The sequence below is a fragment of the Xanthobacter aminoxidans genome (assembly GCF_043193615.1).
GTDB classification, from domain to species: Bacteria; Pseudomonadota; Alphaproteobacteria; order Rhizobiales; family Xanthobacteraceae; genus Xanthobacter; species Xanthobacter aminoxidans.
Map to the genome: position 1 here is coordinate 56,376 of NZ_JBAFUS010000003.1, position 57,371 is coordinate 113,746.

The 57,371-nt window shown below is 68.3% G+C and carries 48 protein-coding genes and 1 tRNA gene (2 of these 49 cut by a window edge); 23 read left to right on the forward strand and 26 right to left on the reverse strand.

The features are described from left to right. A protein-coding gene (locus V5F74_RS15415; protein WP_394009005.1) for a HugZ family pyridoxamine 5'-phosphate oxidase crosses the window boundary here: on the forward strand, nt 1-79 show its 3' portion. 638 nt of this gene lie to the left of the window's left edge; 79 of the gene's 717 nt are visible here — the last part of the coding sequence; the start codon falls outside the window, past its left edge; it ends in the stop codon at nt 77-79. A 185-nt stretch (nt 80-264) separates the two neighbouring features. After that, a complete protein-coding gene (locus V5F74_RS15420; protein ID WP_394009007.1) occupies nt 265-1,878 on the forward strand; it encodes a phosphoenolpyruvate carboxykinase in 1,614 nt (537 codons plus the stop codon). Nucleotides 1,879-1,956: 78 nt separating this feature from the next. Here the strand turns inward: V5F74_RS15420 and V5F74_RS15425 are convergent, their stop codons facing one another. Continuing rightward, nucleotides 1,957-2,370 carry a MucR family transcriptional regulator gene (locus V5F74_RS15425; RefSeq protein ID WP_024277697.1) on the reverse strand — a complete coding sequence of 138 codons (414 nt, stop codon included), beginning with the start codon at nt 2,368-2,370 and terminating at the stop codon, nt 1,957-1,959. Between the two features lie 512 nt (nt 2,371-2,882). Here V5F74_RS15425 and msrB point away from each other — a divergent pair. The 8 genes from msrB (at nt 2,883) to rsmA (ending at nt 13,586) form a co-directional block, all read left to right on the forward strand. Further along, complete coding sequence (gene msrB / locus V5F74_RS15430; protein WP_024277696.1) at nt 2,883-3,326, forward strand: peptide-methionine (R)-S-oxide reductase MsrB; 444 nt, start codon at nt 2,883-2,885, stop codon at nt 3,324-3,326. Continuing rightward, nucleotides 3,316-5,412, forward strand: coding sequence for a S9 family peptidase (locus tag V5F74_RS15435; protein WP_394009010.1), 2,097 nt, complete (start codon nt 3,316-3,318; stop codon nt 5,410-5,412). The genes msrB and V5F74_RS15435 overlap by 11 nt, the downstream gene beginning before the upstream one ends. Nucleotides 5,413-5,550: 138 nt before the next feature. After that, nucleotides 5,551-6,888, forward strand: coding sequence for an LptF/LptG family permease (locus V5F74_RS15440; protein ID WP_250166498.1), 1,338 nt, complete (start codon nt 5,551-5,553; stop codon nt 6,886-6,888). Nucleotides 6,889-6,890: 2 nt separating this feature from the next. Continuing rightward, complete coding sequence (lptG, locus tag V5F74_RS15445; RefSeq protein ID WP_024277693.1) at nt 6,891-7,988, forward strand: LPS export ABC transporter permease LptG; 1,098 nt, start codon at nt 6,891-6,893, stop codon at nt 7,986-7,988. Between the two features lie 110 nt (nt 7,989-8,098). Continuing rightward, a complete protein-coding gene (locus V5F74_RS15450; RefSeq protein ID WP_245279336.1) occupies nt 8,099-10,528 on the forward strand; it encodes an LPS-assembly protein LptD in 2,430 nt (809 codons plus the stop codon). Between the two features lie 97 nt (nt 10,529-10,625). Further along, a complete protein-coding gene (locus V5F74_RS15455) occupies nt 10,626-11,534 on the forward strand; it encodes a SurA N-terminal domain-containing protein (RefSeq protein WP_029557286.1) in 909 nt (302 codons plus the stop codon). 91 nt (nt 11,535-11,625) lie between these two features. Further along, complete coding sequence (gene pdxA, locus V5F74_RS15460; protein ID WP_394009013.1) at nt 11,626-12,711, forward strand: 4-hydroxythreonine-4-phosphate dehydrogenase PdxA; 1,086 nt, start codon at nt 11,626-11,628, stop codon at nt 12,709-12,711. Further along, nucleotides 12,708-13,586 (forward strand): 16S rRNA (adenine(1518)-N(6)/adenine(1519)-N(6))-dimethyltransferase RsmA, encoded by an 879-nt coding sequence (rsmA, locus tag V5F74_RS15465; protein ID WP_029557284.1) that lies wholly within the window; start codon nt 12,708-12,710, stop codon nt 13,584-13,586. The genes pdxA and rsmA overlap by 4 nt, the downstream gene beginning before the upstream one ends. Nucleotides 13,587-13,601: 15 nt before the next feature. Here rsmA and metH read toward each other — a convergent pair whose 3' ends face one another. The 3 genes from metH to V5F74_RS15480 all read right to left on the reverse strand — a co-directional run bounded on the left by metH (nt 13,602) and on the right by V5F74_RS15480 (nt 19,415). Then, nucleotides 13,602-17,366 carry a methionine synthase gene (gene metH, locus V5F74_RS15470; protein WP_394009016.1) on the reverse strand — a complete coding sequence of 1,255 codons (3,765 nt, stop codon included), beginning with the start codon at nt 17,364-17,366 and terminating at the stop codon, nt 13,602-13,604. An 88-nt stretch (nt 17,367-17,454) separates the two neighbouring features. Continuing rightward, a complete protein-coding gene (gene metF, locus V5F74_RS15475; RefSeq protein WP_024277687.1) occupies nt 17,455-18,396 on the reverse strand; it encodes a methylenetetrahydrofolate reductase [NAD(P)H] in 942 nt (313 codons plus the stop codon). Beyond that, a complete protein-coding gene (locus V5F74_RS15480; RefSeq protein WP_029557282.1) occupies nt 18,396-19,415 on the reverse strand; it encodes an ArsR/SmtB family transcription factor in 1,020 nt (339 codons plus the stop codon). Before V5F74_RS15480 ends, metF begins: the two co-directional genes overlap by 1 nt. A 237-nt stretch (nt 19,416-19,652) precedes the next feature. Between V5F74_RS15480 and V5F74_RS15485 the strand changes: the two genes are divergently transcribed. Next, nucleotides 19,653-20,846 carry a L,D-transpeptidase family protein gene (locus tag V5F74_RS15485; RefSeq protein ID WP_024277685.1) on the forward strand — a complete coding sequence of 398 codons (1,194 nt, stop codon included), beginning with the start codon at nt 19,653-19,655 and terminating at the stop codon, nt 20,844-20,846. A gap of 194 nt (nt 20,847-21,040) precedes the next feature. Then, entirely contained in the window at nt 21,041-21,622 is a 582-nt protein-coding gene (locus V5F74_RS15490; RefSeq protein WP_024277684.1) for an HdeD family acid-resistance protein, read from the forward strand. 124 nt (nt 21,623-21,746) lie between these two features. On the opposite strand, the gene V5F74_RS15495 is transcribed toward V5F74_RS15490, so the two are convergent. From V5F74_RS15495 to V5F74_RS15505, 3 genes are all read right to left on the reverse strand, one after another. Further along, nucleotides 21,747-24,866 carry an efflux RND transporter permease subunit gene (locus V5F74_RS15495; protein ID WP_394009020.1) on the reverse strand — a complete coding sequence of 1,040 codons (3,120 nt, stop codon included), beginning with the start codon at nt 24,864-24,866 and terminating at the stop codon, nt 21,747-21,749. Next, the gene (locus V5F74_RS15500) at nt 24,863-26,095 is read right to left on the reverse strand and encodes an efflux RND transporter periplasmic adaptor subunit (RefSeq protein ID WP_394009022.1); all 1,233 of its coding nucleotides are present in this window, start codon (nt 26,093-26,095) and stop codon (nt 24,863-24,865) included. The genes V5F74_RS15495 and V5F74_RS15500 overlap by 4 nt, the downstream gene beginning before the upstream one ends. A 102-nt stretch (nt 26,096-26,197) precedes the next feature. Next, nucleotides 26,198-26,815 (reverse strand): TetR/AcrR family transcriptional regulator, encoded by a 618-nt coding sequence (locus tag V5F74_RS15505; protein WP_029557278.1) that lies wholly within the window; start codon nt 26,813-26,815, stop codon nt 26,198-26,200. Nucleotides 26,816-26,972: 157 nt separating this feature from the next. Between V5F74_RS15505 and V5F74_RS15510 the strand changes: the two genes are divergently transcribed. Beyond that, on the forward strand, nt 26,973-28,058 hold the full coding sequence (locus tag V5F74_RS15510) for a WD40/YVTN/BNR-like repeat-containing protein (protein WP_394009024.1): 1,086 nt from the start codon (nt 26,973-26,975) through the stop codon (nt 28,056-28,058). Nucleotides 28,059-28,061: 3 nt separating this feature from the next. Then, nucleotides 28,062-28,343 carry a MoaD/ThiS family protein gene (locus V5F74_RS15515; protein WP_394009026.1) on the forward strand — a complete coding sequence of 94 codons (282 nt, stop codon included), beginning with the start codon at nt 28,062-28,064 and terminating at the stop codon, nt 28,341-28,343. A gap of 61 nt (nt 28,344-28,404) precedes the next feature. On the opposite strand, the gene V5F74_RS15520 is transcribed toward V5F74_RS15515, so the two are convergent. Further along, nucleotides 28,405-29,391: a phosphoglycerate dehydrogenase gene (locus tag V5F74_RS15520; RefSeq protein ID WP_394009028.1), complete on the reverse strand. Its 987-nt coding sequence runs from the start codon at nt 29,389-29,391 to the stop codon at nt 28,405-28,407. Between the two features lie 225 nt (nt 29,392-29,616). Beyond that, complete coding sequence (locus V5F74_RS15525; protein WP_029557274.1) at nt 29,617-30,102, reverse strand: Hsp20 family protein; 486 nt, start codon at nt 30,100-30,102, stop codon at nt 29,617-29,619. Between the two features lie 265 nt (nt 30,103-30,367). On the opposite strand from V5F74_RS15525, the gene V5F74_RS15530 reads away from it, so the two are divergent. From V5F74_RS15530 to V5F74_RS15540, 3 genes are all read left to right on the forward strand, one after another. Continuing rightward, nucleotides 30,368-30,877: a hypothetical protein gene (locus tag V5F74_RS15530; protein WP_394009029.1), complete on the forward strand. Its 510-nt coding sequence runs from the start codon at nt 30,368-30,370 to the stop codon at nt 30,875-30,877. 216 nt (nt 30,878-31,093) lie between these two features. Beyond that, nucleotides 31,094-31,966 carry a DUF3313 domain-containing protein gene (locus V5F74_RS15535; protein WP_374254470.1) on the forward strand — a complete coding sequence of 291 codons (873 nt, stop codon included), beginning with the start codon at nt 31,094-31,096 and terminating at the stop codon, nt 31,964-31,966. A gap of 138 nt (nt 31,967-32,104) precedes the next feature. Next, nucleotides 32,105-33,046, forward strand: coding sequence for an alpha/beta fold hydrolase (locus V5F74_RS15540; protein WP_029557272.1), 942 nt, complete (start codon nt 32,105-32,107; stop codon nt 33,044-33,046). A gap of 112 nt (nt 33,047-33,158) precedes the next feature. Here the strand turns inward: V5F74_RS15540 and hisN are convergent, their stop codons facing one another. Both hisN and V5F74_RS15550 read right to left on the reverse strand, forming a co-directional pair. Beyond that, nucleotides 33,159-33,944 (reverse strand): histidinol-phosphatase, encoded by a 786-nt coding sequence (hisN, locus tag V5F74_RS15545; RefSeq protein WP_374254473.1) that lies wholly within the window; start codon nt 33,942-33,944, stop codon nt 33,159-33,161. Between the two features lie 1,203 nt (nt 33,945-35,147). Next, nucleotides 35,148-36,035, reverse strand: coding sequence for an N-formylglutamate amidohydrolase (locus V5F74_RS15550; protein WP_029557270.1), 888 nt, complete (start codon nt 36,033-36,035; stop codon nt 35,148-35,150). A 190-nt stretch (nt 36,036-36,225) separates the two neighbouring features. On the opposite strand from V5F74_RS15550, the gene cpdR reads away from it, so the two are divergent. The 3 genes from cpdR to hemH all read left to right on the forward strand — a co-directional run bounded on the left by cpdR (nt 36,226) and on the right by hemH (nt 37,997). After that, nucleotides 36,226-36,588 carry a cell cycle two-component system response regulator CpdR gene (gene cpdR / locus V5F74_RS15555; protein ID WP_029557269.1) on the forward strand — a complete coding sequence of 121 codons (363 nt, stop codon included), beginning with the start codon at nt 36,226-36,228 and terminating at the stop codon, nt 36,586-36,588. An 86-nt stretch (nt 36,589-36,674) separates the two neighbouring features. Beyond that, nucleotides 36,675-36,749: transfer RNA gene (locus tag V5F74_RS15560), tRNA-Val, on the forward strand. Nucleotides 36,750-36,926: 177 nt separating this feature from the next. Then, nucleotides 36,927-37,997: a ferrochelatase gene (gene hemH / locus V5F74_RS15565; RefSeq protein WP_394009030.1), complete on the forward strand. Its 1,071-nt coding sequence runs from the start codon at nt 36,927-36,929 to the stop codon at nt 37,995-37,997. Nucleotides 37,998-38,020: 23 nt separating this feature from the next. On the opposite strand, the gene V5F74_RS15570 is transcribed toward hemH, so the two are convergent. Together V5F74_RS15570 and V5F74_RS15575 are read right to left on the reverse strand one after the other, a co-directional pair. Continuing rightward, on the reverse strand, nt 38,021-38,950 hold the full coding sequence (locus tag V5F74_RS15570; RefSeq protein WP_197022980.1) for a methylated-DNA--[protein]-cysteine S-methyltransferase: 930 nt from the start codon (nt 38,948-38,950) through the stop codon (nt 38,021-38,023). 85 nt (nt 38,951-39,035) lie between these two features. Next, nucleotides 39,036-39,809 (reverse strand): SDR family NAD(P)-dependent oxidoreductase, encoded by a 774-nt coding sequence (locus V5F74_RS15575; protein ID WP_029557266.1) that lies wholly within the window; start codon nt 39,807-39,809, stop codon nt 39,036-39,038. A gap of 301 nt (nt 39,810-40,110) precedes the next feature. Between V5F74_RS15575 and V5F74_RS15580 the strand changes: the two genes are divergently transcribed. Beyond that, the gene (locus V5F74_RS15580) at nt 40,111-40,671 is read left to right on the forward strand and encodes a protease inhibitor Inh/omp19 family protein (RefSeq protein ID WP_024277667.1); all 561 of its coding nucleotides are present in this window, start codon (nt 40,111-40,113) and stop codon (nt 40,669-40,671) included. A gap of 38 nt (nt 40,672-40,709) precedes the next feature. Here V5F74_RS15580 and bluB read toward each other — a convergent pair whose 3' ends face one another. From bluB to V5F74_RS15615, 7 genes are all read right to left on the reverse strand, one after another. Further along, nucleotides 40,710-41,384: a 5,6-dimethylbenzimidazole synthase gene (gene bluB / locus V5F74_RS15585; protein WP_029557265.1), complete on the reverse strand. Its 675-nt coding sequence runs from the start codon at nt 41,382-41,384 to the stop codon at nt 40,710-40,712. A 73-nt stretch (nt 41,385-41,457) separates the two neighbouring features. Continuing rightward, nucleotides 41,458-42,945 (reverse strand): glycerol kinase GlpK, encoded by a 1,488-nt coding sequence (gene glpK, locus V5F74_RS15590; protein ID WP_394009033.1) that lies wholly within the window; start codon nt 42,943-42,945, stop codon nt 41,458-41,460. A gap of 21 nt (nt 42,946-42,966) precedes the next feature. Continuing rightward, nucleotides 42,967-44,475 carry a glycerol-3-phosphate dehydrogenase gene (locus V5F74_RS15595; protein WP_394009035.1) on the reverse strand — a complete coding sequence of 503 codons (1,509 nt, stop codon included), beginning with the start codon at nt 44,473-44,475 and terminating at the stop codon, nt 42,967-42,969. A gap of 112 nt (nt 44,476-44,587) precedes the next feature. After that, entirely contained in the window at nt 44,588-45,343 is a 756-nt protein-coding gene (locus tag V5F74_RS15600; protein WP_394009037.1) for an SDR family NAD(P)-dependent oxidoreductase, read from the reverse strand. A gap of 26 nt (nt 45,344-45,369) precedes the next feature. Next, nucleotides 45,370-46,131, reverse strand: coding sequence for an SDR family NAD(P)-dependent oxidoreductase (locus tag V5F74_RS15605; protein ID WP_394009039.1), 762 nt, complete (start codon nt 46,129-46,131; stop codon nt 45,370-45,372). Nucleotides 46,132-46,172: 41 nt separating this feature from the next. Further along, on the reverse strand, nt 46,173-47,792 hold the full coding sequence (locus V5F74_RS15610) for an acyl-CoA synthetase (protein ID WP_394009041.1): 1,620 nt from the start codon (nt 47,790-47,792) through the stop codon (nt 46,173-46,175). Nucleotides 47,793-47,818: 26 nt separating this feature from the next. Beyond that, a complete protein-coding gene (locus V5F74_RS15615) occupies nt 47,819-48,703 on the reverse strand; it encodes an IclR family transcriptional regulator (RefSeq protein ID WP_394009043.1) in 885 nt (294 codons plus the stop codon). A gap of 221 nt (nt 48,704-48,924) precedes the next feature. Here V5F74_RS15615 and V5F74_RS15620 point away from each other — a divergent pair, with 221 nt between their 5' ends. Beyond that, complete coding sequence (locus tag V5F74_RS15620) at nt 48,925-49,956, forward strand: TRAP transporter substrate-binding protein (RefSeq protein ID WP_250166471.1); 1,032 nt, start codon at nt 48,925-48,927, stop codon at nt 49,954-49,956. Between the two features lie 51 nt (nt 49,957-50,007). On the opposite strand, the gene V5F74_RS15625 is transcribed toward V5F74_RS15620, so the two are convergent. The 5 genes from V5F74_RS15625 to V5F74_RS15645 form a co-directional block, all read right to left on the reverse strand. Next, entirely contained in the window at nt 50,008-51,639 is a 1,632-nt protein-coding gene (locus V5F74_RS15625) for an alpha-amylase family glycosyl hydrolase (protein ID WP_394009045.1), read from the reverse strand. Between the two features lie 111 nt (nt 51,640-51,750). Further along, nucleotides 51,751-52,722 (reverse strand): HEAT repeat domain-containing protein, encoded by a 972-nt coding sequence (locus tag V5F74_RS15630; RefSeq protein ID WP_029557256.1) that lies wholly within the window; start codon nt 52,720-52,722, stop codon nt 51,751-51,753. A gap of 5 nt (nt 52,723-52,727) precedes the next feature. Then, nucleotides 52,728-52,961 (reverse strand): 4Fe-4S dicluster domain-containing protein, encoded by a 234-nt coding sequence (locus tag V5F74_RS15635; RefSeq protein ID WP_024277657.1) that lies wholly within the window; start codon nt 52,959-52,961, stop codon nt 52,728-52,730. A 31-nt stretch (nt 52,962-52,992) separates the two neighbouring features. Further along, on the reverse strand, nt 52,993-54,741 hold the full coding sequence (locus V5F74_RS15640) for a fumarate reductase/succinate dehydrogenase flavoprotein subunit (protein WP_197022979.1): 1,749 nt from the start codon (nt 54,739-54,741) through the stop codon (nt 52,993-52,995). Next, the gene (locus V5F74_RS15645) at nt 54,738-55,079 is read right to left on the reverse strand and encodes a DUF971 domain-containing protein (RefSeq protein ID WP_051679039.1); all 342 of its coding nucleotides are present in this window, start codon (nt 55,077-55,079) and stop codon (nt 54,738-54,740) included. Before V5F74_RS15645 ends, V5F74_RS15640 begins: the two co-directional genes overlap by 4 nt. 130 nt (nt 55,080-55,209) lie before the next feature. Between V5F74_RS15645 and V5F74_RS15650 the strand changes: the two genes are divergently transcribed. Next, entirely contained in the window at nt 55,210-56,313 is a 1,104-nt protein-coding gene (locus tag V5F74_RS15650) for an NAD(P)/FAD-dependent oxidoreductase (RefSeq protein ID WP_029557253.1), read from the forward strand. A 224-nt stretch (nt 56,314-56,537) separates the two neighbouring features. Here the strand turns inward: V5F74_RS15650 and typA are convergent, their stop codons facing one another. Continuing rightward, nucleotides 56,538-57,371: the final stretch of a translational GTPase TypA gene (gene typA, locus V5F74_RS15655; protein ID WP_029557252.1), read on the reverse strand. The gene runs 996 nt beyond the window's last position; the window shows 834 of its 1,830 coding nt (coding positions 997-1,830); its start codon lies beyond the right edge, outside the window; the stop codon is at nt 56,538-56,540.

A 57,371-nucleotide genomic window follows, 5' to 3' on the forward strand; every position in this document is an offset into this window, starting at 1 on the left:
ACGGGTGGAAGACCTTGCTGCAGTGCGGCAAGAACTGGTGAAGCTGGTGAACGACGCACGGCGTGGAACTGCCGCCTGAATTTAAACGTTTAGCCTCCGTTTGTCGGAGTTTCCTTGGCGCTCAACTCCCTCTAGCGTGCGCGACGCGGCTTCGAGGGATGCGCAAAGACGTCCCCGGCCCGACACCGCCCGCATAACTCTACGAGAGCGGGACGGCGGATGAATGCCGGCGTCACGCCGGCGGGAACTGTGGAGGAATCTTCCGTGCTCGAAACCGGTCACCGGAACAGCGCCTGCGGCGCGGACACTTTCGGCCTCAAGCATCTTACGGCGGTCCACTGGAATCTGCTCGAGCCCGAGCTCTACGAGCATGCGCTCGCGCACAAGGAAGGGCACCTGTCCTCCGGCGGCGCGCTGATGGCCGAGACCGGCGCCCACACCGGCCGCAGCCCCAAGGACAAGTTCGTGGTGCGCGACGCCACGACCGAGGGCGAGGTCTGGTGGGACAATAACGGCGCCATCACGCCGGAGCAGTTCGAGACGCTCTATCAGGACTTCCTGAAGGAGGCCGAGGACAAGACCCTGTTCGCGCAGGATCTCTATGGCGGCGCAGATCCGGCCTCCCGCATCAAGGTGCGCGTCTATACCGAGTTCGCCTGGCACTCCCTGTTCATCCGCACCATGCTGCGCCGCCCCGAACGGGCCGAGCTGGACGGCTTCGTGCCGGAGATGACCATCATCGACCTGCCGTCCTTCAAGGCCGACCCGGCGCGCCACGGGGTCCGCTCGGAGACGGTGATCGCGGTGGACTTCACCCGCGGCATCGTGCTCATCGGCAACTCGTCCTATGCGGGTGAGATGAAGAAGTCGGTGTTCACCGCGCTCAACTACATCCTGCCGAAAAAGGGCATCATGCCCATGCACTGCTCGGCGAACGTAGGCGACGCGGGCGATGTCTGCCTGTTCTTCGGCCTGTCGGGCACCGGCAAGACCACGCTGTCCGCCGATCCCAACCGCACGCTCATCGGCGACGACGAGCACGGCTGGAGCCAGGACGGCGTGTTCAATTTCGAGGGCGGCTGCTACGCCAAGACCATCCGCCTCTCCGCCGAGGCCGAGCCCGAAATCTTCGCCGCCTCCAACCGCTTCGGCACGGTGCTGGAGAATGTGGTGCTGGACAAGGTGACGCGGGTGCCGGACTTCGACGACGGCAGCCTCACCGAGAATACCCGCTCCTGCTATCCCCTCGCCTTCATCCCCAATGCCAGCCCCACCGGCCGCGCGGGGCAGCCGAAGAATGTGGTGATGCTCACCTGCGACGCCTTCGGCGTGCTGCCGCCCATCGCGCGGCTGAGCCCGGCGCAGGCCATGTATCACTTCCTCTCCGGCTACACCGCGAAGGTCGCGGGCACCGAGAAGGGGGTGAAGGACCCGGAAGCCACCTTCTCCACCTGCTTCGGCGCGCCCTTCATGCCGCGCCACCCCTCGGTCTACGGGAACCTGCTGCGCGATCTCATCGCGGAACATGGCGTGGACTGCTGGCTGGTGAACACCGGCTGGACCGGCGGCAAGTTCGGCACCGGGCGGCGCATGCCCATCAAGGTCACCCGCACGCTCCTCACCGCGGTGCTGGACGGCTCGCTCAAGGGCGCCTCGTTCCGCACCGATCCCTATTTCGGCTTCGAGGTGCCCACTTCCGTGCCGGGCATCGAGCCGCACGTCCTTTATCCGTCCAAGACCTGGGCCGATAAAGCGGACTTCGACGCCACCGCGCGCCGGCTGGTGAACATGTTCCGCGAGAACTTCGCCCGCTTCGAGACCCATGTGGACGCCGCCGTGCGCGACGCCCAGCCCCAGGTGCGCATCGCCGCCGAGTGAGCGGCGGTCTTCGCAGGCTCCAGACGCAAAAAGGCCCGGCGCGTCGCGCCGGGCCTTTCCGTTTGAGAGGGAAATGCTTCAGCCGCGACGGCGCTGCTGGCCGAGGCCCATCTGCTTGGCAAGCTCCGAGCGGGCGGCGGCATAGTTGGGGGCGACCATGGGATAGTCGGCCGGCAGGCCCCACTTCTCGCGATACTGCTCGGGGGTCATGTCGTAGCGCGTGCGCAGGTGGCGCTTCAGCGACTTGAACTTCTTGCCGTCCTCCAGGCAGATGATGAAGTCCGCGTTCACGGAACGCTTCACCGCCACCGCCGGCTTGAGCGGCTCGGCGTCGGCCGGCGCCTCGCCGGTGCCGAGGCGCGTGAGCGCGTTGAAAACGTCGTTGATGAGGGCCGGCAGCTCGGCCGCGGCAACCGTGTTGTTGCCGACGTAGGCGGAGATGATATCCGTCGCGAGCTCGATGAAGGCCGTCTGTTCCGTGGTGTCGCTCATGGGACCTGCTTCGCGTTGAGATGGCGTGAGATGACGAATGCGCGGTCGGTCAGGTTTCGCGCTTCCGAACAATCAGGACATGCAATCGGCGGGCGGATCGGGAGAACTCGGCGTATGCGATCAAGGTGGGGTCCAGTGCTGCCAAGGCGTCACCAAGACGCAAGGCACCACCAGGACGCTTTCGCCGCGCCCCGCTGCGCTCGTCCGCAGACACACAGTGTACGAACCTCGGACAGTGTACGTACCCTGAACAGTCGCCCGCGCACGGATGCTGCGAAGACGGCTATAAGTCCGTGTTAGTTTCGTGTTTTCAACTTTGCAACCGATATTTCCGCAATACGGCTCGTCTTCTTGATTTGTCGCAATATCGCAAATCTGCACTACCGGCCCGGCGTGCTGCCGCCCGGGCCATTCGCCCCTCGACCCAGCCGCGCGCATGTGTGATCGCATGCAGCCTTGCCGTCGCCATATGGAATGCCTACCTCTGCGACAAATCAGACTGGGGTTCTTCCATGTCCACCTCTGCCCCTTCCGACGCGGACCACACCAAGGTCGTGAAGAGCGAAAGCGAATGGCGCTCCTGCCTCACGCCCGAGCAGTTCCGAATCGCCCGTCAGGCCGGCACCGAGCGCGCGTTCACCGGCCCCTACTGGGACGAGAAGCGCGCCGGCCTCTATTCCTGTGTCGCCTGCGGCACGCCGCTGTTCCGCTCCGAAAGCAAGTACAATTCCGGTACGGGCTGGCCGAGCTTCTTCCAGCCGGTGTCGCCGGAGGCGGTCGTGACCCATGAGGACGTCTCCCACGGCATGCGCCGCATCGAGGTGCGCTGCGCATCCTGCGACAGCCATCTCGGCCATGTCTTTCCGGATGGCCCGGCGCCGACCGGCCTGCGTTTCTGCATGAACGGCACCGCCCTCTCCCTGAAGCCGGACGACGGGGCAGACCGTGGCGTCTGAGCCGCCGCGCGCCCCTCGCCGTCCGTCGACCCGCACCGTCCACGGCCTTTCCCTCACCGATGACTACGCCTGGCTGCGCGCCGACAACTGGCGCGCCGTCATGCGCGACCCGTTCGTGCTCGACGGCGACATCCGGGCCTATCTCGAGGCCGAGAATGCCTATGCGGACGCCTGGTTCGCTCCGCTTGGCGACCTCAAGGGAAAGCTGGTCGCCGAGATGCGCGGTCGCATCAAGGAGGATGATTCCTCCGTGCCCGCGCCGGACGGCCCCTTCGCCTATTATTCCCGCCACCGGGAGGGGGGCCAGCACCCCCTCGCCTGCCGCAAGGCTTTGCCGGACGGGGCGGAGGCCATCCTCCTCGACGGCGACAAGGAGGCCGCGGGCAAAGCCTATTTTCACTTTGGCCACTGGCGGCACAGCGCCGATCACCGCCGCCTCGCCTATTCCGCCGACACCTCCGGCTCCGAACTCTATTCCCTTCGCGTCCGCGACCTCGCGACCGGTGCCGACCTTCCCGACGCCATCGAGGAGACCACCGGCGACCTCCTGTGGAGCGCCGACGGCAGCGTGCTCTATTACATCCGCCGGGATGCCGAGCACCGCCCGTCCCTCGTCTTCCGCCATGTCCTCGGCACGGCGCCGGAGACGGACACGCTGATCTACGAGGAGCCGGACAAGGGCTTCTTCGTCTCCCTGGGGGAAACCCAGTCCCGCCGTTACGGGTTGATTGCCTGCGGCGACCACGAGACGTCCGAGGTCCACCTTCTGGACCTTCAGGACCCGGCCGCCGCCCCGCGCTGCATCGCGCCACGCACCGAGGGCGTGCGCTACGAGGCGGAGCACCACCCCGACCTTGGCGGCGTCGATACCCTGATCTTCCTGACCAATGCGGACGGTGCCGAGGATTTCAAGATCACCACGGCCCCCGTCGCCACGCCGGGGCGGGAGCACTGGGTCGATCTCGTCCCGCATCGCCCGGGCTGCATGATCCTGAGCCACACGGTGTTCAGCGGCCACATGGCGCGCCTTGAGCGCGAAGGCGGGCTGCCGCGCATCGTCATCCGGGCGCTGGCCGACGGCGCGGAACACGCCATCGCCTTCGACGAGGAGGCCTATGCGCTGGGCATGTCGGCGGGATACGCCTTCGACACCACCCAGTTGCGCTTCACCTATGCCTCCATGACCACCCCGTCCGAGGTGTGGGACTATGACATGGCGAGCCGCCGACGCGAGATGCTGAAGCGGCAGGAAGTGCCCTCCGGCCACGACCCGGCGCAGTATGTGACGCGCCGCCTGATGGCCCCGGCACCGGACGGCGAAACCGTGCCGGTCTCCCTGCTCTACCACAAGGACACGCCGCTCGACGGCTCCGCCCCGCTGCTGCTCTACGGTTATGGCGCTTACGGAATCACCATTCCCGCCGGCTTCGCCACCAACCGGCTGTCGCTGGTGGATCGCAGCTTCATCTATGCCATCGCCCATATCCGTGGCGGCACGGACAAGGGCTGGCGCTGGTATGCCGACGGCAAGCTGGCGAAGAAGACCAACACCTTCACCGACTTCGTCGCCGCGGCGGAGCATCTGGTCGCCGAGGGCTTCACCCGGCCCGAGCGCATCATCGCCCAAGGTGGCTCCGCGGGCGGCATGCTGATGGGGGCGGTGGCGAATCTCCGGCCCGACCTGTTCGCCGGCATCGTCGCCGAGGTGCCGTTCGTGGACGTTCTCACGACCATGCTGGACGACACCCTGCCCCTCACCCCGCCGGAATGGCCGGAGTGGGGCAATCCCATCGCCGACGAAGCGGCCTTTCACCGAATCCGGAGCTATTCGCCGGTGGATAATGTGAAGGCCCAGGCCTACCCCTCCATCTTCGCCCTCGCCGGGCTCACCGATCCGCGCGTCACCTATTGGGAGCCGGCGAAATGGGTGGCGCGGCTGCGGGCGGCGGATACCGGAGCCCGGCCGATCCTGCTGCGGACCAACATGGATGCGGGCCATGGCGGCGCCGCCGGGCGGTTCGACCGGCTGGACGAGGTCGCCCTCGTCTACCTCTTTGCCCTGAGAACGGTTGGCCGCGCCGGCTGAGGCGTGGCCATTCACAGGGGAAGAGCGAGCCTTTCCCCACGGACATTTGCGCGGCGGACGGCTTCCGGCTATCCAGAGCGCGCTGTCGATCGACATGCGAGTGAGGGGGCGGCTCCGCGCATTTAAAGGCATGCTGTGATGGGCCGTCTGGATCGCTACATCTTCTCCACGGCGGCTGTCGCCTTCCTGGGGGTCGTGGTCGTGCTCGCCGGGATGATCTGGGCGACGCAGGCACTGCGCCAGCTCGACCTGGTGACCAGCCAGGGCCAGACCATCATCGCCTTCATCGCCATCACCAGCCTCACCATGCCGACCCTGGTGCTGGTGATCGCGCCCGCCGCTCTGTTCATCGCCACCGCCTACACGCTGCTGAAGCTCAACGGCGACAGCGAGATCGTGGTGATGGCGGCCGCCGGCATGGGGCCGTGGCGCCTGCTGCGCCCGCTCATCCTGCTGGCGATTCTCGTCTCCCTGTTCTGCTCCTCCCTCGCCGTCCACGTGGTGCCGGCCAGCCTCACCAGCTTCCGCGAGCAGGTGACGAAGGTGCGCGCGGACGTGGTGTCCTTCGTCGCCCAGCCCGGCCGCTTCGTGAACCTGACGCAGGGCCTCGTCTTCCACGTGCGCGAGCGCTCCGCCAACGGCGTGATGCGCGGCATCTTCATCAATGACGCCCGCGAGAAGGAGGTTTCCACCTACCTCGCGGATCGCGGCCAGATCGTCGAGAGCAAGGCCGGCATCTTCCTGGTGCTGGAGAACGGCTCCATTCACCGGCGTGGCGGCGACCTCTGGAAGACCGAGGCGACGCCCCAGCCGACGCCCGAGGAGGCCCGCGCCGCCGCCCGTGCCAAGCTCGCCGCCCAGAACGGGGGGGGACAGGCCACCAAACCCGCCGATTCGTCCGCGCCCGCCCCGGCGGCTCCCGCAACCCCGGCCGGTGACCAGAAGCAGGGACGCTCCGACAGCAAGGCCGCCAATTCCTCGGTGGTGGAGTTCCAGCGCTACGCCTTCGATCTGTCGTCGCTGGCGCCGGACAACAAGGGCGTGGACATCAAGCCCATGGAGCGGCCGCTGTCCTATGTGATGAACCCGCCGGCCGAGGACATGTATGTCCGCTTTTTCCCCGGACGATATCGGGAGGAGCTGCACAAGCGCCTCTCGGCGGGGCTCTATCCCATGGCCTTCTTCGCCATCGCCGCCGCGGCGCTGGCCCAGCCGCGCACCACCCGCCAGAGCCGGGGCGCGGCGCTCACCTCCATCATCCCCGCCATGGGGCTGGTGCAGATCGGCAATTTCGCCATCGCCGGTCAGTTGAAGGCCAACGCCGCCGCGGTGCCGCTGATCTATGCGCTGCCCATCGTCACCGTCATCATCTGCGCCATGGTGCTCCAGGGCTGGATCCGCCTCGCCCCGCCGGCGGCGCTGACGGCGCTCGGCGCCTCCATCCGCGCGCGATTCTCGCGGCGGGCAGCGGCCTGACGATGATCGGACGCATCCTCGGCTTCTATTTCGCGCGGCGCTTCGCGCACGCAGTGGCGGTCATCTTCCTGTCCTGCGTCACGCTGATCGTGCTCGTGGACTTCCTGGAGATGGCCCGGCGCACGGCGGACCGCGAGCAGGTGACGGTGAGTCTTCTCGCCCTGCTCACCCTCTACCGCGCCCCCGCCTTCACCGAGCAACTCCTGCCCTTCGCCGTGCTGTTCGGCGGCATGGTCACCTTCGTCATCCTGTCCCGCCGGCTCGAACTGGTGGTGGCGCGGGCGGTGGGGCTTTCGGTCTGGCAGTTCATCACCCCGCCGGTTCTGGTGGCCTTCCTGGTGGGCGTCTTCGCCACCTGCGTGTTCAACCCCATCTCTGCCGACTTCAAGGAGCGGGCCAACCAGATCGAGGGCGACATCTTCGCCAGCGGCGGCGGCACCCCCGGCTTTACCCAGGGGAAGAAAGACTTCTGGATTCGCCAGCAGAGCGTGGACGGCCAATCCATCATCCAGGCGCAGTCCTCCCGCCAGGGCGGCCGCGTGCTGTCGGGCGTGGTGATTTTCGAGTTCGATCCGGCCGGGAACTTCATGGAGCGTGTGGAGGCGAAATCTGCAACCTTGGGAGATGGTGCATGGATTCTTACCGGCGCCAAGGTGCTCGTTCCGGGCCTCGACCTTGCTTCCTATGATACCTACCTGATCGCCACGAAGCTGGACCCGAAGCAGATCCAGGATTCGCTGATCGCCCCGGAAACCGTGTCGTTCTGGCAACTCCCGTCGGCTATTCGCAGTGCAGAACAATCCGGCTTCGGCGCGGAAAAATACCGCTTGCAGCTCCAGAGCCTTCTCGCAAAGCCGTTTCTGCTGGTGGCAATGGTCCTCATTGCCGCGGTCGTGGGCCTCCGCGTGTTCCGCTTCGGCGGGGTGGGCCAGACGATTCTCGGTGGCGTGCTTGCGGGCTTTCTGCTTTATGTTGGGACCAAGCTCGCCGAGGATCTTGGTGAGGCTGGAATCGTTCATCCCGTTGCTGCTGCGTGGTTTCCTGCAGTGACCGGGATTTTGTTGGGGGCGCTCATTCTGTTGCACCGGGAGGACGGATGACGGTCGGGCATCCCCCCGCCGTAGGGATGACTGCCAAGGGCCTTCGCGCAGCTGCGCGGGGAACGGGTGGTCGCGCGTCTCGACGCGCCTCCTCGGCTGCCGCCTTCAGCTTGATCTTTGCCGGCCTCGTCGCCCTCCTCGCGCCGATGGGGAGCGCCCGTGCGCAGACCGCTCAGCCTGCCGCCAGCCAGAACACGGCGCCGGGCAGCAATCTCCTCGCCGCGCGCCAGCTCGACCCGAACCAGAAGATGCTGGTGACGGCCGACCAGCTTGAATACGACTACCAGAAGGACACCGTCGCGGCGGTCGGCAACGTCCAGATCTATTACGACGGCTCCTCCCTCGAGGCGCACCGCGTGGTGCTGGACCGCAAGGCCAACACCCTGCGCGCGGAAGGCAATGCCCGCCTCAAGGACAAAGATGGCAAGATCATCACCGCCGACACCCTGCAGCTGACGCAGGACTTCAAGCAGGGCTTCATCGATTCCCTGCGCCTCGACACGCCGGACAACACCCACTTCGCCGCCATCCGCGCCGACCGGACCGATGGCAACATCACGGTGTTCCAGAACGGCATCTACACGGCCTGCGAGCCGTGCAAGGACGACCCTTCCAAGCCGCCGCTGTGGCAGATCAAAGCCAAGAAGATCATCCACAACGACGACGAGAAGATGGTCTATTACGAGGACGCCTGGGTCGAGTTTTTCGGCCTGCCGGTGGCCTATTTCCCGTACATGTCGTCGCCGGACCCGACGGTGAAGCGCAAGACCGGCTTCCTCATGCCGGAGTTCTTCTCCTCCAGCCAGATCGGCTACGGCGTCGCCGTTCCCTTCTTCTGGAACATCGCGCCCGACCGCGACCTGACCCTGACCCCCGCCTTCCTGACCCAGCAGGGCGTGCTGATGCAGGGCGAGTGGCGCCAGCGCCTGATCAACGGCAGCTACACCATCCGCGCCGCCGGCATCGTGCAGCAAAACCCGCAGGACTTCATCACCACGTCCAACGGCATCACCGAGATCCTGCCCGGCTATCGCCAGGACCGCGGCTCGGTGGACAGCTCCGGCGCCTTCGCTCTGAACAAGTTCTGGACCTTCGGCTGGGACGGCACCATCGTCTCCGACCGCACCTTCCTGCGCGACTACAACCTGATCCCGGACACCACCACCACCAAGACCTCCACCGTCTACCTGACGGGCCAGGGCGACCGGTCCTATTTCGACCTGCGCGGCCTCTACTTCCTCGGCCTTGGCGTGACGGACGATCAGGCCCGCCAGCCCATCGTCGGCACGCTCAACTACGACAAGGTGTTCAACAACGCCCTGTGGGGCGGCGAGGCCGGCTTCAAGGTGAACCTCACCAGCCTGACCCGCCAGCAGGCCGACTTCATCGGCACCTCCGAACTCACCTCCGCCATCGGCAGCGTCGGCGTGCCCACCGGCGCGTGCACCCTGTGGAGCCCGAACGCCAAGGAATGCCTGCTGCGCGGCGCGCCGGGCGACTACACGCGCCTGTCCGGCGACGTCTACTGGAAGAAGACCATCACCGATCCCCTCGGCCAGCAGTGGACGCCGTTCGTCACGGCGCGGGTGGACGTGGCCTCGGTCAACACCTCCTACCTGCCCGCCAGCTACCAGTTCGGCCCCACCTTCCCCGGGCAGAACCCGCTCCAGTCCGGCAGCGACGACCTCATCCGCGCCATGCCTGCGGTCGGTCTCGACTACAAGTATCCCTTCATCTCGGCCGAGAGCTGGGGCACCCAGACCATCGAGCCCAGGGCGCAGGTCATCATCCGCCCGAACGAGAGCAACATCGGCAAGTTCCCGAACGAGGACGCCCAGAGCCTGGTGTTCGACGACACCAACCTGTTCGAGGTGAACAAGTATTCCGGCTACGACCGGGTCGAGGGCGGCAGCCGCCTGAACCTCGGCGTGACCTACACCGCTGCCATCAACGGCGCGGGCCTGTTCACCGCCGTGGTCGGCCAGTCCTACAACCTGTTCGGCAAGAACTCCTACGCCTACGGCGACATGGCCAACACCGGCCTCGAATCGGGCCTCGAGACCTCGGCCTCGGACTACATCGCCAAGTTCGGCTACTCGCCCACCAAATATCTCGAATTCGTGACCCGCTTCCGCTTCGACGAGCAGAACTTCTCCATGCAGCGCTTCGAGCTGCAGGCGCGGGCCGAGATCGACAGGTTCAATATCGCCGTCACCTACGGCCGCTACGAGGCCCAGCCGCTGCTCGGCTATTACGACCCGCGCGAGGGCATCTACACCAACGCCTCCTACAAGCTGAACGACAACTGGGCCATCCGCGGCGCCCTGCGCTACGACTTCGCCGCGGGCGAGGTGGACTATACCCTCGTCGGCCTCAGCTACATCGACGACTGCTTCACCCTCGCCCTGAACTACATCTCCGACTACACCCTCAACGGCCCCAACGCGCCGCCGGTGACAAAGGTGATGTTCCGCATCGGCCTGCGCACCCTTGGCGAAGGTGGCTTCTCCACCAGCTTCGGCTCTGAATCCTCGAATTGATGCCGGCTGCGGCGGCGAACGTTACGGCCACGCTCGCGAAGCCGCATTGCCGCCACAGGATGAAGACAAAAGTCGCAGGCAGCCCCCGGACAGGACCATGCCGCTCGTACGCCTTCTTCTCCTCGCCATCGCCCTCCTCGTGCCCGTGCTCACCTTGGGTACGCCGGCGCTTGCGCAGCAGGTCGTGGTCATCGTCAACGGCGATCCGATCACGAACTACGACGTCTCGCAGCGCCAGCTCCTCCACAGCCTCATCGAGCGCAAGCCCATCGGCGCAAAGGAAGCCCTGGAAGAGCTGATCGACGAGCGGCTCAAGATCCAGCAGGCCAGCCGCCTGAAGCTCGACGTGGATCAGAAGGACGTGGACCGCATGTTCGCCTCGGTGGCCGAGCGGTCGGGCCGCACGCCCGAGCAATTGTCCTCCGGTTTCAAGCAGCAGGGCCTCGACGACCGCACCTTCAAGCAGAAGCTGCTCGCCGATTATGTCTGGGGCCAGTATGTCCGCGCCCGTTCCGGCACGGTGAACATCCGCGATGCCGACGTGATCGCCGCCTTGCAGAAGCGTGGCGAGACCCAATTGGTCGCCACCGAATACACCCTCATGCCCATTGTCTTCGTGGTGCCGCGCAACGCCAGCACGCATCAGGCGCGACTGGCCGAGGCCAACGCCCTGCGCGCCCGCTTCACCGATTGCGACAGCGGCGCCCAGATGGTGAAGTCCATGAAGGAGGTGGTGGTGCGCCCCAAGGTGACGCGCCTGTCCTCCGAAGTCCCCGCCCAGCTCAAGCAGATCCTGGACAAGACCGAAATCGGCCGGCTCACGCCGCCAGAGGTCGCCCAGGCCGGGGTCGAGACCTTCGCCATGTGCGGCAAGCGGGAGGTGCGCGGCGAGAGCTCGCAGAAGCGCGAGATCAAGGACGAGCTGACCACCAGCCAGTTCACCGCCGAATCGAAGAAGTTCATCGCCGAGCTGCGCAAGCAGGCCCTGATCCAATACCGTCGCTGATCCGCGCGGCGGGACTTCGCGCCAGTTCCCGCGTGCTATGGTCGGCCCGCGCTCGCACCCGGCGCAGAACCGTACTGCTGACGAATCGCTGATGCCCGCCGTCTCTCCCCTTGTTCTCGCCCTCGGCGATCCGGCCGGCATCGGCCCCGACGTCACGCTCGCCGCCTTCCTGCGCCGTCGCGCGGCAGGTGACGCGGCAGGTGGCGCGACAGGCGGCACCGCGGCCGTCCCGGCCTTCATCGTCGCCGGCGATCCCGCCGCGCTCGCCGCCCGCGCCGACCTCCTCGGCCTCGACGTGCCGCTTGTCGAGACGACACCCGAGGGCGCAGTCGCGCACTTTGCCAATGCCCTGCCGGTGCTCCCCGCCGGCCCTGCCTTCACCGGCCGGCCCGGCCGGCCAGACGCGTCCTCCGCCGCTTGCGTGGAGGCGAGCCTTGAGGCCGCCCTCGGCCTCGTGACAGCCGGGCGGGCCCCCGCCCTCGTCACCAATCCGCTCGCCAAGTCTGTGATGTACGAGGCGGGCTTTCCCTTTCCCGGCCATACTGAATGGCTCGCCGACCGCGCCGCCGCGCCAGGCCGGGCAGCGCCGCATCCGGTGATGATGATCTGGTCGGAGCAGCTCGCGGTGGTGCCGGCCACGATCCACGTGCCCTATGCCGAGGTGCCCGGCCTTCTCACCGTTGACCTGCTGGTGGAGACCGGCCGCATCGTCGCCCGCGACATGGCACGGCGCTTCGGCATCACCCGCCCCCGCCTCGCCTTCTGCGGCCTCAATCCCCACGCAGGCGAAGAGGGCACGCTGGGCGGCGAGGACGAGGCCATCGTGCGGCCGGCTGTGGAGGCGCTGAAGCGCGAGGGCATCCTCGCCACCGGCCCCCTGCCCGCCGACACCATGTTCCATCCCGAAGCGCGGGCGCGCTATGACGTGGCGGTGGGCATGTATCACGATCAGGTTCTGATCCCGGCCAAGACCCTCGCCTTCCACGATGGGGTGAACGTGACCCTCGGTCTGCCCTTCATCCGCACCTCGCCGGACCACGGCACGGCCTTCGACATCGCCGGCACGGGCCGGGGCGATCCCTCCAGCCTGATCGCCGCCCTGCGGCTCGCCCGCCGCCTCGCCGACGCCGAGAGGGCGACGAGCCAAGCCCCGGCTCCTGCACTGGCGCGCGCATGAGCGCGCTCGACGATCTGCCGCCGCTGCGCGACGTCATCCGCAAGCACGGCCTCTCCGCGCAGAAGTCGCTGGGGCAGAACTTCCTGCTGGATCTCAACCTCACCGGCCGCATCGCCCGCGCCTCCGGGCCGCTGGAAGATGTGACGATTGTGGAGGTCGGCCCCGGTCCGGGCGGCCTCACCCGCGCGCTGCTGGCTCTGGGGGCGAAGCGCGTCATCGCCATCGAGCGCGACCGGCGGTGCATGGATGCGCTGGCCGAGGTCGCTGACCACTATCCGGGCCGGCTGGAGGTCATCGAGGGCGATGCCCTCAAGGTGGACGTGCGCCCCCTCCTCGGCGAGGGCGAGGCGCGGGTGGTGGCGAACCTGCCCTACAACATCGCCACCGTGCTGCTGGTGGGCTGGCTCTCCACGGACCCGTGGCCGCCGTGGTTCTCGTCCCTTACCCTCATGTTCCAGAAGGAAGTGGCGGAGCGCATCGTGGCCGAGCCGGGCTCCAAGGCCTACGGCCGCCTCGCGGTGCTGGCCGGCTGGCGCACCAAGGGACGGATCGCCTTCGACGTCGCCCCCTCGGCCTTCGTGCCGCCGCCCAAGGTGACGTCCTCGGTGATCCACCTCGTGCCGCGCGCGGAGCCCCTGCCCTGCGCGCTGTCCGCTCTGGAGAAGGTGACGGAAGCCGCCTTCGGCCAGCGCCGCAAGATGCTGCGCCAGAGCCTGAAGACCCTTGGCGTCGATGCGATGGCCCTGCTCGCCGCCGCCGGCGTGGAGGAAACCGCCCGCGCCGAGGAAATCGACGTCGCCGGCTTCGTCCGGCTGGCCAACGCCTTCTCCGAAGGCATCGGCCGTCCGTTCGGCGCGCTGTCCGCGCTCAAGTGAGATGATGCGGCGGCGCTACTCCGCCGCCTCCACCCGCGCCGGATCATAGTTGAGGATGGGGGCGAGCCAGCGCTCGGCCTCCGCCACGGTCCAGCCCTTGCGCTTCGCGTAATCCTCCACCTGATCACGCTCGATGCGGCCGACACCGAAATAGGCGCTCTGGGGGTGGGCGAAATAGAGGCCGGACACCGCCGCCCCCGGCCACATGGCGAAGCTCTCGGTGAGGTGGATGCCCGCCTTGTGGGTGGCGTCCAGCAGCTCGAAGATCGTCGCCTTTTCCGTATGGTCCGGCTGGGCCGGGTAGCCCGGCGCCGGACGGATGCCGCGGTAGCGCTCGGCGATGAGGTCGTCATTGGGGAGCGCCTCGTCGGCCGCATAGCCCCACAGCCTGGTGCGCACCAGATGGTGCAGCCGCTCGGCGAAGGCCTCGGCGAGGCGGTCGCACAGGGCCTTGAGCAGGATGGCGGAATAATCGTCGTTGGCCGCCTTGAAGGCCGCGACCCGGTCCTCCTCGCCGATGCCCGCCGTCACCGCGAAGCCACCCACATAGTCGGCGACGCCGCTCTCCAGCGGGGCCACGAAATCCGCCAGCGCCAGATTATGCCGCCCTTCCCGCCGCGCAAGCTGCTGGCGCAGGGTGTGCAGGGTGGCGAGCGGGGTCTTGCGGCTGTCGTCGCGGAACAGGAGGATGTCGTCGCCCACCGCATTGGCCGGCCAGAAGCCCACCACGGCGCGGGCCGTCACCCACTTCTCCGAGACCATCTTCTGCAACATGGCCTGCGCGTCGGCGAACAGCGCGCGCGCCGGCTCGCCCACCACCGCGTCCTCCAGGATCGAGGGATAGCGCCCGGTCAGCTCCCAGGACTGAAAGAAGGGCGTCCAGTCGATATAGGGCACGAGGTCGGAGAGGTCGTGGTCCTCGATCACATGGGTGCCGAGGAAGGAGGGCTTTTCCGGCGCGTGGGCCGAGAAATCCAGCTTCAGGGCGTTCTCGCGCGCCTTGGCGAGCGTCAGGCGCTGCTTGTTGGCGTCGGCGCGGGCGTGGGCCTCGGCGAGCTTCGCATATTCCGCGCGCACGTCGGCCACATAGGCGCCGCGCGTCTCGGCATTGAGCAGGTTGGAGACCACGCCCACCGCGCGGCTCGCGTCGGTGACATAGACCGCCTGACCGCGGTCATAGCGCGGCGCGATCTTCACCGCCGTGTGGACCCGCGAGGTCGTGGCGCCGCCGATGAGGAGCGGCACCGAAAATCCCTCGCGCTCCATCTCGGAGGCGACGTTCACCATCTCGTCCAGCGAAGGGGTGATGAGGCCGGAAAGGCCGATCACGTCCACCTTCTCGTCCTTGGCCACCTGCAGGATCTTCTGCGTGGGCACCATCACGCCGAGGTCGATGACCTCGTAATTGTTGCACTGGAGCACGACGCCCACGATGTTCTTGCCGATGTCGTGGACATCGCCCTTCACCGTCGCCATCAGCACCTTGCCGGCGGCCGAGGCGGAGGTGACGCCCATCTCCTCCTTTTCCTTCTCCATGAAGGGCATGAGATAGGCCACCGCCTGCTTCATCACGCGGGCGGACTTCACCACCTGGGGCAGGAACATCTTGCCGGCGCCGAACAGGTCGCCGACCACGTTCATGCCGGACATCAGCGGGCCTTCGATGACGTGCAGCGGGCGCGCCACCTGCTGGCGGGCCTCCTCCGTGTCGGCCTCGACGAAATCGGTGATGCCGTTGACGAGGGCATGGGCAAGGCGCTTGTCCACCGGCCAGGTGCGCCAGGCGAGGTCGGCCTCCTTCTTCTCCTTGCCGGCGGCGCCCCTGAAGCCCTCGGCGATCTCCAGCAGGCGCTCGGTGGCGTCGGGACGGCGGTTCAGCACCACGTCCTCGCACGCCTCGCGCAGCTTGGGCTCGATCTCGTCATAGACGGCGAGCTGGCCGGCATTGACGATGCCCATGTCCATGCCCGCCTTGATGGCGTGATAGAGGAACACCGCGTGCATCGCCTCGCGCACCGGCTCGTTGCCGCGGAACGAGAAGGAGAGGTTGGAGACGCCGCCCGAAACATGGGCATAGGGCAGGCTCTGGCGGATGAAGCGGGTCGCCTCGATGAAGGCGACGCCATAGCCCGAATGCTCCTCTATGCCGGTGGCCACCGCGAAAATGTTGGGATCGAAGATGATGTCTTCCGGCGGGAAGCCCACCTGTTCGGTCAGGATGCGATAGGCGCGCTCGCAGATGGAGGTCTTCCGGGCATAGCTGTCGGCCTGCCCCTCCTCGTCGAAGGCCATCACCACCACGGCGGCGCCATAGGCGCGCACCAGCCGGGCCTTTTCCAGGAAGGCTTCCTCGCCCTCCTTGAGGGAGATGGAATTGACGATGCCCTTGCCCTGCAGGCGCTTCAGCCCCTGCTCGATGATCTCCCACTTGGAGCTGTCGACCATCACCGGCACCTTGGCGATGTCCGGCTCGGCGGCGACGAGGTTGAGGAAGGTGATCATGGCGGCCTCGCTGTCGAGGAGGCCTTCGTCCATGTTGATGTCGATCACCTGCGCGCCGCTCTCCACCTGGTCGCGGGCCACCGCGAGGGCGGCGGGGAAGTCGCCGTTGGTGACGAGCTTGCGGAAGCGGGCGGAGCCGGTGACGTTGGTGCGCTCGCCCACGTTCACGAAGGGGATCTGCGGCGTCAGCTCGAACGGCTCAAGGCCGGAGAGGCGCAGGCGCGGCTCCAGTTCCGGAACCTCGCGCGGCGCCTTGCCCTTCACCACCTCGGCGATGGCGCGGATGTGGGCAGGCGTGGTGCCGCAGCAGCCGCCCACCACGTTCACCAGGCCGGAGGCGGCGAACTCGCCGACAAGGGCCGCCATGGCCTCCGGGCTCTCGTCATACATGCCGAATTCGTTGGGCAGGCCCGCATTGGGATAGGCGCAGACGAGGGTGTCCGCCACCCGGCCGATCTCGGCGATGTGGGCGCGCATCTCGCGGGCGCCCAGCGCGCAGTTGAGGCCGATGGAGAAGGGCTTGGCGTGGCGCAGCGAATACCAGAAGGCGCTCGGCGTCTGGCCCGAAAGCGTGCGGCCGGAGAGATCGGTGATGGTGCCGGAGATCATCACCGGCAGCCGGAAGCCCCGCTCCGCGTAGAGCTTCTCGATGGCGAAGATGGCCGCCTTGGCGTTCAGCGTGTCGAAGATGGTCTCGACGAGAAGGATGTCGGCGCCGCCGTCCACGAGGCCGCGCGCCTGCTCGTGATAGGCGTCGGCCAGTTCGTCGAAGGTCACGGCCCGGAAGCCGGGGTCGTTCACATCCGGCGAGATGGAGGCGGTGCGGTTCGTCGGGCCGAAGGCGCCGGCCACGAAGCGGCGGCGGCCATCCTCCTTCTGCGCGATGTCGGCCGCCTCGCGGGCGAGCTTCGCGCTCTCGAAGTTCAGCTCATAGACGATCTCCTCCATGCCGTAGTCGGCCTGGGCGATGGAGGTGCCGGAGAAGGTGTTGGTCTCCACCATGTCCGCGCCGGCACGGAAATATTCGAGGTGGATGGCCCGAACTGCGTCCGGCTGGGTGAGGCTGAGAAGGTCGTTGTTGCCCTTCACGTCCCGCGGCCAGTCCTTGAACCGCTCGCCCCGATAGCCCGCCTCGTCCAGCTTCAGCTGCTGGATCATGGTGCCCATAGCCCCGTCGAGCACCAGGATGCGCTCGGCGGCGGCCTTGGCGAGATCGGCGAAGATGGTGTCGGCGTGGGTTGAAGAGGCGGTGTTCGGGGTGGTCGTGGGCGCGGTCATGGGGCGGTCTCGAGGCTCGGGGCGACGCGGTCGCGCGCCTCCGTGAGGGACAGGCCGGCGCACCGCGCCGGCGGGAATGGCGTCGCGCTCAGACCGCCATCGCCTGCACCGCCGGCGCTGCATCCGGGCGCAGCCCGAGCAGGTGGCAGATGGCGTAGACGAGGTCGGCGCGGTTCAGGGTATAGAAATGGATATCGGTGACACCGCGATCAACGAGGTCCGTCACCTGCTCCGCCGCCACGGCCGCGGCGATGAGCTTGCGGGTCTCGGGATCGTCGTCCAGCCCCTCGAACCGCTTCAGCAGCCACGCGGGCACACTCGCCCCGGTGCGGGTGGCGAAGTTCGACGCCTGCTTGAAGTTCGTCACCGGCAGCAGGCCGGGCAGGATGGGGATGTCGATGCCCCTGGCGCGCACCTTGTCGAGGTAGCGGAAATAGACGTCGTTCTCGAAGAAGAACTGGGTGATGGCGCGGGTGGCGCCGGCGTCCACCTTGGCCTTCAGATAATCGATGTCCGCATCGAGGCTGGCGCTTTCCGGGTGCTTCTCGGGATAGGCCGAGACCGACACCTCGAAATCGCCGATGCGGCGGATGCCTTCCACGAGGTCACAGGCATAGGGATAGCCGTCCGGATGCGGCTCGTATTTGGTGCCGACACCGGTCGCCGGATCGCCCCGCAGGGCGACGATGTGCTTCACGCCGGCATCCTTGTAGGCGCGCACCACGTCGTCGATCTCGGCCCGGCTGGCCCCGACACAGGTGAGGTGCGCTGCCGGATGAAGGTCCGTCTCCTTCACGATGCGCGCGACCGTCGCATGGGTGCGCTCACGCGTGGAGCCGCCCGCGCCATAGGTGACGGACACGAAGCTCGGGGACAGGGGCGCCAGCCGGTGGATGGAGGCCCAGAGGGTCTTCTCCATCTCCTCGGTCTTGGGCGGGAAGAACTCGAAGGAGACATTCACCGGCGGCCGGTCCATCTCCCGGCTGGCCCGCACGGGCGCCGCGGCGGGACTGGGAGCGGGGGTGGTCATCAGGCAATCTCCCTGTGGGCGAGGTCGGCGTCGGCCACCACGTAGCGCGGATCGCGGGCGAGCCAGAGCGAGACGGTGAGGCCGTCGCCGGCGCCACCATCGGGGGTGAGGGTATCAAAGGAAACGAGCTCAAGGCCCGCGGCGGCGAGCCAGCCCTCCACCGTCGCCCGGTCGAAGCCGAGGTGGCGGTGGGCATGGGCCTCGCGCAGGAATTCGAGGCCGTGGGGGGCGAAGTCCACCACCAGCAACCGGCCGCCCGGCGCCAGCACCCGCGCCGCTTCTTTCAGCGCGCGGCTGCCGTCGTCGAGATAGTGCAGCACCTGATGGACGATCACGGCGTCGAACGCGTCGCGCGGGACCGGGACGGCATAGATGTCACTCTGGCGCAGCAGGCAGTTGCGGACGCCCGCGCGCTCCAGATTGGCACGGGCGACGCCCAGCATGTCCGGGGAGAGATCGACCCCCATGCCGCGCTCGATGTCGGGCGCGAACAGCTCCAGCATCCGCCCCGTGCCGGTCCCAAGATCGAGCAGCGCGCGGACGGGCATACCCGCGAACGCACGGCGTACGGCGGCTTCCACCGCCGCCTCGGGCACATGCAGGCGGCGAATCTCGTCCCATTGGCGGGCATGGGCCGCGAAATAGCCCTGCGCGGCCGCGGCGCGGGCGGCGCGCACTGCCTCCAACCGCGCCCGATCGCCGACGAGAACCGGATCGTCCCGGTCGAGCAGGTCGAGCAGGCTCCGGGCGATTCGCCCGCCCGGCCCCTCCGACGCGCGGCGGTAGAAGACCCAGCTGGCCTCCCGGTGACGGTCCACCAGCCCGGCATCGGCCAGGAGCTTGAGGTGGCGGGAAATGCGCGGCTGCGACTGGCCAAGGATTTCAGTGAGATCGGAGACGGTGAGCTCAGCCTCCCCCAGCACCGCGACGAGACGCAGGCGCGTATCCTCCCCGGCGGCCTTGAGGCCCTCGAGGACGGCGGCGAAGGAGGAAGCTGCGGGCGCAGGCCGATCTGACATAAAGATATCTTTATATCCTTACCGACAGGCATTCAAGCCCGCGACCTATGCCCCGCGCGCCACAGTGCGATCACGATCGCGAGCCACCGGGAATCTCGCATTGCCGGGGATCTCTTGCAGGCCTAAAGGCGTTTCAGGACAAGAGCTGCAAAGCTGGAACAAGTTACCGCCGGACGGGCCAAATTTTTCCGCGACCCGTTTCCAATTTCGTCACGTTTCACGGTTAACACCTCAAGCATGACCCTTCGCAACACCCTCCTCGCCGCCGTCGGCGCGTGCGTTCTTGCCGCTCCGGCCTTCGCTCAGGGGCCGTACGGTGGCCCGAACTACAGCCTGCCCGGCGGGCAGCAGGACGATGCTACCGGCACGCTCCCGCCCGCGCCTGTCGGTGGCTATGGCGAGGCGCCTCCCGGCTATTCGGACCCCTATGCGCGCCAGCAGGCTCCGGTGCGCCGCGATCAGGTGGAGCGCACGGAGCTTCCCGCGCCGGGTCAGCCCTATCCCCAGCAGGCCTATCCCCAGCCGGCGCAGCAGGGCTATCCGCAGCCCGCGCCCGGCGGCCCTGTTGCGGTGGCCCCCGATTCCGGTCCCTACCCGACCGCCGTTCCGGCGCAGGGTCAGCAGGCCTATGGCGGCCAGCCGGTCTACAATTCCGCGCCCGACCTCTACGGTCGCCAGGCGACCCCCACCGCCTACGAGCCCCAGCAGCCGGCCTATGGCCAGCAGCAGCCCGGCTATTCCGGCTCCGGCCGCGGCGCGGTGGATCAGGATGCGCTCTATGCCAGCCTGAACAACGCGCCGGCTCCGGCGGGTACGTACGGCCCCAACTCCGCCGTGGTGCCCGGCACCACCGAGGCGCCGTCCGGCCCCCGCATCGAGAATGTCGATCCGACCGAGCCCGTGCCCGAGCGCTTCCGCCGCCAGACGGTGGATTACGTGACCACCCAGCCGGCCGGCACCATCGTCATCGATACGCCGAACACCTACCTCTACTTCGTTCTCGGCGGCGGCAAGGCCGTCCGCTACGGCATCGGCGTGGGTCGCGAAGGCTTCACCTGGGCCGGCACCGAGAAGATCACCGCGAAGAAGGAATGGGCCGACTGGCGCCCGCCGTCCGAGATGATCCAGCGCCAGCCCTACCTGCCGCGCTTCATGGCCGGTGGCCCGGGCAATCCGCTCGGCGCCCGCACCATGTATCTCGGCGGCACCGTCTACCGCATTCACGGCACCAACGAGCCGCAGACCATCGGCAAGTTCGTGTCGTCCGGCTGCTTCCGCATGCTGAACGCGGACGTGGAAGACCTCTACGACCGTGCCAAGGTGGGCACCAAGGTGGTGATTCTCCCCAAGGGCAGCTCGGCCCCCCAGGCCAATGCCGCTCCGGCACCGGTTTCCACCGCTTCGGCCGGCAAGCCCGCAGCCCAGCGCTGAGCGCTGAGCGCAGAGCCCCCCCACGGGGAAAAGACCTGACCGAAACGGCCCGGCCCACGCCGGGCCGTTTTGCGTTTGAGGGCCGTTCGGCCTCGGTCTTGGGCTCCGCAATCTGCCGGAGCCCAAGACCACTGTGCGTGACGTTCCGCTTCGATATGATGGCCCCGCAGCGATCAAGCTGACAGGAGAGGCCCATGTCCACGCCTGCATCTGCGCCCACCCCCGCTTCCGCCGTCGCCGACCAGCTGCACGCCATACGCGCGAGCTGGGGCTGGTTCGCGGTGCTCGGCATCGCCTTCATCGTGCTCGGCTTCGTCGCCCTCGCCCATGTGCTCGCCTCCACGGTCGTCACCGTCCTCTATGTGGGCGCGCTGATTCTGGTGGGCGGCGTGGTGCAGGTCATCCACGCCTTCCGGGTGCAGGGCTGGGGACGCTTCTTCTACTGGCTGCTGGCGGGTCTGCTCTACGTCGTGGCCGGCGGCCTGATGATGTACAACCCGCTGCTCGGCGCCGGCGTGCTCACGCTGATGATCGGCGTGGCGCTCGCCGTCGAGGGCATCTTCCGCGTCTTCGCCGGCTTCGGCTCCCAGCATGGCAAGGGCTGGGGCTGGATCGTGGTGTCCGGCATCGTCACCCTGCTTTTGGGACTCATCATCATCGCCCGCTGGCCGGTGAACTCCGTCTACATCCTCGGCCTGTTCCTCGGCGTGGACCTCATCGTCAACGGCGTCGGCACGCTGATGTTCGGCCTCGCCCTGCGCGACAAGAAGAACTGAGTCGCGGCGCACCATCCGAGACGAAAAACCGCCCCGCCCGTCCGCGGCGGGGGCGTTGCCGGGAACGGGCGAGGCGGACGGCCCCGGGGGGCGTCGGGGCGCGTCTTGATTCAGTCGAAGGGCATCATTCCGCCGGCTGCGGCAGGGCGGACGGCGTGGTCTCCTCGTCCGTCACCTTCACGCGGAACCAGGTGGCGTAGAGCGCTGGCACCACCAGCAAAGTGAGCACGGTCGCCACCAACAGGCCGCCCATGATGGTGACGGCCATCGGCCCCCAGAACACGCTCTCCGCCAGCGGGATCATGCCGAGCACGGCGGCCAGCGCCGTGAGCACCACGGGCCGCGCCCGGCGCAGGGTCGCCTCGACGATGGCGCGGTGGGGTGTCGCCCCGTCGCGGATATCGTGGTCGATCTGGTCCACCAGGATCACCGTGTTGCGCATGATCATGCCGGCCAGCGCGATGAGCCCGAGCAGCGCCACGAAGCCGAACGGCCGATGCGCGATGAGCAATGCCGCCGCCGCGCCGATGAGGCCGAGGGGCGCCGTCGCCAGCACCAGGGCAAGGCGCGAGAAGCTCTGCAGCTGGATCATCAGCAGCGTGAGCATGACGATGATCATCACCGGGAACACCGCCGCCAGCGAGGCATTGGCCTTGGCGCTTTCCTCGATGGAGCCGCCGGTCTCGATGCGATAGCCGGGCGGCAGCTCGGCCTTGAGCTGCGCCAGCTTGGGCAGGAGGCGGGTGGTCACGTCAGGCGGCTGCACGCCGTCCCGCACGTCGCCGCGCACGGTGAGCACGAGGTCGCGGTCGCGCCGCCAGAGGATCGGCTCCTCATGGGCGTAGCCGATGCGCGCCACCTGTCCGAGCGGCACGGCCAGCCCGTTGCGGGTGGTCACGGTGAGAGCGGCGAGGTGTTCGAGGTCCACCCGCTCCTCCGGCACGGCCCGCGCCATCACGTCGATGAGCAGGTTGCCCTCGCGCAGCTGGGTGATGGCATAGCCCTGAAGCAGGGTCTGCAGCGTCTCGGCGATATCGCGCGGCGAGGTGCCGAGCGCCCGGGCGCGGTCCTGATCGACGGTGAGGGTGATGGACTTGACCTGCTCGCCCCAATTGAGGTGCGGGTCGATCATGTCCGTATCGGAGGCCATGACCAGGCGCACCTTCTCAGCGATGTCGCGCACCGCGATGGGGTCCGGCCCCACCACGCGGAACTGCACCGGGAAGCCCACCGGGGGGCCGAACACGAAGCGGTCCACGCGCACCCGCGCTTCCGACAGCGCACCCTCGGCCAGCTCCGCGTCGAGCCGGGCCTTCAGCCGCTCGCGGGCCGCCACGTCCTTCGCCACGATGACGATCTGCGCGAAGTTCGGATTGGGCAGCACCGGATTGAGGCCGAGCCAGAAGCGGGGCGCGCCACGGCCCACATAGGTGGTGCTGGTAGCGACGTCGGGGTCCTCGCCCACGAGAGCCTCCGCCTTCTTCGCCGTCGCCTCGGTGACGGTGATGGAGGTGCCTTCGGGCAGGCGGATCTCCAGGAACAGCTCCGGCCGTGTGGAGGTGGGGAAGAACTGCTGCTGCACGAAGCCGAAGGCCACCACGGACCCGGCGAACATCACGACGGTCGTGCCGATCACCATGAAGCGGTGGCGCAGGCAGAATTCCAGCGTCCCGCGCAGCATGCGGTAGAGCCGGCCGTCGTGCATCTCGTGATGCCCGCCCGCCTTCTTCATGTCCGGCAGCAGCACGGTGCCAAGATAGGGCGTGAAGATCACCGCCACGAACCACGAGGCGATGAGCGCGATGCCCACCACCCAGAAGATGCCGCCGGCATATTCGCCCGAGGACGACTTGGCGAAGCCAACGGGGAGGAAGCCCGCCGCCGTCACCAGCGTGCCGGTGAGCATGGGAAAGGCGGTGGAGGTCCAGGCGAAGGTGGCGGCCGACATCCGGTCCCAGCCCTCCTCCATCTTCACCACCATCATCTCGATGGCGATGATGGCGTCGTCCACCAGCAGGCCGAGGGCGATGATGAGCGCGCCCAGGGTGATGCGGTGCAGGTCCATGCCCGCCGAGAACATGATGAGGAAGACGATGGCGAGCACCAGCGGCACCGAGAGCGCCACCACGATGCCGGTGCGGAAGCCCAGCGACAGGAAGCTCACCACCAGAACGATGACGAGGGCTTCGAGGAAGGTCTTCAGGAACTCGCCCACCGATTCGCCGACGATGTGCGGCTGATCGGCCACCTGCGTCACGTCGATGCCGTGGGGCAGCTCGGCGGTGGCCTCGGCCATGGCGGCCTTAAGCCCCTCGCCCAGCGTGAGGATGTTGGCACCCTGCGCCATGGACACGCCAATGCCCAGCGCCGGCAGCCCGTGCTGGCGCATGAGGAAGGCGGGCGGGTCCTCATAGCCGCGCCGGACGGTGGCGATGTCGCCGAGGCGCAGCAGCGCGCCGTTCACCGCCACCGGCACCTCGGCGATGGCCTCGACGCCGGTGAAGGCGCCGGTGACGCGCAAATTGATGCGGTCGGAGCGGGTATCCACCGCGCCGCCCGCCACCACCGCATTCTGCCGCGCCACGCTGTCGAACAGCTGCTGCGGGGTGATGCCGAGATTGGCGAGGCGGGCGTGGGAGAACTCGATGTAGATCTTCTCCGGCCGCTCGCCGATGAGGTCCACCTTCTCCACGTTGGGCACGCGGAGCAGGCGCTGGCGGATGAGTTCCGCCTGCCGCTTCAGCTCGGCCGGCGCCGCGCCCTGCCCGCTCAGGATGTAGAGGGCGGAATAGACGTCGCCATACTCGTCGTCGAAGCCCGGCCCGATGACGCCGGCGGGAAGGTCGCCGCGCACGTCGGAGACCTTCTTGCGCACCTGGTACCAGAGGTCCTTCACTTCCTTCGCCGGCGTGTTGTCCCGCAGGAACACCTGAACGAAGGAGACGCCGGGGCGCGAATAGCTCTCCACCCGGTCGAGGTGCGGCAGGGATTGCAGCTTCTTCTCGATGGGATCGGCCACCTGCGCCTGCATCTCGGAGGCGGTGGCGCCGGGCCACGCGGCCTGCACCACCATGACCTTGATGGTGAAGGACGGGTCCTCAGCGCGGCCGAGATTGAAATAGGAATAGGCCCCCGCGGCGCCGAGCAGCAGGATGGCGAACAGGGTCAGCGCGCGATGGGTGATGGCCCAGCGCGAAAGGTTGAAGCGCGAGGCGCCGTCCGGGGAAGAGCCGGCGGTGCTCACGGCCGCTGCTCCGCCAGGGTGGAAGCGCTGGCCGGTGCCTGTGCGCGACGGGTTTCGACCGACGGCAGGCGCTCGGCGACCTCGGTCACGGAGGGGGCCTGAACGGTGCGCACCTTCTGGCCGGGCAGCAGCGTCTGGACGCCCAGGATGACCACCGCATCCCCCGGCGCGACACCGCCGGAGAGCAGCACCTCGTCGCCGGTATAGGCGGCGATCTCCACCGGACGGGCGACGATGGCATGGGTCGCGCCATCCACCACGAACACCTGTGGGCCGTGGCCGCGATCGATGAGCGCGGAGAGCGGCAGGCGCGCCACCTGCTGCTGGTCCTTGGGGCGGAGCGTCACGGTCGCCGTCATGCCCAGTGCCACGGTCTCGTCCGCCCCGTCCAGCGTGAAGCGGGCGGGATAGGTGCGGGAGGTGGCGTCAGCCTGCGGCGACAGCTCCCGCAAGCGGGCGGGAATGCGCCGGCCGGGATCGGCCCAGAGGGAGACGACCGCATCGGCCGTGCGGGCGTCGGCGAGGGCGGTTTCGGGAAGGGAGACCAGCGCTTCCTTCTCGTCGAGGCGGGCGACACGCACGATGGTCTGGCCGGAGGCCACCACCTGCCCCGGCTCGGCCGAGGTCGCGACAACGACGCCGGCCGCATCGGTGACGAGGTCGGCATAGGACAGGCGGTTCTCCGCCAGCTCCAGCGAACGCTTGGCCCGTTCGAGGCGGCCGACGGCCTCGTCCTTGGCGAGGGACTTGCGGTCGAGGTCGGCGTTGGAGGCAGCGCCCTTGGCGGTGAGCGCGCGATAGCGGGTGTCCTCGGTGGTGGTCTGGGCGAGGTTGGCGGTGGCCGCCTGCATCTCCGCCTTGGCGCTTTCCAGCTCCAGCTTGAGGTCTTCCCTGTCGAGGCGCGCCACCACGGTGCCGGGCTCGATGCGGTCGCCCACCTCCACCAGCCGCTGCACCACCTTGCCGCCCACCCGGAAGGCGAGGTCGATCTCGCGGCGGGCGCGGACCACGCCGACGAAGCTCTTCTGCGTCTGCCGCGGCCGGAAGCTCACGGTCGTGACCTGCACCGGCCGGGCGAGCGTGGCTTCCCGGGAGGCGGGAGCCTCGCCGGCGTTGGCCGGGTTTTCCTGCCCGCAGCCGGCAATGAGCAAGGCGGACCCGGCAAGGAGCAGCGCGGCCATCCCCTTCAGGTGGCGGCCGGATCGGATCGGAACGGCGAGGCGGGGCATGGGACGATCCTGTGGCTCGGGCCTGCGGAATACGAACTTAACACTGACGATTTTCGTCGATCATCACTTTTACGGCGCACGAAAGCGTTTCGCTCACTCCGATCAGGGGAGAGGCGAACGCTCGACCTCGATACTTCTCAGAATGAACTGGAGGCTCTCACGCAGAGCGCCCTCCTGGTCCTCGTCGATGTGCTGCGCCACCAAGACCGGATGGCAGAAGCGGATGAGCGCGCTCTGGATGTAGCGGCTGACCTTCGAGGGGTCGTGGGCCACAAACACCCCCTGCGCGATGCCCTCTGCCAGCACGCGCGCGGTCAGGTCGCACAGGCGTGCCTTGTGGGCCTCGATGGCTTCCCAATTGTTCTCGATGGCCACCAGCACCATGTCGTGCACACGCCGCTCCTCAAGGAAATTGTCCTTGTGGTAGCGCATGATGGAGAGATAGGCGGTGAAGATGCGCTCCTGCGGGGAGCCCTCCCCCGCAGCCGCTTCGGCGAATTCGGCCTCGCTCTCGCACAGACAGCGGCCGCAGATGGTGGCGACGATGGCGGTCTTGGACGGGAAGAAGCGGTAGACATTGGCCGGCGACATGCCGAGCTCGGCGGCGATGTCGGCCACCGCCGTCTTGGCGAAACCCATGCGGCGGAACAATTCTTCCGCCGTGCGCGCGATGCGCTCCCGGGTCTCGTCCGCCGTCTCCTTCACCCTGACGTTCACCATGTGCTCCTATAAACTGACGATTATCATAAATCGTCAGTTCTAAATTTCCAAGCCCGCGATTCGCCCGCTGTGCAAAATCTTATCCCCGCCGTGTCGGCGCGTCGCCTACGTCCGCGTCCTCCGTGCGGCCCGCTGCCCGGGGCCGAGGGAGGAACAGATGGCCCAGAAGGTGCTCATCCTGATCGGAACGAAGAAAGGCGCGTTCATCCTGGACAGCGATCCCGCCCGGAAAAGCTGGTCGCTGCGCGGACCGTTCTGCGACACGTGGCCCACCAACCACGTGGTGGGCGACCGCGCCTCCGGCCGCATCTATGCCGGCGGCGGGAACGAATGGTTCGGCCCTGCCGTGTGGCAGTCGGACGATCTCGGCGCCAGCTGGACCCATTCGTCCCGTGGCCTTGCCCATGCCGAGGGCGAGGCGCCGGTGAAATCCGTCTGGAGCCTCGCGCCGGGGGCGGACGGCGTGCTCTATGCCGGCGTCGAGCCGGCCGGCCTGTTCCGCTCGGACGATGGCGGGCAGAGCTTCACCGCCCTCGACGGCCTGCAGAAGCACCCGTCCCGCACCGAGTGGAACCCCGGCGGCGCCGGCCTCATCCTGCACTCCCTCGTGCTCGACCCGGACGATCCGGATGCCCTGTGGGTGGGCATCTCCGCCGCTGGCGTCTTCCACAGTGCCGATGGCGGGCGCACCTGGAGCGCGCGCAACCGCGGCACCCGCGCCGACTACATGCCCGAGGACCAGCGCTATCCCGAGCATGGCCAGTGCGTGCATTGCGTGGTCAAGGCGCCCGGCCTGCGCCACCGCCTCTACCAGCAGAACCATTGCGGCATGTACCGCTCCGACGATGGCGGCGTGTCGTGGCAGAGCATCGAGAAGGGCCTGCCCTCCAGCTTCGGCTTTCCCGCCGCCGCCCATCCGCGCGATGCGGAGACGCTGTTCCTCGTGCCGCTCAACGGCGACACGGCCGGCCGCTTCATGCCGGAGGCGAAGGCCGCCGTCTGGCGCACCCGCGACGGCGGCGCCTCATGGCAGGCGCTGCGGTCCGGCCTGCCCCAGAAGGACGCCTATTTCAACGTGCTGCGGCAGGCCATGGCCACCGACACGCTGGAGCCCGCCGGCGTCTATTTCGGTACCGGATCGGGCGAGATCTATGCCAGCGCCGACGAGGGGGAGAACTGGACGCGCCTTGCCGAGCACCTGCCCACCATCTCGTCCGTGGAGACGCTGGTGGTGGAGGCCTGAGCGGTGACGGAGGAAACCGCGCCGGTGAAGGTGCGCCTGCCGGCCCACCTCGTCCGGCTGTTCCCCGACGGGCAGACCTATCTGGAGCTTCGCGCCGCCACGGTGCGCGAGCTGATGGATGCGCTGGAGACGCGCTGGCCGGGCATGCGCGACCGGCTGTGCGACGAGCGCCCCGCCATCCGCCGCCACATCAACGTGTTCGTGGACGGCCGCCGGGCGCGGCTGGAAACGCCGCTGCGGCCCGGCGCGGACGTGTTCGTGCTCACCGCCATCAGCGGCGGGTGAAGCGTTTTCGAGCGAAGTGGGTACCGGTTCGCGTGAAGAAAACGCGTTGCAATGGGGAACCTCAGCGCCCGTCGGCGATCAGGCAGCCGAGCGGGAAATCCGTCCCGTCCAGCGCCGCCACCACGCATTGCGCCGAGATGAGGTTGCCGCGGGCCAGCGCCTCGGCGCTGGAGCCGGAGGCGTGGGCGGTCGCCACCACATCCGGGCGCGCGGCCAGCGCGGCGGCAACCGGCAGCAGTGCGGCGTCCGCCTCTGCCTCGAACACGTCGAGGCCGGCGCCGCCGATGCGTCCCGCCTCCAGCGCGGCCAGCAACGCGCGGTCGTCCACGAGGCCGCCGCGGGAGGTGTTGATGACCAGCGCATGGGGCTTCATGGCGGCCAGCGCGTCGGCGCCGATCAGGTGGCGGGTCTCGGGGGTGAGCGGCGCATGGACGCTGATGATGTCGCTCTGGGCGATCAGGTCGTTGAGCGGCACATAGTCCACGAAGGGGAAATCCGGGTCGGGGGTGCGGGTCGCGACCAGAACCCTGGTCCCGAAGCCGTGCAGCCGCCGCGCCACCGCCTTGCCGATGCGGCCGAGCCCGACGAGGCCCACCGTCTTGCCCGTGAGGTCGAACCCGCTCAGCACCCGCCAATTGCCGGCGGCGATGGCGCGGTCGCTCTCCTTCAGCCGGCGCAAAAGCGCGAGGATCATCGCCAGCGTGTGGTCCGCCACCGCATCGTCATTGGCCCCCGCCGCGATGGTGACCACCCGGCCGAGCGCCTTGGCAGCAGGCACATCCACCCGCTCATAGCCCACGCCGCGACGGGCGATGACCTTGAGATCGGGATGGGCGGCGAGAATCTCCCGCGTCACCGCGCGCATGCCGACGATCCAGCCCTCGACGCCTTCGAGCAGCGCGCTCAGCGCGGCGTCGGAAATGTCGGCATCGAGCGCATCGCCCGGCAGGCCGGACGGGACTGCGACACAGCCGTGCTCGGCAAGATATTCGGCAGCGGCGGTATCGAACAGGCGGGTGGTGATGAGAACCTTGCGGGGGGCGGACACGGCGGGCGACCTTTTCCGGAGGGAGCGAACGGGAGCGTCCCCCCTCCTCTCCCGGCCGCGCGCCGAGATCAAGCCCGCACGCGACATCGGCGCCATGCAAAAGCGCCATACAAATCCACCATGCAAAAGGGCGGCGCATGCGCACCGCCCTCAAGTCCGAGGGGCGGAAGCCCGCCCCGTGTCGAAAGGCAGGGCGGGCCTCGGCCCGCCCCCCATTCCCGCCCGTCAGGCCGCCTGGGCGGCGCCCTCTACGGTCGAGCCCTCGATGGTTTTCGGGGTCGACGTCGCACCCGCGATGGGGATGATGCGGGGCTTCTTGGCCTCGGGAATGTTGCGCACGAGATCCACGTGCAGCAGGCCATTCTCAAGCACCGCGCCCTTCACCTCCATATGGTCGGCGAGCTGGAAGCGACGCTCGAAGGCGCGGGCGGCGATGCCGCGATAGAGCACCTGGGCGCTCTCGGACGCCTCGGACGACTTCTTCTCGCCCTTGAGGGTGAGGGTGTTCTCCTTCACCTCGATGCTCAGCTCGGCATCGGTGAAGCCCGCCACGGCCACCGTGATGCGATAGGCGTTCTCGCCCGTGCGCTCGATGTTGTAGGGCGGGTAGGTGGGCGCCGCATCGACGCCGCCGACGGAATCGAGCAGCGAGAACAGCCGGTCGAAGCCGACGGTGTTGCGGTACAGCGGAGCAAGGTCAAACGTACGCATGGCATATCCTCCTTTGAAGCGACATGCGGGACCCGCATAAAGCCGGGTCCGGTCAGGGCGCCGTCAGGTCTCTGCCCGGCGCCGTTTTGGATGTGGGTAGGCCCGTTTCTGGCGTCAAGGGGGAGCCACGCCGCCAATCTGAACGGGCGATGAACGCCTTTGCCGGTCGGCGTTCACCCGCCGCGGCTAGACTTTTCCCCAACGACATCTGCTCCGTCCGCGGCGTGATCCGGTGAGGAGGCGGGGGGCAAGGGGAGGTCGGGCGATGCGGGCCTGTGCGGCCGCCTGTGCGGCCTTCTTCCTGATGGCACTCGCGCCTCCGGCGACGCGGGCCCTCGCCCAGTGCGGCACCGAGGCGCCGGCCCCGGCCGGTGTCCAGCCGGCCGTTCCGGCCAAGCCCCCGCCCCTGCGCACGTATCATTCGCCGAGCGAAGCCGGGACGATCGCCCTGCCTGGCCTGCCACTCGCCCGCGCCGCCTCCGTCACCGCGACCCAGATGCCGGACGAGACCGCAGCGCTGCCCGGCGCCATCGCGCCCCGCGCCTACCGGCCCTACCAGATCGCCCCCGCCGGGCCCCTTCCGCTCACCGCCGAGACCGTCGCGCCGAGCCTCGAAGCCCGCGGCTTCCGCCAGATCGACGCCGTGCGCCAGCGCGGCCAGAGCTTCCTCGCCGAAGCCACAGGGCCGCGCGGCGAGCGTGTGCGCCTCGTGCTGGATGCTGCCAGCGGCGACATCAGCGGCATGCAGGTCATCGGCTCAGGCGAGCGGCGCTAGAGGATCATCCGGTCCAGCGCAGTGCATAAGTCCACCGGCCTTCGAATTGGCACGCCATTTCGGCGCTTAAGAGTCGGACTGCGGTCGCCGCGTGGAGCCTCCGCCAAAAGACGTTGGGCGGTACTTAAATACGCCGCAATCGCGCCCCATTTCCGAATGCGGGGGCTTTGATCGGCGGCTTGCACAGCGTGCGGGCCGGACTGACGGAGCGGGGAAATGATGGCAGCAGCCTTAAGCCGGGTCATGGGCCTGTTTAGCATGTCGCTTCTGGCCACATCGTGTGCCAATGCCCCGCTGGAGCAAAGCGGCGCGCTCACCTCATACGCGGACCTCGAACCGGCAGACGGCCTGCTGGCGAAGTCGAAGATCCTCATCCACAAGGACGAAGTGCTCGCGGCCAGGACGGTGCGCATCGTTCCCACCATCTTCGCGGCCGGAGCCCAGAACGAAGGGATTTCCGACGAGCAGAGGAAGCTCGTGGCCAATGCTATCGACCGTTCCATCTGCTTCGGCCTCAGCGATCGCCTTGAAGTGGTGCCGGCGTCGCAGCCCGCCGATCTCACGGTGCATGCCGTCGTCACCCACATGGACGCCACCGACGAAAAGGCCGTTGCGGCGACCAAGATTGCGTCGGTGGCGAAGTCCGTGCTCCTGCCGGGCATCCCGGTGCCGACACCGCGCCTGCCCATCGGGCTGGGCAGCCTGTCCCTGGAGGCAGAGGCCCGCAGCGCCGACGGACGCCCGGCGGCGGTCATGGTCTGGGGCCAAGGCGCCAACATGCTCTCCGGGTCGGCGCGGGTGTCCGCCGCTGGCGATGCTTATGAGCTGGCGAGCACCTTCGGCGACGATTTCAGCAAGATGCTCGTCACCGGCGAGAACCCGTTCAAAACCCTCTCCGGCCCACCGCCGGCGGAACGTATCCAGTCTTTGACCGGTGGCGCGCCCAAGTTCGCAGCCTGCGACGTCTTCGGTCGCGCGCCCGGCTTCAACGGCCTCGTCAGCGGTATCGTGGGCGCGCCCCCGGAATGGACCGACAAGGGCGGCGAAGCGGCAAGCACACCCTCCGCGTCGACGCCAACCGCGCAATAGGTCGGCGCCCGCAAGCCGGAGCGAGCGACCGCGCGGCCCGAACCGCGCGAGGCGATTGTGAAGCGGGGCTCCGACGTGTAACCCTCGGTCTCACGCCCAACGCCGGCCACCGCCGCGCCCTCCACCGCTGCGAGCCTCATGACGCTCTATTCCCTGCCGAACAATCCGGTGCCCGAAGGCGCGATCGAAGGCGAGATCATCGCCCGCGACGGCGTGCGCCTGCGCTTCGCCCGCTTCATGCCCGAGGGCAAGGCGAAGGGCACCGTCGCGCTGTTCAGCGGTCGCTGCGAGTTCATCGAGAAATATTTCGAGGTGGTGCGCGAGCTGAGATCCCGCGGCTTCGCCGTGGCGCTGCTCGACTGGCGGGGCCAGGGCGGCTCCCAGCGCCTGCTGCGCAACCGACTGAAGGGGCATGTCACCCGCTTTTCGGACTATCTGCTCGACCTTGAGGCCTTCGCGCGCGAGGTGCTGCTGCCGGACTGCCCGCCGCCCCATTTCGCGCTTGCCCATTCCATGGGCGGCTCGATCCTGCTGTCCTCGGTGCTGGAGGGGCATCGCTGGTTCGATCGCATGGTGCTCAGCGCCCCCATGCTGGGGCTTGATTCGGTGCCGTTCGAGGGCATCATGCGGCCGACCGCCACCGTGCTCTCCCACATCGGCTTCGCCCGCGCCTTCGTGCCGGGCGGACGCGGGCGCACGCTGGCGCGGCTGAGATTCGAGGGCAATCCTCTCACCTCGGACCGGGCCCGATTCGACCGCACGCAGGCGATGGTCTCCGCCCACCCACAGCTCGACCTCGGGGCACCCACCATCGGCTGGCTGGCAGGCGCCTACGCCACCATGGGAGAGTTGACCCATCCCGACGTGATCCCGCGCATCCGCCAGCCGCTGCTCATCATCGCGGCCGGAGGAGACCGGCTCGTCTCCAACAAGGCCATCGAGCACTTCTCGGCGCGGCTCATCGCCGGCGCCCATGTGGTGGTGCCGGCCAGCCGGCACGAGCTGCTGATGGAACGGGATATCTTCCGCGCCCAGTTCTGGGCCGCGTTCGACGCCTTCATCCCCGGGACGCCGATCTGAGAAGTTTTTTACGTTGCCACGCTCAAGCGCGCCGCGCGGGCTTGACGCGTTGCCACGCTCAGGCGCCGCGCGGGCTTAGCCTTGTGTCGCTACGCTCAGACGCCGCGCGGGCTTAGCCGCCGGTGAGCTGGCGCAGCGCCGCCTCGTGCACCTTGCGGCTGCCGGCGGCGACCACGCGCCCCCCCGCAACCGGCGAACCGCCTTCCCAGCTGGTGACGACGCCCCCTGCGCCCTCGATGATGGGCACGAGGGCGATCACGTCGTGATCCTGCAGGCCGGTCTCGATGACGAGATCGATAAGACCGGCCGCCACCATGCAATAGGCGTAGCAATCGCCGCCGTAGCGCGAGAGGCGCACGCGCTCCTCCACCGTGCCGAAGGCCGCGCGGTCTTCCGCGTTCATGAGGCGGGGGCTGGTGGTGTAGAGCACCGCGTCCTCCAGCCGCCCGCAGTCGCGGGTGGCGAGGGTGCGCTCGCCCGCCGGACCGCGATAGCGCGCCGCGCCGCCGTCGCCGAAGAAGCGTTCGCCGATGAACGGTTGGTGCATCATGCCGTAGACCGGATCGCCCTCCTTCAGAAGGCCGATCAGCGTCCCCCAGGCGGGCAGGCCGGCGATGAACGACTTGGTGCCGTCAATGGGGTCGAGTGCCCATGTATAGGGCGCGCTCGCCGCCACATTCTCGAACTCCTCGCCGATGATGCCGTGGGCGGGGAAGGTGGAGCGGATGAGCTGCCGCATGGCCTGCTCGGCCGCCCGGTCCGCCTCGGTGACGGGATCGAAGGCGCGGCCCGCGCTCTTGTCCTCGATGCCAAGCGCCGTGCGGAAGAAGGGCAGGATGGCCTCGCCCGAGACGGTCGCAAGCTGATGGACGAAGGCGTCGAAATCGACGGCGGTCATGGAGACTCCGGAACGGTCGGGCGGGCCGACGATGCCCGCGCCGGCAAGAAAGCGCGGGTGGTGGCACCTGCCAAGGAAAATCTGCGAGGAAAATCTGGGAGGGAAATCTGTGCGGGAAGGCCGGCCGAATCCGCCAGGCCGCGATCCCTACGGCACAACCGCGGTGCGGGATGATCGCACCTGTGGCAGGCGTGGCGGGCAGGACGCGCAAAAATTGGGCAGGCAGGCCGCAATGAGCTGAAAATAAATGGTTTTAAATGTTGGACAGTTGCACAAACTATCTGCCTGTCACGGACTTGATGCAGAGGGGGGCATTCGTCATATTGATGCAGCGCGGCATTGCTTGTTGCGGTGCCGCTGCCCTCCTTGGGCGTTTCCTCCCTAGACTTGGGCCGCTGTTCTCAGCGGCCCCTTTCTTTTTTCGGCCCCTCATGCCGAGGCAGGAAATGCGCGCCGCCCGGCAAAGCCCCGGAGCCTGCGCCCGCCTCCTAGCCCGCCCTGCCCGCCCCCATTCCCTGCCAGATCCATTCTCCGCGCGCGTGGCGCCTGACGAGAATCTGGAGGCTGATGTTGACCGGGCATCTATCCCTGCGTGCGCGCAGCCCTGATCGACTGGCCGCCACCATGGGCCCGGGCACCGGGCGACACCCGGACATGCCGCGTCCTGGCCATCCCCGGCACAGCCGAGTCGGACCAAGCGCACGCTTCTATCGATATTTTTTGAGCGGCCTGCTCTTAGCGGCCACAGCCCGGGCTTAGCCGGGAGAAATAAATCCCTATAAAAATCAATGAATTGCCGTGGTATACCAGACTGCGACAAACGCGCACTTGATTTATGGCACTGCACTCGGCTATTTGTGCATTGCGACACGGCGATTGGCGTCGCTGTGTCGCTGCCCTCCTTGGGCGTTTCCTCCCTAGACTTGGGCCGTCTGCTCACGCGGACGGCCCCTTTCTTTTTCGGGCTGGCCGATCCGGCATTCGCCGTCACCCGCCGCCCTGTCTAGGCCCCTCTCGTTCCATCCCTGAATGCGGTCTTGCGCCGCCATATTCGATCCCGTGACTCGCGGGCGTCTTCGCGTTGCGAAGCCTGCCCGGGCCGGAATTCGATGGTGCCTGAGTAATTCCTCGGCAACCGTGCGCAATTGGTAGCCTTGCCATACGAAAAACGCAAGGCACCTTATGCAAAAATGCAGGGCTTTGTCATTCAGCTGCCGCACGGAGCGGGGCGAGGCCCTCCGACACCGCGATGAACAGATCCCCCATCAGGGCCCGAAGATCGGCCTGGGCGCTGGAAAATCCGCTATTCCGCTCATAGGCGGCCTCGTCCATGTAGAGGCTGCGGTTAAGCTCGATCTGCACGGCGTGGAGCCCGGCGGAGGGGTTTCCGTAGTGCTCAGTAATATAGCCGCCGGCATAGGGCTTGTTGCGCACCACCCGGTAGCCGCGGGCGGTCAGCGACCGCTCGATGGCGTCCGTGACCAGCTCGCTGCAGCTCGTGCCGTAACGGTCGCCGATGACGAAATCGGCGCGCGCCACCTCGTCCCGTGCTGAAGTGGACGGCATCGAGTGGCAATCCACCAGCACCGCCATCCCCCATTCGCGCTGAATGCGCCCCACGAGGCGGCGCAGGGTCTGGTGGTAGGGCTTGTAGAAGGTCTCGATGCGCTCCAGCGCCTCGTTCACCGCGAGGCGGCGGGGATAGATCTCCTGCGCGTCGCCCACCACCCGCGCGATGGTGCCGAGCCCACCGGACACGCGAATCGACCGCGTGTTGGCGAACGGCGGCAGCCGGCCGTCGAACATGCGCGGGTCGAGCTCGTAGGGCTCGCGGTTGAGGTCGAGGAATGAGCGCGGGAACAGCGCCCGCATCATCGGCGCGCCCAGCCCCACGCAATCGCCGAACAATTCATCGACGAATGTATCTTCCGATCGGCGCAGGGTCGAAAAGTCCAAGCGCGTCTGCTCGACGAAGCTGCGGGGATAGATTCGCCCGGAATGCGGGGAGTTGAAGAGGAAGGGCGCGCGCGCCTCGACCGGAGTGAGCACCTCGAATGCGGGTTCAATGGTGTCGGCGAGGCAGGCAGTCATCAAGAACCCAGCACCTTGGAATAGTTCCGGAATTCCCACCGGCGGGCGGCGGAATGATGGCCCGGCGAAACACCTTTTGGAAAGGGGTGGCGCGGCTTTCACTTCGAATTTACCCGAATGCGGCAGACACGTCATATGAATCCCCTGCTCCGGCCGGGGCTGGACAGAACATGACATCAGGGGAAGCGGCGTGGCCAAGATCCTGCTCGCTGAAGACGACAACGACATGCGCCGCTTCCTTGTGAAGGCGCTCCAGAATGCGGGCTACTCCGTCGCCTCCTGCGACAACGGCCGCTCCGCCTATGAACGGATGCGGGAGGAGCCGTTCGAACTGCTGCTCACCGATATCGTGATGCCCGAGATGGACGGCATCGAGCTGGCCCGCCGGGCCACCGAGCTCGACCCCGACCTCAAGGTGATGTTCATCACCGGCTTTGCCGCGGTCGCCCTCAATGCCGATGGCGAGGCGCCGAGCGAGGCCAAGGTGCTGTCCAAGCCCTTCCACCTGCGCGACCTCGTGAGCGAGGTGGGCAAGATGCTGACCGCCGCCTGAGCCGTCATCCACAGGCCGGAATATCCTCTGACAGTCCTGCCTTGCCTCCGGCGTTTCGAGCCGATATAGAGGCGGCTCCTGCGAGGGGGCGCGTAGCTCAGCGGGAGAGCACTACGTTGACATCGTAGGGGTCACAGGTTCGATCCCTGTCGCGCCCACCATCCCTCACCTCACCATCCGGCGATCGATCCGTCCGGCGGCACCAGCCGTCCGGACCACCATCGTTTCCGCCGGGCGACCATCCGGCGCGGCCGCAGTTGCGTAAGAGCTCGGCGCCCGCAGGCGCATTGACGCGCCCCGGCCGAGGCGCCATCTCACCGGCAGCAGCCGAGGACCTGATGATCGACGCTCCCGCCTTCTCTCCCGATGCCGCCCATCTGCGCCAAAAACTCCCCACCGACCACCCGAAGGTGGCGTTCGGGCGCGTCGGCGTGCTCATCGTCAATCTCGGCACGCCGGAGGCGACGGACTACTGGTCCATGCGGGCCTATCTGAAGGAATTCCTCTGGGACCGGCGGGTGATCGAGGTGAACCGGGCGCTGTGGTGGTTCGTGCTCAACGCCATCATCCTCACCAAGCGCCCCGGCCCCAAGGGCCGCGACTATGCCAGCATCTGGAACAACGAGCGCAACGAAGGCCCGCTCAAGACCATCACCCGCGACCAGGCCGAAAAGCTCGCCGCCCATTTCGCCGGCATCGATGAGCGTATCGTGGTGGATTTTGCCATGCGCTACGGCAAGCCACCCATCGCCGAGCGCCTCGCCGCACTTCAGGCGCAGGGCTGCGAGCGCATCCTGCTGGTGCCGCTCTATCCGCAATATGCCGCCGCCACCTCGGCCACCGTCTGCGACAAGGCCTTCGACGCGCTGAAGGAGATGCGCTGGCAGCCGACGCTGCGCGTCGCCCCGCCCTGGCACGATGATCCGGTCTATATCGATGCCGTGGCTCGCGATCTGGAGCGGCATCTGGCGGCGCTGGACTTCGAGCCGGAGGTGATCCTCGCCTCCTTCCACGGCGTGCCGAAGTCCTATCTGCTCAAGGGCGACCCCTATCACTGCCAGTGCGCCAAGACCGCCCGCCTGCTGCGCGCGCGCCTCGGCATGGACGAGAAGCGCTTTCGCCTCACCTTCCAGTCCCGCTTCGGCCGCGAGGAATGGCTGAAGCCCTATACGGACGAGACGGTGAAGGCCTTGGCCGAGAGTGGCGTGAAGCGGCTCGCCGTGTTCAACCCCGGCTTCGTCGCCGACTGCCTGGAGACACTGGAGGAGATCGGCGTCGAGAACCGCGAGATCTTCGAGCACGCCGGCGGCGAGAAGTTCGCCGCCATCCCTTGCCTCAATGCCGGTGATGAGGGCATGCGGGTGCTGAAGAGCGTGGTGGAGCGGGAGCTGCGGGGCTGGGTGGGGTAGCCCCGCCCTTCACTCCCCGCCCTTCACTCCGCCTTGGGCTCCACCTTCGCCGCTTCCCAGCCGAGTATGGCGCGCTTGCGCGTCAGGCCCCAGTGGTAGCCCGTAAGGTCGCCGCTCTTGCCGATGACGCGGTGGCAGGGCACCACGAAGGAGATGGGGTTCTTGCCGATGGCCGCGCCCACCGCCCGCGCCGCCTTGGGCCGGCCCACGTGCTCGGCGATGGTGGAATAGGTGGTGGCCCGGCCCATGGGGATGCGCAGCAGCGTCTCCCACACCCTTATTTCAAAATCCGTGCCGATGAAGACGATGCGCAGGGGCTGGTCGCCCCGGCAGGAGGCGGGATCGAAGATCTGCGCCACCAGCGGGGCCGTGGCGGCGGGCTCTTCCACATAGGTGGCGTTGGGCCAGCGCGAGCGCATGTCGGCGAGCGCGGCCGCCTCCTCCCCCAGATCCGCGAAAGCGAGGCCGCACAGGCCGCGCGGGGTGGACATGGCCAGCGCCTGCCCGAACGGGGACGGGTGGAAACCGAAGCGGATGACGAGGCCGGCGCCGCCGGTCTTCCACTCGCCGGGCGACATGGCCTCGTGCACCACGAAAAGGTCGTGCAGCCGGCCGGGGCCTGACAGTCCCAATTCCAACGCGGCATCGAGCACGTTGGGGCATTCGGCGACGATGCGCCGGGCCCGGTCCAGCGTCACCGCCTGCAGGAACGCCTTGGGCGTAAGGCCACACCAGCGGCGGAACAGGTCGGTGAGCGCGCGGGCGGAGACGCCGGTGGCGGCGGCGATTTCCTCCACCTCGGGCTGCCGCCGCACGTTGCAGGAGATGTACTCCACCGCCCGGCGCACCACGTCATAGTCGCGGGCGGCGATGTCGAGCTGCGCGGCAGGCGTCGCCGTCAGCGTCGGCGCCGCCGCGGACAGGATGAGATCGGGGGCATCGAGCGCCAGCACGGCACGTCTCCTTCTGATCGAGCGTTGCCCATCTCAGCAGGCGCCGCAAGCGCCGGCCACCCGATTTCCCCCGAGCCGACCGTCCTCAGGCCGGATCGCGCCGCACGGTGAGCCCGTTGAAGGTCTGCTGCCCGGCCATGCACTGGATGCGGTTGATGTTGACGTGGCGGGGCATGGTGCAGGCGAAATACACCTGCTCGGCAATGTCCTCGCCGGTCATGGGCGTATAGCCGGCATAGACCTGATCCGCCTTGCCCTTGTCGCCGGAGAAGCGGACCACGGAGAATTCCGTCTCCACGAGGCCCGGCTCGATGTTGGTGACACGCACCCCGGTGCCGGCCACATCCGCCCACAAATTCAGGGAGAACTGCTTCACGAAGGCCTTGGTGGCACCGTAGACGTTGCCGCCGAAATAGGGGTAGTCGCCGGCGACGGAGCCGGTGAACACCACATGCCCCTCCTTGCGCGCCACCATGGCCGGCAGGCTCGCGCGCACGGTGGTGAGCATGCCCGTGATGTTGGTCTCCACCATGGTCTTCCACTCGTCCAGGTCCGCGTTCTGCGCGGGCTCAAGCCCGAGCGCGAGGCCGGCATTCGCGAAGACGATGTTGTAGTCGGCGAACGGCGCCGGCAGGCTGGAGAAGGCGTCGAACGTCGCCTTCTCGTCGCGCACGTCAAGCTCCAGCGGGAGGATCAGGTCGCCGAACTCGGCCTTGAGACCTTCCAGCCGGTCGGCCCGGCGGCCCACGGCCACCACCTTCGATCCCGCGCTTGCAAAGCGGCGGACGGTGGCGGCGCCGATGCCCGAGGTGGCGCCGGTCACGACGAGGGTCAGCGTGCGGGGATCGAGCATGGCCATGGAAAGCTCCGAGCAAGGCAAGGACGGGAAAAGGGCGCGGAAGAGCGTGCCGCAAGGTGCGCCGGTGATTAAACCGCCTTAACCATCGCGTCCATCCGCCGCCGCGAAACGGTATTTTGATACATCACCAGCCTTGCTGCTGCCACGATCTCACGAAAGGGTGCGTTTACCCGCAGCCGGCTAGGGTTCGCGCCTGTCAGCTGTGGTCCGAACGTCGATGCGTCCCGTGCGAGCCACTCAGGGGCGGGTGGCGGTTTTCGCGTGAAGGCGCTAGGTTGCGGACACGTCCGGAGAACAATGGATGAAGGTGGTTCTGGTTTCGGCGGCTCTGGCGCTGGCCCTCGGCGGGTGCAGCACGGAGCTTGACGGCTTCGGGGCGAAGCCGTCCGCCATGGCGGCCAATCGCGTGCTCACGGCGCCGACGGGTGCGGTCGAATCCTCGCCCGTGCCCGGCAACGTGTCCACCGCTGCGGCCGATACCGCCACCGGCGCCATCACGCCGCGCACCACCGCTTCCAACGTGCCCCTCACCCCGCCTCCGGCCAATCCCGGCGCCACCGCCTTCGCCCCCAGCGCGGCGAAGGAACAGGTCTCCGGCGCCTGGAGCTTCTCGTGGGATGGCGGCAAGGCCTCCTGCCCGGTGCGCCTCGGCACCGACCGCGGCCTCAGTGGCCTTTCCGCCCAGGCCGACGTCTCCTGCCCCAGCGAGATCTTCATGACCAAGGGCTGGGACATGATGGGCTCGGACATCGTGCTGCAGAACCATCAGGGCAAGGTCACCGTCCGGCTCCAGCCGGATGGCCCCAACCATTACGTCGGCACCATCGCCGAGACCGGCCAGCAGGTCGCCCTCGCCCGCTGAGGCGGGCCAGCCCAACGTCCCGCTGAGGCGGCAGCCGCTTACGTCCCGGCCTTCTCCCGCGCCCCGAATCGCTCCGCGAACACCAGTTCCTCCAGCGGCAGGCGCTGTCGCCATCCGGCCCGCTCGAGGTCGGGCGTCGCCGCGAACCCATCCACATAGCCCACGCACAGCAGCGCGATGGGCACGATGTGATCCGGGATGGCGAGGATGCGGCGGAGATCGGCGAGGTCCAGGATGGACACCCAGCCGACGCCCAGATTTTCCGCCCGCGCCGCCAGCCAGATGTTCTGCACCGCGCAGACGGTGGAATAGATGTCCATCTCGCTCTGGTGGGTGCGCCCCAGCACCACCGGCCCGGCGCGATCCCGCTCGCAGGTGATGCACAGCAGAAGCGGCGCCTCGCGCAGGCCCTCCAGCTTCAGCGTGCGATAGAGCTGCGCCCGCTCGCTCTCGAACATCTCGGCCGCTTCCGCATTGGCGCGCGAAAAGGCGTCGTGCAGCGCCGCCTTGGTCTCGGCCGAACGCACCACGATGAAGTTCCACGGCTGCAGAAAGCCCACCGAGGGCGCCGCATGGCCGGCGGCCAGCACGCGGGCGAGCACCGCGTCGGGCACGGGATCGGGCAGGAAGTTCCGGCGCACGTCCCGCCGCGCGGCGATGCAGCGGTAGATGGCGGCGCGCTCGTCCGCCGAGAAACTGTCGTCCCGGACCATGGCGCTCTCCCCGTATTCATTCGGTCAATTCGGCGCCGACGTGCCGGCAAGGTCAATCCCGAACCCTGCGTCCTCACACCCCGCCGATCAGCCGCCCCACCGCATCCCGCCACTGGGCGATGCGGCCGGCGCGCACCTCGGGCAGCATCTGCGGCGTGAACCGCCGCTCCAGCCGCCACTGGCCGGCGAAGACGTCCGGCGGCGGGAAGAAGCCACACTCCAGGCCCGCGAGATAGGCAGCGCCAAGCACGGTCGTCTCTTTCTGCACAGGCCGATCCACCGGGGCGCCGAGGAGGTCGGCGAGGCGCTGCATGGTGAAGTCGGAGACGGTCATGCCGCCGTCCACGCGCAGCACCGTGTCGCCGTCCGGCCAGTCGGCGCGCATGGCGTCGATGAGGTCCACGGTCTGGAAGCACACGCTCTCCAGCGCCGCCCGGGCCAGTTCCGCCGGTCCGGTGGCGCGGGTGAGGCCGAACAGGGCGCCGCGCACCTCCGGCCGCCAATAGGGCGCGCCAAGCCCGACGAAGGCGGGGACGAGGATCACGTCCTGCCCCGCGTCCGCTTCCGCCGCGAGACGGTCGCTCTCGCTGGCGGTGGAGATGATCTTCAGCCCGTCGCGCAGCCATTGCACCGCCGCTCCGGCGACGAAGATCGAGCCTTCCAGCGCATAGGTGCGCCGCCCGCCGATCTGGTAGGCGATGGTCGTCAGCAGCCGGCTGGAGGAGGCGACGGGCGTCGTCCCGGTATTGAGCAAGGCGAAGCAGCCGGTGCCGTAGGTGGATTTCACCATGCCGGGCGCGAAGCACGCCTGCCCCACCATGGCTGCCTGCTGGTCCCCCGCCACGCCGCGGATGGGGATGGGACCGCCGAACAGCGCCGGGTCCGTGGTGCCGAAGTCGGCCGCGCAGTCCTTCACTTCGGGAAGCAAGGCGCGCGGCACGCCGAACACCGCGAGGAGGTCGTCGTCCCACGCGCCGCGATGGATGTCGAAGAGCAGCGTGCGCGCGGCATTGGTGGCGTCGGTGGCATGGACGCGGCCGCCGGTGAGGCGGTGGAGCAGGAAGCTGTCCACCGTGCCGAAGGCCAGCTCCCCTTTCTGCGCCCGCTCCCGCGCGCCGGGGACGGCATCGAGGATGTGCGCGATCTTGGTGGCGGAGAAATAGGGATCGAGCAGCAGGCCGGTGCGCGCATTCACCAGTGCCCCATGGCCTTCCGCTTCCAATTGCGCGCAGGCCTCCGCCGTGCGGCGATCCTGCCAGACGATGGCGCGATGGATGGCGCGGCCGGTGGCGCGCTCCCACACGAGGGTCGTCTCGCGCTGGTTGGTGATGCCGATGGCGGCGATATCGGACGCCGTGGCGCCGGCCTTCGCCAGCACCGCGCGGCAGCAATTGAGCACGGTGCCGAAGATGTCCTCCGCCTCCTGCTCCACATGGCCGGACGCGGGGAAATGCTGCGGCAGCTCCTCCTGCGCCAGTGCCGCGACGGAGCCGTCCTGCCGCACCAGCAGCGCGCGCGAAGAGGTGGTGCCCTGGTCGATGGCGAGAATGTAGGCGGCCACGGCGTCCTCCCTTGTTCTGTTTCAGGCGCGGCGCGCCGCCATATGGGCGTCGAGCGCCTCCACCGCATGCGGCGCGGTGCGCAGGCCGAGCTTGGAGCGCCGCCACAGCACGTCTGCGGCGGTCTGCGCCCATTCCCGATCCATCAGATAGTCCACCTCGCGGGCGCACAGGTGCGCGCCGAACCAGTCGCCCAGGTCGTCCTCCTCGGTGACGCCCTCCAGCACCTGGAAGGCCGCCGTGCCATAGGCCCGCGCGAGCCGGGCGAGCAAAGCGGGATCGAGCGCCGGGAAGGCGCCGCGCAGGGCGCGTACCAGAGCGTCATAGCCCTGCCGTGGGAAATCGCCACCGGGCAGCGGTGCGCTGGCCGTGAAAGGCGCGCCGAGATGGGGAAAGTGCGGCGCAAGCCGCGTCAGCGCCGCCTCGGCCAGCCGGCGATAGGTGGTGATCTTGCCGCCGAACACGGTGAGGAGCGGCGCCCCCTCCTCCGGCGCATCGAGGGCGAGCACATAGTCCCGCGTCGCCGACTGGGCGGCTCCGGCGCCGTCGTCATAGAGGGCGCGCACGCCGGAATAGGTCCACACCACCTGCTCGGGGGCGATGGTGGCGGCGAAATATTCGCTCGCCGCCGCGCACAGATAGGCCACCTCCTCCGGCGTCGCGCGCACGTCCTCGGGATGGCCTGAAAAATCCCGGTCGGTGGTGCCGATGAGGGTGAAATCGCCCTCGTAGGGGATGGCGAAGATGATGCGACCGTCCCCGTTCTGGAAGATGTAGCAACGCTCGTGCGCATAGAGCCGCGGCACCACGATGTGGCTGCCCTGCACGAGGCGGAGCGGCGCGTGCCCTTCGCCCCGGCCGGTCTTCAGCACGTCGAGCACCTCGCCCGCCCAGGGGCCGGCCGCATCCACCAGCGCCCGCGACTTCACCGTCTCGGACCGGCCCTCATGCTCGCTCTCGATCACCCACAGCCCCGCCTCCCGCCGTGCACTGGTGACGCGGGTGCGCGGGCGGATGGCAGCGCCCCGGTCCGCGGCGTCGCGGGCGTTGAGCACCACGAGGCGCGCATCCTCCACCCAGCAGTCGGAATATTCGAAAGCCCGGCCATAGCCCGGCCGCAGCGGCTGGCCGGCGGGATCGTGCCGCAGGTCCAGCGTGCGGGTGGGCGGCAGCAGGCGACGGCCGCCGATATGGTCGTAGAGCCACAGGCCGAGCCGCAGCATCCACGCCGGGCGCAGGCCGGGATGGTGCGGCAGCACGAAGCGCAGGGGCCAGACGATTTGCGGGGCGATGCCCCACAGCACCTCCCGCTCGGCCAGCGCCTCGCGCACCAGGCGGAACTCGTAATATTCGAGATAGCGCAGGCCGCCGTGGATCAGCTTGGTGGAGGCGGAGGAGGTGCCGGAGGCAAGATCCCCCTTCTCGAACAGCACCACGGACAGCCCGCGCCCCACGGCATCACGGGCGATGCCGCAGCCATTGATGCCGCCGCCGACGATGGCGAGGTCGAAGACCTGACCGCTCTCCTCCATCTCGGCCTCCCGGCACCGGGAATCGGTTCGCTCCGCCAGACGATGCCCGAGACCTGCGGCAGGTCAACGGCTGCATCGCCGATCCATGTGGAGGAGCAGGTTCCCCATCGCCTCACACGTTGATGAGACCGCCCGCCGAGAAGCCGCCATCCACGGCGATGGTCTCGCCGGTGACGTAGGACGACGCCCGCTCATCCAGCAGGAAGGAGATGGCGCCGCACACCTCCTGCGGCGTGCCGTTGCGGCGGAGCGGCAGGGTCTTCAGCCACGCGGCCCGGGTCTCGGCCGTCAGCAGTTCGCGCACCAGTGGCGTCTCGATGGGGCCGGGCGCTACCGCATTCACACGGATGCCCAGCGGCGCGAATTCCACCGCGAGGATCTTCGTCAGCGCCATCACGCCGCCCTTGGAGGCGCCATAGGCGGAGCGGCCGAGATTGCCGCGCAAAGCGGAGATCGAGGCGATGTTGACGATGGAGCCGCCGCCCGTCTCCCGCATGGCCTTCGCCGCCTCCCGCGCCACGACGAAGCTGCCCACGAGGTTGATGTCCAGCACCTTGCGGAACAGCTCCACGCTCGTGTCGAACGCCGGAATGTCGCGGGCGATGCCGGCCGAGTTCACCACGCCCTTGAGCGGGCCGAAGTCCGCCGCCGTGCGCGCGACGGCCGCCACCACCGCGCTTTCGTCGGTGATGTCCACCGTCTCGAACCGCACCCGCGCGCCGTGCGCCGCGAGATGCTCCCGCGCCGTGGCGATGCTGTCGGCGGCGAGATCCAGCGCGACGACGCGCCAGCCCTCGGCGAGCAGGGTTTCCACCACGGCGAGACCGATGCCGGAGGCACCGCCGGTGACGATGACGCTGCCCTTCATCTCGCGCCCCTTTATCTCCTGCCCCGTCACGGCCGGATCAGCCCGCCGGCGGTGAAGCCGCCATCCACGTTGATGGTCTGGCCGGTCACGTAGGAGGACTTCTCCGGGTCCAGCAGGAAGGCGATGGTGCCGGCCATTTCCTTCGGCTGCGCATAGCGGTTGAGCGGCACGCGGGCGAGCCACGCGGTGCGCGCCTGATCGGTATGCACCGCCTGCACCAGCGGGGTATCCACCGGCCCCGGCGCAATGGCGTTGACGCGGATGCCGAGGGCCGCGAACTCCACCGCGAGGACCTTGGTGAGCACCACCACCGCGCCCTTGGACGAGCCATAGGCGGCGCGGCCGAGATTGCCCTGGATGCCCGAGACGGACGCGATGTTGACGATGGAGCCGGCGCTGCGCGCCTGCATCACCTTCGCCGCCTCGCGCGCCACCAGGAAGGTGCCGATGACGTTCACGTCGAGGATCTTGCGGAAGATGTCCGCCGACGTGTCGAGGGCGGGGATATCGCGGGCGATGCCGGCGGAATTGACGACGCCCCACAGCGGCCCGAACCCGCTCTCCGTCTCGGCGACGAGCTTCACCACCTGCGCCTCGTCGGAAATGTCGGCCTGGACGACCCGCACCGTGTCGCCATGGGGGGCGAGCGCGGCCCGCGCCTTCTCGACGCTCTCCGGCACGAGGTCGGCGGCGACGACGCGCCAGCCCTCGGCCAGAAGCTCCTCCACCACGGCGAGGCCGATGCCGGAGGCACCACCCGTCACGATCACGCTTCCCGGTCTCGACACGGCACTCTCCCTGAGGGTGATTGTTGGTTTTCGTCGGCGGCTCAGATGAGCCCGCGCTCGGCCAGGGCCTCGCGCACCATCTTCTTGGTGATCTTGCCGTAGGCAGATTTCGGCAGGGCGTCCCAGAAATGCACGCGCCGGGGCAGCTTGTAGCGGGCGACCTTGCCGTCGAGGAACGCGACCAGGTCCTCCTCGCTTACGCTCTGCCCGTCGCGCAGCACGCAGACGGCGACGCCCACCTCGCCCCACATGGGGTCCGGCACGCCGAGGATGGCCACCTCGGCGATGGCGGGATGGGTGAGCACCTTCTCCTCCACCTCGCGCGGATAGACGTTGGAGCCGCCGGAAATGTACATGTCCGAGGCGCGTCCGGTGATGTAGACGAAGCCCTCATTGTCCATGTGGCCCAGGTCGCCGGTGCGGAACCAGCCGTTGCGGAACGCCTTCGCATTGGCCTCGGGATTGTCGTAATAGCCCGCCAGCACCGCCGGGCCGCAGACGCAGATCTCGCCGGTCTCGAAGGGGGAGACCTCGCCGCCGGCATCGTCCTGAATCTGGACCTGCATGCCGGTGCGCTCGAAGCCGCAGGTGCCGAGCTTCACATGCGGGCCGTCCTCGGGATCGTGCAGGTAGGGCGGCAGGACGGTGATGTTGCCCGTCACCTCACCGAGGCCGAAATACTGCACCAGCACCTTGCCGAGCTTCCTCAGCGCGAACTTCTGATCCTCCCGGTACATGGGCGCGCCGGCATAGATGACGTAGCGCAGGGAGGAGTGGTCGAACTTGTCCACCGACGGGTGCTCGGTAAGCAGCTTGGTGATGGTGGGCACGGTGAACATGTTGGTCACGCGCCATTGCTCCACCAGCCGCCACGCCTCGGCGGCGTCGAACCGCTCGGAGGGCATGAGGATGGTCTTCACCCCGCGCGCCACCTGCACCAATTGGTGGACGCCCGCGCCGTGGGAGAGCGGCGCCACCACGAGGGAGGCGTCCTGCTCGGTGGTGCCGGGCATCAGGTCGCAGAGGTGGTTGGTGATGACGAAGGCCATCTGGCCGTGCGTCAGCACCGCCGCCTTGGGCCGGCCGGTGGTGCCGGAGGTGAAGAAGAACCAGCAGGGGTCGTCATGCTCCACATCCGCCACCGGCACCTTTTCGCCGAGGCGGGCGGCGACGATTTCGCCGTAGTCCGCTCCGAAGTCCGCCGCGCCGATGGCGATGACCTCGCGGATCGCCGGCGCCTCGGCGCGCGCCGCCTCCACATGCTCGGGGAAATCGCGGTGGCAGATCATGAGGCTCGCGCCCGAGGCGGAGGCGAGATAGGCGACCTCCCCCGGAGTCTGGCGAAAATTGGTGGGCACCCACACCGCGCCCAGCCGGAAGGCGGCGAACATGCTTTCGAACATTTCGAGGCAGTTCTTCGACTGCACGAGGATGCGGTCGCCCTTGACGACGCCGCGGGCGAACAGTTCCGCCGCCATGGCATCCACGCGGGCATCCATCTCGGCCCACGTCACGGTGCGCTCGCCCTCCACGAAGGCGATATGGGCCGGCAGCCGCCGCGCCGCCTGGCGCAGGAAATGGGAGAGGTTCATCACCCGGCGGCTGGTGCGGGCCACGCCGCCTCGCGGGGCCTCGGCGACGGTCTGGGCAGGTGCGGACATTCACTTCACTCCGGGATCGGAAACAATCAGGGGGCCGGACGGACCATGGAGCGGGCCGGGCGCGGTGGCGGCCCCCGCTCGCTGCCGCCGAGCTTCGCCTCCAGCGCGGCGGCTTCGCGCTGAAGCAGCGGCACCAGCTCCTTCTGCCGCTCCGCGCCCAGCCGGCTCTCGATGGCGGCGAGCGAAAGGGCGCCGAGCGGGCGCCCGTCCGCGCCCCGCACCGGCACGCCGATGCCCCAGGAGCCGGCGACGTAGAGGCCGGGATTGAGCGCATAGCCGCGCGCGCGGGTCTCGCCCATGGCGGCGCGCAGCAGATCGGGGGAATAGCCGGGATAGGCCGCGAGCGCGGCCGCATTGGCCTCGATGATCCGCGCCGCGTCGGCCTCGGGCAGCGCGGCGAGGAGGGCGAGGCCGCCGGCACCGATGCCGAGGGGGTGACGATCGCCGGCCTGCAGCACATGGGTGCGGATGGGCCAGGTGCCCTCTTCGCGATGCAGACACACGGAGAAGATCCCGCGCGGCACCGAGAGGAAGGCGCAGTCGCCGCTCTGGCGGGCGATGCGGGAGAGACCGTCGAGGGCGAGGGCATGGATGCCGAAGCGCGGCGCGGCCAGCGTGCCGAGCACATAGGCCTCCGGCCCCACATGATAGCGGCGGCTCGCCTCGTCCTGGTCCACCAGCCCGGCCCGCACCAGCGCCAGCAGGACGCGCCGCACGGTGGGCTTGGAGAGGCCGGAACTGGCCACGAGATCGGCGAGGCGGGCGCCCTCCGCGCCCGCGCGGCCCACCAGCATCAGAAGCGCAACCGCGCGCGCGATGCTCTGGGTGCCGCCGCCGGCTTCCGACGCGCCATCGCGCGCAGGCTCCGGCCCGCCCATTCGGGCGGCGGGCGCATCCGATCCCCGTCCCACGCGTGCTCCCTTGATCCAGAATATGGACCTGATTTATCTGGTGAATTGGGACTGCCGTCGCGCGGCGTCCTCTGGAACCATAATCTGCTTGCGAAATCGCCACAAGCGGGCCAGCATGGGCGGCGGGAAAAGAGGTCCATATATTGGACCCAAGGAAACCAGTCGGGCCGGAGCGGAGCCAGTCGGGGCGCCGCGCGAAACGGCCGCAAGGAGGAGCACCGATGACCCTGACCCGTCGCACCCTCATCAAGGCGAGCGCCGCCACGGCGCTGACCGGTGCCATCGCGCCGGCCCTGTTCGCCCCCACCGTCGCGCGGGCCCAGAGTGCCGAATTCTCCTACAAATACGCCAACAACCTGCCGGTCACGCACCCCATGAACGTGCGGGCGCAGGAAATGGCGGCGAAGATCAAGGCCGAGACCAAGGGCAAGGTCGAGATCAGCATCTTCCCCTCCAGCCAGCTCGGTGGCGACACCGACATGCTGAGCCAGCTGCGCTCCGGGGCCATCGAGTTCTTCACCCTCTCGCCGCTGATCCTCTCGACGCTGGTGCCCAACGCCTCCATCAGCGGCATCGGCTTCGCCTTCCCGGACTATGCCAGCGTGTGGAAGGCCATGGACGGCGACCTGGGCACCTACGTGCGCGGGCAGATCTCCAAGGCCGGCATCGTCGCCATGGACAAGATCTGGGACAACGGCTTCCGCCAGATCACCACCTCCACCAAGCCCATCGAGACCGCCGCCGACCTCAAGGGCCTGAAGATCCGCGTGCCGGTGTCGCCGCTGTGGACCTCCATGTTCAAGGCGTTCGACAGCGCCCCCGCCTCGCTCAACTTCGCCGAGGTCTACACCGCGCTGCAGACCCGCGCCGTGGATGCGCAGGAGAACCCCCTCGCCATCATCTCCACGGCAAAGCTCTACGAGGTGCAGAAATACTGCTCCCTCACCAATCACATGTGGGACGGCTTCTGGTTCCTCGCCAACCGCCGCGCCTTCGAGAAGCTGCCCGACGACCTGCGCGCCATCGTGGCGAAGAACATCAACGAGGCGGGCCTCAAGCAGCGCGACGACGTGTTCGCCCTCAACAACTCCCTGCGCAAGGAGCTGGCGGAAAAGGGCCTCACCTTCAACGAGCCGAAGGTGGACAGCTTCCGCGACCAGCTGCGCAAGGCCGGCTTCTATGCCGAGTGGAAGGGCAAGTACGGCGACGAGGCCTGGGCCACGCTGGAGAAATATACCGGCAAGCTCTCCTGAGCCGGCCATCCGCCTCACGTTCAAGGGGCGGCCTCGGCCGCCCCTTTTCGTTCAGGGCGCCAGTTGCACCACGATGCCCTCGTTGGGCCTGAGGTCGATGGTGTCGCCCACCTGTTCGCCCGCGCGATCGCAGAAGGTGGAGAGGAGCAGGCGTCCTCCCCCCGTAGCTTCCGGCAGCGTCGCCGACAGCGGGTTGCCGCCCAGATTCAGCGCCACCAGCAGCCCCTCCCCCTCCCCCTGCCTGAGATAGGCGACGAGATCGCCCACCGCCGCCACCGGGGACCACAGCCCCACGGACAGAGCCGGATGCGCCCGCCGCAGGGCCAGCAGCGCGCGGGTGAGGGTGAGCAGGGAGGCCGCCTCCCCCCGCTCCCGCTTCACGTTCACCTCGGTGAAATCGTCCGCCAGCGGCAGCCACGGCTCCACCGTGGAGAAGCCGGCGAAGGGGCCATCATCCCACTGCATGGGCGTGCGCGCGCCGTCGCGGCCGAGGCCGAGGCCGGGCACGTTCTTCTCGAACGGGTCCTGCACCCGCTCGGGCGGGATGGACACCTGCGACATGCCGATCTCGTCGCCGTAATAGAGCGTCGGCGTGCCCCGGAGCGTCAGCAGCAGCATGGCCGCCACCCGCGCCTGATCGGGACCGAGGCGGCCGACGACGCGCGGGCGATCGTGGTTGGAGAGCACCCAGTTGGGCCAGCCGCCCTCGGGGATGGCGGCCTCATAGGCGGCGATCAGCGGCGCCAGTTCCGCGGCATTCCACGGCGCCGCGAGGAGCGTGAAGTTGAACGGCAGATGCACGCCGCGCCCGTCCTCGCCGTAATAAGCGGCGATGCGGTGGAGCGGCAGATAGGCCTCGCCGATCAGCACCCGGTCGCCCTCATAGGACTCGACGAGGTCACGGAAGCCCGCGATCACCTCCATCACCTCCGGCCGGTCGCCGGTATAGAGCTGGCTCAGGGCGGAATGCGGATTCATGCCCTCGCGGAAATCGGGATTCGGCGGATTGTCGCGGAACTCGGCATCCTTGATGACGTGCCAGAGCGCATCGATGCGGAAGCCGTCCACGCCCCGATCCAGCCAGAAGCGCAGGACATGGTGCATGGCCTCCACCACGTCCGGATTGCGCCAGTTGAGGTCCGGCTGCTCCTTCAGGAAGGCGTGGTAGTAATACTGGCCGCTCGCCGCATCATACTCCCAGGCGCTGCCGCCGAATTCCGAGAGCCAGTTGTTGGGCGGTCCGCCATCCGGGCCGGGATCGCGCCAGATGTACCAGTCGCGCTTGGGATCATCCTTGCCCGAGCGGGAGGCCTTGAACCAGGGATGATCCTGCGACGAGTGGTTGGGCACGAAATCGAGGATGATCCTCAGCCCCAGCCCATGAGCCTCCTGAACCAGCCGGTCGAAATCTTCGAGCGTGCCGAACAGGGGATGGATGGCGGTGTAGTCGGCCACGTCATAGCCGAAATCCGCCATGGGAGAGGGATAGATGGGGGAGATCCAGATGGCGTCGATGCCGAGGTCGGCGAGATAGGCGAGCCGGGAGATGATGCCCTTGAGGTCGCCCACGCCATCGCCGTTCGAATCCTGAAACGAGCGCGGATAGATCTGGTAGACCACGCCGGACTGCCACCACAAAGGCCCGGTCTTCAGCCGCTCGCGTTCCTGCTCCGCCATTGGCATCTTCTCCCGCTCTGCCGGAGCACTCTGGCGCTCCGACTCAGATTGGAGAAGTACGGCCGGCCCGGTTCGGTTTCATGACCGGCCATTTGGGAGGGCTGGAACGCCCTCCCCTCAGGCCGCGCGGCAACGGTCGATGGCCCAGCGCACCAGCTTGCGCACGTCCGGGTCCGGGTCGTCATAAACGGCTTCGAGCGCGGGCACGGCGGCGGGATCGGCGATCTCGCCCAGCGCCGCGGCGGCCTCCTTGCGCACGTTGGACAACTGGTCGCCCAGCGCCTCCGACACCACCGGGACGGCCGCGCGGGCCTTCAGCTTGCCGAGCGCGTTCACCGCCTTGGCCTTCACCTGCCAGGCATCGTCATTGGCAGCGACGATCAGCGGGTCCACCGCCTCGAGAATCTTCGCCTTGCCGATGGAATAGGCGGCTTCCTCGCGCACCTGCCAGTGGCCGTCCTTGAGCCCGGCGATGAGCGCAGGGACACCAGCCGTACCGCTCTTCACGAACACGAGGGCCGCCATCACCGCCCGGCGCACCGCCGCTTCCGGATCGGTGGCGGCGAGCAGCAGCGCGGGCAGCGCGGCATCCGCCTTCAGATAGCCCAGCACGCCCAGCGCCTCGCGCCGCACGGCAATCTCCGGGTCAGTGAGGGCGGCGAGAGCCACCGGCATGGCCGAGGGGTCCTGCATGTCGCGCAGCGCCCGGAGCGCCGAGGCGCGGACGAAGGCCGAGTACGCATCGCCCGTCTCCTGCGCCCGCTCGATGAGGCGGGGGGCGGAGGCCGGCTCCTTCTTGTCGGCGAGGCTCTCGGCAGCAGCGAGGCGCACCGCCTCCTCCGCGTCGTCCAGCGCATCGATGAGGCCGAGGGCGGCCGGCAGGCCGGAATGCTCGTCCAGGGACTTGGCGGCGGCTTCCCGCACGCCGGCATCCTCATCCTTCAGGCCGGCGAGCAGCAGGTCCACGGCGCCCGGGTCCACGCTCTCGGCAAGGCCCAGCATGGCGACGCGGCGGATGCCGGGATCGGCGTCGCGGGCACGCTCGGAGACCGCATCGAGGTCGTCGTCGAAATCGTCGAAGATGGCCATGGCGCTCACCGCAGCAGATAGGGGATTTCGACCTTCACCGCGCCGGTGGGGCAATCCACCTCGCACGGCATGCAGTACCAGCACTCGTCATACTTCATGTGCGCCTTGCCCGAGGCCGGGTTGATGGCGAGCACGTCGAGGGGGCACACGTCGATGCAGACGCGGCAGCCCTTCTCGGCGATGCACTTGTCGTCATCGACGGTCACGGGCACGGAGGTGGTGTGATTGGCGAAAGGCATGGGGGCAGCTCCGGAATTTCGTGTGAGGGGCTCACTCGGCGGCGATGGCCGGGGTGCGCAGCTGGTGGTAGGCGCCCATCTCGTCCTCATCGATCTCGACGACATAGGGGTCCACCGCGCGCTTCTTGTGCGCCATGCGGCCCATCTCGTCCTTGTAGAGGAGGGTGTGGCAGAACCAGTTCTCGTTGTCGGTGGCGGGGTGGTCGACGCGCCAGTGGTAGAGACCCCAGCGGCTTTCGGTGCGGTAGAGCGAGGCGGCGGCGGCCATGTCGGCGCAATCGAGGATGGATTGCAGCTCCAGCGCCCGCATCAATTCATGCGGATCCTTCACGCACAGGGCCGAAAGATCGTCGCGCACCTCGGCGAGGCGGGCCTGGCCGATCTTGTACTTGGCGGTCACCTTCGGCGGCTGGAGATAATCGTTCACGAGGCGGCGGGCCTTGTATTCCATCTCGAAGGGGGTGAGGCCATCGTCGCGACGGGTGGGCGCCATCACGCGGGCCTGCTCGCGGGAGATATCGGCGGCGTCATAGGCCGGCAGGTCGGTGGAGGCGCAATAGTCGGCCGCATCCTCACCGGCGATGCCGCCGTTCACGAAGGCGCCCAGCATGTAATTGTGCGGCACGCTCGCCATGTCGCCGGCGGCATAGAGGCCGGGCACGGTGGTGCGGGCATTCTCGTCCACCCACACGCCCGAGGCGGAGTGGCCGGAGCAGAAGCCGATCTCGGAGATGTGCATCTCCACCATCTTCTCGCGGTAGTTCGTGCCCCGCTTCTCGTGGAAGCGTCCGCGCGAGGGGCGCTCGTTGGAGTGCAGGATGGTCTCGATCTCGGAGATGGTCTCCTCGGCGAGGTGGGTCATGTTGAGGAAGACGGGGCCGTTGCCGCTCAAGAGCTCGCCGTAGAACTCCTTCATCATCTGGCCCGACCAGTAGTCGCACTCGATGAAGCGCTCGCCCTTGTTGTTGGCGGTGTAGCCGCCGAACGGGCCGGTGACGTAGGCGCAGGCCGGGCCGTTGTAGTCCTTGATGAGCGGGTTGATCTGGTAGCACTCGAGGTTCGCGAGGCCCGCGCCGGCATGGTAGGCCATGGCATAGCCATCGCCGCAGTTCGCCGGGTTCTCGTAGGTGCCGAAGAGATAGCCGGAGGCCGGCAGGCCGAGGCGGCCGGCGGCGCCGCAGGCCAGCACCACGGCCTTGGCGCGGATCACCAGGAACTCGCCGGTGCGGGTGTTCACCCCGATGGCGCCGGCGATGCGGCCGTCCGTGCCGGTCAGCAGGCGGGTGGCCATGTAGCGGTTGGTCACCAGCACCTGGTGCTTGCGCAGCTGGCGGTAGAGCGCCTTCTTGACGTGGTGACCTTCCGGCATGGGCAGTACATAGGTGCCCATGTGGTGCACCTTGCGCACATTGTATTCGCCGGAGCCGTCCTTCTCGAACTTCACGCCGATGGAATCCAGATACTGGATCATCGGGTAGGAGCCGGTCGCGTAGGCCATCACCGCCTTCTGGTGGACGATGCCGTCATTGGCGACGGTGATCTCCTTCACATACTGCTCGGGCGTGGCGTAGCCGGGAATGACGGCGTTGTTCAGCCCGTCCATGCCCATGGAGACCGCGCCGGAGCGCTTCACATTGGCCTTCTCCATGAGGACCACCTTGAGGCCGGGATTTTTCTCCTTGGCCTTGATGGCCGCCATCGGGCCGCCGGTGCCGCCGCCGATGACAAGGATGTCGGTCTCGACGATCTCGGTCTTCATCTCGCTGTCGAACGCGCTCATGGGTTCATCTCCGGAAGGTCGTTGGCGGCCTCGGCGGCCAGCGCCGCGAGATAGGCGAAGGGATAGACCCCGCGCTTGTGGCCGTCGGAAAAGGTGAGGTTCAGGCCGTGCGCGCCGAACGGCTCCACGCCGGTGAGGGCCACGCCGGGGAAGGCTGAGGGAAAGCGGTCGCGGGCGCGGTCCGCCGTGCAGGCGGCGCAGCGGCAGGCGGAGCGCAGACGCTCGGCGGAGAATTCCGCCCGCGTCCCGCCATAGGCGAGGGTCAGGCGGCGCCGGTCCCGATCGAGGCGGATTTCCTCGACTTCAAGGGGGAGGGGTGCGGGGGCGGACGTCATCATGGCCCCGATTGGACCTCGCGGGCCCTCCGGCCGATAGCAACTAGTTGCTGGCTGGAGCACTTCCAGGAAGCCGCTCCCCGCAGGCCCGGCCTGCGCTATGGTACCGGTCGCGGATCACGGGAAGAGCGGCATGGATCAGGTCGAGTGCATCGTCGCCGGAGCGGGCGTGGTCGGCCTCGCCGTCGCCCGCGCGCTAGCGCTGGCGGGCCGGGAAGTGGTGCTGGTGGAGGCGGCGGACGCCATCGGCACCGGCACGTCCTCGCGCAATTCCGAGGTGATCCATGCCGGCATCTATTATGAGCCCTTAAGCCTCAAGGCCGAGCTGTGCGTGCGCGGCCGGGCGCTGCTCTACGCCTTCTGCGAAAGCCACGGGGTGGGGCACAGGCGCATCGGCAAGCTCATCGTGGCCGCAGCGCCTGAAGAGGTCGCCTATCTGGAGAAGCTGGCGAGGATCGGGGCAGCCAACGGCGTCGATGACCTCAGGATGTTGAGCGGCGCGGAAGCGCGGGCGCTGGAGCCGGCCCTCTCGGCCCACGCGGCGCTGCATTCGCCCTCCACCGGCATCGTGGATTCCCACGGCCTCATGCTGGCGCTGCTCGGCGACATGGAGGCGGCCGGCGGGATGCTCGCCCTCTCCTCCCCCATCGTGGCCGCCGAGGCGGGGGCGGACGGCGTCGTGCTCACCACCGGCGGGCCGGAGCCCATGACGCTCGCCTGCCGCCTGTTCATCAACGCGGCCGGGCTCGATGCCCCCGCGCTCGCCCGCGCCATCTCGGGAATGCCGCCCGATCTGGTGCCGCAGGAGACCATGGCCAAGGGCAATTACTTCACCTGCCTCCGGAAGGTGCCCTTCTCCCGCCTGATCTATCCGGTGCCGGAGGCGGGAGGGCTCGGCACCCACCTCACCCTCGATCTCGGCGGGCAGGGCCGCTTCGGGCCGGATGTGGAATGGGTGCGCGAGCGGCGCTACGAGGTCGATCCCACCCGCAAGACCACCATGATGGCCTCCATCCGCCGCTACTGGCCGGACGTGCGCGAGGAGGATCTGGCGCCGGGCTATTCCGGCATCCGGCCGAAGATCCCCGGCGTGGATGGGCGGGCGCCGGATTTCGTCATCCAGGGGCCGGCGGTGCACGGCGCGCCGGGGCTGGTGAACCTGTTCGGCATCGAATCGCCGGGGCTGACGAGCTGCCTCGCCATCGCGGAGCGGGTGGTGGAGGTGGCGCGGGGATAGGGCGGCCGGCGGGCACCTCCCCTCTCCCCTTGCGGGAGAGGGGCCGGGGGTGAGGGGGCTACCCGAACCCATCACCAGCCAACGGGCAAAAGGCGCCATACCCCTCACCCCAACCCTCTCCCGCAAGGGGAGAGGGAGCGACGCCGGACGCAAGGCGACAACACAAACAAAAAGGGCAGCGGCCGGAACCGCTGCCCTTTTCAAGATCCGAAGGCGGGCGGCCGTCAGGCCAGCTCGGTTTCCTTCTTGCGCTCCTCGCGCTTGCGGTCGTTAGGGTCCAGCAGGCGCTTGCGCAGGCGGATGGACTTAGGCGTCACCTCCACCAGCTCGTCGTCCTGGATCCACGCCAGCGCTCGCTCCAGCGTCATGCGGATGGGCGGGGTCAGGCGCACCGCCTCGTCCTTGGAGGTGGTGCGGATGTTGGTGAGCTGCTTGCCCTTCAGCACGTTCACTTCCAGGTCGTTGTCCCGGTTGTGCACGCCGATGAGCATGCCTTGGTACACCTTCCAGCCGGGCTCGATCATCATCGGGCCGCGATCTTCCAGGTTCCACAGAGCGTAAGCCACCGCCTCGCCCGCCGCATTGGCGATGAGCACGCCGTTGGTGCGGCCGGCGATCTCGCCCTTGTAGGGCGCGTACTCGTGGAACAGCCGGTTCATGATGGCCGTGCCGCGGGTGTCGGTGAGCAGTTCCGACTGGTAGCCGATGAGGCCGCGGGTGGGTGCGTAGAAGACAAGGCGCTGGCGGTTGCCGCCGGAGGGCCGCATCTCGATCATCTCGGCGCGGCGCTCGCTCATCTTCTGGACGACGGTGCCGGAATATTCCTCGTCCACGTCGATCAGGACTTCCTCGATGGGCTCCAGCACCTGGCCCGTCGCCTCGTCCTTCTGGAACACCACACGCGGACGGGACACGGCGATCTCGAAGCCCTCGCGACGCATGGTCTCGATCAGCACCGCAAGCTGCAGTTCGCCACGGCCGGAGACGAAGAAGGAATCCTTCTCGGTGGATTCCTCGATCTTCAGCGCCACGTTGCCTTCCGCCTCGCGGAACAGGCG

Excerpts from the sequence above, each read along its gene's own strand:
- V5F74_RS15505 (WP_029557278.1), bottom strand. The coding sequence starts at position 26,815 with ATGGTGAACGTCAGGGTGAAGGAGACGGCGGACGAGACCCGGGAGCGC.
- V5F74_RS15510 (WP_394009024.1), top strand. The coding sequence starts at position 26,973 with ATGGCCCAGAAGGTGCTCATCCTGATCGGAACGAAGAAAGGCGCGTTC.
- V5F74_RS15580 (WP_024277667.1), top strand. The coding sequence starts at position 40,111 with ATGAAGGTGGTTCTGGTTTCGGCGGCTCTGGCGCTGGCCCTCGGCGGG.
- V5F74_RS15500 (WP_394009022.1), bottom strand. The coding sequence starts at position 26,095 with ATGCCCCGCCTCGCCGTTCCGATCCGATCCGGCCGCCACCTGAAGGGG.
- pdxA (WP_394009013.1), top strand. The coding sequence starts at position 11,626 with ATGCCCGCCGTCTCTCCCCTTGTTCTCGCCCTCGGCGATCCGGCCGGC.
- V5F74_RS15530 (WP_394009029.1), top strand. The coding sequence starts at position 30,368 with ATGCGGGCCTGTGCGGCCGCCTGTGCGGCCTTCTTCCTGATGGCACTC.
- V5F74_RS15575 (WP_029557266.1), bottom strand. The coding sequence starts at position 39,809 with ATGGCCATGCTCGATCCCCGCACGCTGACCCTCGTCGTGACCGGCGCC.
- V5F74_RS15645 (WP_051679039.1), bottom strand. The coding sequence starts at position 55,079 with ATGATGACGTCCGCCCCCGCACCCCTCCCCCTTGAAGTCGAGGAAATC.
- V5F74_RS15440 (WP_250166498.1), top strand. The coding sequence starts at position 5,551 with ATGGGCCGTCTGGATCGCTACATCTTCTCCACGGCGGCTGTCGCCTTC.
- V5F74_RS15630 (WP_029557256.1), bottom strand. The coding sequence starts at position 52,722 with ATGGCCATCTTCGACGATTTCGACGACGACCTCGATGCGGTCTCCGAG.
- rsmA (WP_029557284.1), top strand. The coding sequence starts at position 12,708 with ATGAGCGCGCTCGACGATCTGCCGCCGCTGCGCGACGTCATCCGCAAG.
- msrB (WP_024277696.1), top strand. The coding sequence starts at position 2,883 with ATGTCCACCTCTGCCCCTTCCGACGCGGACCACACCAAGGTCGTGAAG.
- V5F74_RS15550 (WP_029557270.1), bottom strand. The coding sequence starts at position 36,035 with ATGACTGCCTGCCTCGCCGACACCATTGAACCCGCATTCGAGGTGCTC.
- V5F74_RS15635 (WP_024277657.1), bottom strand. The coding sequence starts at position 52,961 with ATGCCTTTCGCCAATCACACCACCTCCGTGCCCGTGACCGTCGATGAC.
- V5F74_RS15490 (WP_024277684.1), top strand. The coding sequence starts at position 21,041 with ATGTCCACGCCTGCATCTGCGCCCACCCCCGCTTCCGCCGTCGCCGAC.
- metH (WP_394009016.1), bottom strand. The coding sequence starts at position 17,366 with ATGACCGCGCCCACGACCACCCCGAACACCGCCTCTTCAACCCACGCC.
- V5F74_RS15485 (WP_024277685.1), top strand. The coding sequence starts at position 19,653 with ATGACCCTTCGCAACACCCTCCTCGCCGCCGTCGGCGCGTGCGTTCTT.
- hemH (WP_394009030.1), top strand. The coding sequence starts at position 36,927 with ATGATCGACGCTCCCGCCTTCTCTCCCGATGCCGCCCATCTGCGCCAA.
- V5F74_RS15595 (WP_394009035.1), bottom strand. The coding sequence starts at position 44,475 with ATGGAGGAGAGCGGTCAGGTCTTCGACCTCGCCATCGTCGGCGGCGGC.
- V5F74_RS15610 (WP_394009041.1), bottom strand. The coding sequence starts at position 47,792 with ATGTCCGCACCTGCCCAGACCGTCGCCGAGGCCCCGCGAGGCGGCGTG.
- V5F74_RS15425 (WP_024277697.1), bottom strand. The coding sequence starts at position 2,370 with ATGAGCGACACCACGGAACAGACGGCCTTCATCGAGCTCGCGACGGAT.
- V5F74_RS15650 (WP_029557253.1), top strand. The coding sequence starts at position 55,210 with ATGGATCAGGTCGAGTGCATCGTCGCCGGAGCGGGCGTGGTCGGCCTC.
- V5F74_RS15625 (WP_394009045.1), bottom strand. The coding sequence starts at position 51,639 with ATGCCAATGGCGGAGCAGGAACGCGAGCGGCTGAAGACCGGGCCTTTG.
- metF (WP_024277687.1), bottom strand. The coding sequence starts at position 18,396 with ATGACCACCCCCGCTCCCAGTCCCGCCGCGGCGCCCGTGCGGGCCAGC.
- hisN (WP_374254473.1), bottom strand. The coding sequence starts at position 33,944 with ATGACCGCCGTCGATTTCGACGCCTTCGTCCATCAGCTTGCGACCGTC.
- V5F74_RS15540 (WP_029557272.1), top strand. The coding sequence starts at position 32,105 with ATGACGCTCTATTCCCTGCCGAACAATCCGGTGCCCGAAGGCGCGATC.
- V5F74_RS15620 (WP_250166471.1), top strand. The coding sequence starts at position 48,925 with ATGACCCTGACCCGTCGCACCCTCATCAAGGCGAGCGCCGCCACGGCG.
- V5F74_RS15525 (WP_029557274.1), bottom strand. The coding sequence starts at position 30,102 with ATGCGTACGTTTGACCTTGCTCCGCTGTACCGCAACACCGTCGGCTTC.
- V5F74_RS15535 (WP_374254470.1), top strand. The coding sequence starts at position 31,094 with ATGATGGCAGCAGCCTTAAGCCGGGTCATGGGCCTGTTTAGCATGTCG.
- lptG (WP_024277693.1), top strand. The coding sequence starts at position 6,891 with ATGATCGGACGCATCCTCGGCTTCTATTTCGCGCGGCGCTTCGCGCAC.
- V5F74_RS15640 (WP_197022979.1), bottom strand. The coding sequence starts at position 54,741 with ATGAGCGCGTTCGACAGCGAGATGAAGACCGAGATCGTCGAGACCGAC.
- V5F74_RS15480 (WP_029557282.1), bottom strand. The coding sequence starts at position 19,415 with ATGTCAGATCGGCCTGCGCCCGCAGCTTCCTCCTTCGCCGCCGTCCTC.
- V5F74_RS15600 (WP_394009037.1), bottom strand. The coding sequence starts at position 45,343 with ATGAAGGGCAGCGTCATCGTCACCGGCGGTGCCTCCGGCATCGGTCTC.
- V5F74_RS15455 (WP_029557286.1), top strand. The coding sequence starts at position 10,626 with ATGCCGCTCGTACGCCTTCTTCTCCTCGCCATCGCCCTCCTCGTGCCC.
- bluB (WP_029557265.1), bottom strand. The coding sequence starts at position 41,384 with ATGGTCCGGGACGACAGTTTCTCGGCGGACGAGCGCGCCGCCATCTAC.